The sequence below is a fragment of the Virgisporangium aliadipatigenens genome, assembly GCF_016863615.1.
Taxonomy (GTDB): Bacteria; Actinomycetota; Actinomycetes; order Mycobacteriales; family Micromonosporaceae; genus Virgisporangium; species Virgisporangium aliadipatigenens.
On record NZ_BOPF01000007.1, the window covers coordinates 1 to 57,181 of the forward strand.

At 73.5% G+C, this 57,181-nt stretch carries 51 protein-coding genes and 1 pseudogene (1 of these 52 cut by a window edge); 30 read left to right on the forward strand and 22 right to left on the reverse strand.

Annotated elements, in window-relative coordinates; all coding sequences use genetic code 11:
• Positions 1-19: 19 nt before the first annotated feature.
• Positions 20-946: a LysR family transcriptional regulator gene (locus Val02_RS10635; RefSeq protein ID WP_203898814.1), complete on the reverse strand. Its 927-nt coding sequence runs from the start codon at positions 944-946 to the stop codon at positions 20-22.
• Between the two features lie 83 nt (positions 947-1,029).
• On the opposite strand from Val02_RS10635, the gene Val02_RS10640 reads away from it, so the two are divergent.
• Positions 1,030-1,833 carry an SDR family NAD(P)-dependent oxidoreductase gene (locus Val02_RS10640; RefSeq protein ID WP_203898815.1) on the forward strand — a complete coding sequence of 268 codons (804 nt, stop codon included), beginning with the start codon at positions 1,030-1,032 and terminating at the stop codon, positions 1,831-1,833.
• A 45-nt stretch (positions 1,834-1,878) separates the two neighbouring features.
• Entirely contained in the window at positions 1,879-3,108 is a 1,230-nt protein-coding gene (locus Val02_RS10645) for an RICIN domain-containing protein (RefSeq protein WP_203898816.1), read from the forward strand.
• Between the two features lie 19 nt (positions 3,109-3,127).
• Here Val02_RS10645 and Val02_RS10650 read toward each other — a convergent pair whose 3' ends face one another.
• Both Val02_RS10650 and Val02_RS10655 read right to left on the reverse strand, forming a co-directional pair.
• Entirely contained in the window at positions 3,128-4,207 is a 1,080-nt protein-coding gene (locus Val02_RS10650) for a cellulose binding domain-containing protein (RefSeq protein ID WP_203898817.1), read from the reverse strand.
• 213 nt (positions 4,208-4,420) lie between these two features.
• Positions 4,421-5,092, reverse strand: a complete 672-nt coding sequence (locus Val02_RS10655) for a response regulator transcription factor (protein WP_239152691.1) — start codon at positions 5,090-5,092, stop codon at positions 4,421-4,423.
• A gap of 132 nt (positions 5,093-5,224) precedes the next feature.
• Here Val02_RS10655 and Val02_RS10660 point away from each other — a divergent pair, with 132 nt between their 5' ends.
• The 4 genes from Val02_RS10660 to Val02_RS10675 all read left to right on the forward strand — a co-directional run bounded on the left by Val02_RS10660 (position 5,225) and on the right by Val02_RS10675 (position 9,861).
• Positions 5,225-6,379, forward strand: a complete 1,155-nt coding sequence (locus Val02_RS10660; RefSeq protein WP_203898818.1) for an RND family efflux transporter — start codon at positions 5,225-5,227, stop codon at positions 6,377-6,379.
• A gap of 68 nt (positions 6,380-6,447) precedes the next feature.
• Positions 6,448-7,689: an ArsB/NhaD family transporter gene (locus Val02_RS10665; protein WP_203898819.1), complete on the forward strand. Its 1,242-nt coding sequence runs from the start codon at positions 6,448-6,450 to the stop codon at positions 7,687-7,689.
• Complete coding sequence (locus tag Val02_RS10670) at positions 7,686-8,201, forward strand: putative universal stress family protein (RefSeq protein WP_203898820.1); 516 nt, start codon at positions 7,686-7,688, stop codon at positions 8,199-8,201. Before Val02_RS10665 ends, Val02_RS10670 begins: the two co-directional genes overlap by 4 nt.
• Positions 8,202-8,280: 79 nt before the next feature.
• Complete coding sequence (locus Val02_RS10675; protein ID WP_203898821.1) at positions 8,281-9,861, forward strand: methyl-accepting chemotaxis protein; 1,581 nt, start codon at positions 8,281-8,283, stop codon at positions 9,859-9,861.
• Here the strand turns inward: Val02_RS10675 and Val02_RS10680 are convergent.
• From Val02_RS10680 to Val02_RS10690, 3 genes are all read right to left on the reverse strand, one after another.
• A complete protein-coding gene (locus Val02_RS10680; RefSeq protein ID WP_203898822.1) occupies positions 9,851-10,246 on the reverse strand; it encodes a VOC family protein in 396 nt (131 codons plus the stop codon). The two genes, Val02_RS10675 and Val02_RS10680, sit on opposite strands and share 11 nt — an antisense overlap.
• Positions 10,247-10,413: 167 nt before the next feature.
• The gene (locus tag Val02_RS10685) at positions 10,414-10,566 is read right to left on the reverse strand and encodes a hypothetical protein (protein WP_203898823.1); all 153 of its coding nucleotides are present in this window, start codon (positions 10,564-10,566) and stop codon (positions 10,414-10,416) included.
• Between the two features lie 87 nt (positions 10,567-10,653).
• Positions 10,654-11,010 carry a winged helix-turn-helix transcriptional regulator gene (locus Val02_RS10690; RefSeq protein ID WP_203898824.1) on the reverse strand — a complete coding sequence of 119 codons (357 nt, stop codon included), beginning with the start codon at positions 11,008-11,010 and terminating at the stop codon, positions 10,654-10,656.
• 63 nt (positions 11,011-11,073) lie between these two features.
• On the opposite strand from Val02_RS10690, the gene Val02_RS10695 reads away from it, so the two are divergent.
• Positions 11,074-11,895, forward strand: a complete 822-nt coding sequence (locus tag Val02_RS10695; protein WP_203898825.1) for an SDR family oxidoreductase — start codon at positions 11,074-11,076, stop codon at positions 11,893-11,895.
• On the opposite strand, the gene Val02_RS10700 is transcribed toward Val02_RS10695, so the two are convergent.
• On the reverse strand, positions 11,892-12,743 hold the full coding sequence (locus tag Val02_RS10700; protein ID WP_203898826.1) for a LysR family transcriptional regulator: 852 nt from the start codon (positions 12,741-12,743) through the stop codon (positions 11,892-11,894). The two genes, Val02_RS10695 and Val02_RS10700, sit on opposite strands and share 4 nt — an antisense overlap.
• 70 nt (positions 12,744-12,813) lie before the next feature.
• Between Val02_RS10700 and Val02_RS10705 the strand changes: the two genes are divergently transcribed.
• Positions 12,814-13,539: an SDR family NAD(P)-dependent oxidoreductase gene (locus Val02_RS10705; protein WP_203898827.1), complete on the forward strand. Its 726-nt coding sequence runs from the start codon at positions 12,814-12,816 to the stop codon at positions 13,537-13,539.
• Between the two features lie 18 nt (positions 13,540-13,557).
• On the opposite strand, the pseudogene Val02_RS10710 reads toward Val02_RS10705, so the two are convergent.
• A pseudogene (locus Val02_RS10710) lies at positions 13,558-14,223 on the reverse strand (cytochrome c oxidase assembly protein); the annotation flags it as partial.
• 34 nt (positions 14,224-14,257) lie between these two features.
• The gene (locus Val02_RS10715) at positions 14,258-14,761 is read right to left on the reverse strand and encodes a DUF2243 domain-containing protein (RefSeq protein ID WP_203898828.1); all 504 of its coding nucleotides are present in this window, start codon (positions 14,759-14,761) and stop codon (positions 14,258-14,260) included.
• A 99-nt stretch (positions 14,762-14,860) separates the two neighbouring features.
• Between Val02_RS10715 and glgX the strand changes: the two genes are divergently transcribed.
• From glgX to Val02_RS10730, 3 genes are all read left to right on the forward strand, one after another.
• A complete protein-coding gene (gene glgX / locus Val02_RS10720; protein WP_203899148.1) occupies positions 14,861-16,963 on the forward strand; it encodes a glycogen debranching protein GlgX in 2,103 nt (700 codons plus the stop codon).
• A 37-nt stretch (positions 16,964-17,000) separates the two neighbouring features.
• Positions 17,001-17,963, forward strand: coding sequence for a Ppx/GppA phosphatase family protein (locus tag Val02_RS10725; protein ID WP_203898829.1), 963 nt, complete (start codon positions 17,001-17,003; stop codon positions 17,961-17,963).
• A 69-nt stretch (positions 17,964-18,032) separates the two neighbouring features.
• Positions 18,033-19,175 (forward strand): carboxylate-amine ligase, encoded by a 1,143-nt coding sequence (locus tag Val02_RS10730; RefSeq protein WP_203898830.1) that lies wholly within the window; start codon positions 18,033-18,035, stop codon positions 19,173-19,175.
• 6 nt (positions 19,176-19,181) lie between these two features.
• Here Val02_RS10730 and Val02_RS10735 read toward each other — a convergent pair whose 3' ends face one another.
• Together Val02_RS10735 and Val02_RS10740 are read right to left on the reverse strand one after the other, a co-directional pair.
• Positions 19,182-19,457 carry a hypothetical protein gene (locus tag Val02_RS10735; protein ID WP_203898831.1) on the reverse strand — a complete coding sequence of 92 codons (276 nt, stop codon included), beginning with the start codon at positions 19,455-19,457 and terminating at the stop codon, positions 19,182-19,184.
• The gene (locus Val02_RS10740) at positions 19,454-19,609 is read right to left on the reverse strand and encodes a hypothetical protein (protein WP_203898832.1); all 156 of its coding nucleotides are present in this window, start codon (positions 19,607-19,609) and stop codon (positions 19,454-19,456) included. The genes Val02_RS10735 and Val02_RS10740 overlap by 4 nt, the downstream gene beginning before the upstream one ends.
• Before the next feature lie 118 nt (positions 19,610-19,727).
• Between Val02_RS10740 and Val02_RS10745 the strand changes: the two genes are divergently transcribed.
• Both Val02_RS10745 and Val02_RS10750 read left to right on the forward strand, forming a co-directional pair.
• Positions 19,728-20,960, forward strand: a complete 1,233-nt coding sequence (locus Val02_RS10745) for an APC family permease (RefSeq protein ID WP_203898833.1) — start codon at positions 19,728-19,730, stop codon at positions 20,958-20,960.
• A gap of 75 nt (positions 20,961-21,035) precedes the next feature.
• The gene (locus tag Val02_RS10750) at positions 21,036-25,229 is read left to right on the forward strand and encodes a bifunctional nitrate reductase/sulfite reductase flavoprotein subunit alpha (RefSeq protein ID WP_239152693.1); all 4,194 of its coding nucleotides are present in this window, start codon (positions 21,036-21,038) and stop codon (positions 25,227-25,229) included.
• Between the two features lie 110 nt (positions 25,230-25,339).
• Here Val02_RS10750 and map read toward each other — a convergent pair whose 3' ends face one another.
• Positions 25,340-26,158: a type I methionyl aminopeptidase gene (map, locus tag Val02_RS10755; protein ID WP_203898834.1), complete on the reverse strand. Its 819-nt coding sequence runs from the start codon at positions 26,156-26,158 to the stop codon at positions 25,340-25,342.
• Positions 26,159-26,235: 77 nt separating this feature from the next.
• Here map and Val02_RS10760 point away from each other — a divergent pair, with 77 nt between their 5' ends.
• The gene (locus tag Val02_RS10760) at positions 26,236-26,502 is read left to right on the forward strand and encodes a helix-turn-helix domain-containing protein (protein ID WP_203898835.1); all 267 of its coding nucleotides are present in this window, start codon (positions 26,236-26,238) and stop codon (positions 26,500-26,502) included.
• 50 nt (positions 26,503-26,552) lie between these two features.
• On the opposite strand, the gene Val02_RS10765 is transcribed toward Val02_RS10760, so the two are convergent.
• From Val02_RS10765 to Val02_RS48930, 3 genes are all read right to left on the reverse strand, one after another.
• Positions 26,553-26,879, reverse strand: coding sequence for a TraR/DksA family transcriptional regulator (locus tag Val02_RS10765; RefSeq protein WP_203898836.1), 327 nt, complete (start codon positions 26,877-26,879; stop codon positions 26,553-26,555).
• 64 nt (positions 26,880-26,943) lie between these two features.
• Positions 26,944-27,174 carry a hypothetical protein gene (locus tag Val02_RS10770; protein ID WP_203898837.1) on the reverse strand — a complete coding sequence of 77 codons (231 nt, stop codon included), beginning with the start codon at positions 27,172-27,174 and terminating at the stop codon, positions 26,944-26,946.
• On the reverse strand, positions 27,132-27,713 hold the full coding sequence (locus Val02_RS48930) for a hypothetical protein (RefSeq protein WP_506022217.1): 582 nt from the start codon (positions 27,711-27,713) through the stop codon (positions 27,132-27,134). The genes Val02_RS10770 and Val02_RS48930 overlap by 43 nt, the downstream gene beginning before the upstream one ends.
• On the opposite strand from Val02_RS48930, the gene Val02_RS10775 reads away from it, so the two are divergent.
• Positions 27,604-27,852 (forward strand): hypothetical protein, encoded by a 249-nt coding sequence (locus Val02_RS10775; RefSeq protein WP_203898838.1) that lies wholly within the window; start codon positions 27,604-27,606, stop codon positions 27,850-27,852. The two genes, Val02_RS48930 and Val02_RS10775, sit on opposite strands and share 110 nt — an antisense overlap.
• A gap of 94 nt (positions 27,853-27,946) precedes the next feature.
• Here the strand turns inward: Val02_RS10775 and Val02_RS10780 are convergent, their stop codons facing one another.
• Positions 27,947-28,582 carry a TetR family transcriptional regulator gene (locus Val02_RS10780; RefSeq protein WP_203898839.1) on the reverse strand — a complete coding sequence of 212 codons (636 nt, stop codon included), beginning with the start codon at positions 28,580-28,582 and terminating at the stop codon, positions 27,947-27,949.
• An 87-nt stretch (positions 28,583-28,669) separates the two neighbouring features.
• Here Val02_RS10780 and Val02_RS10785 point away from each other — a divergent pair, with 87 nt between their 5' ends.
• Positions 28,670-30,058, forward strand: coding sequence for a serine hydrolase domain-containing protein (locus tag Val02_RS10785; RefSeq protein WP_203898840.1), 1,389 nt, complete (start codon positions 28,670-28,672; stop codon positions 30,056-30,058).
• A gap of 102 nt (positions 30,059-30,160) precedes the next feature.
• The gene (locus Val02_RS10790) at positions 30,161-31,639 is read left to right on the forward strand and encodes an RICIN domain-containing protein (protein ID WP_203898841.1); all 1,479 of its coding nucleotides are present in this window, start codon (positions 30,161-30,163) and stop codon (positions 31,637-31,639) included.
• On the opposite strand, the gene Val02_RS10795 is transcribed toward Val02_RS10790, so the two are convergent.
• Positions 31,640-32,962 (reverse strand): condensation domain-containing protein, encoded by a 1,323-nt coding sequence (locus Val02_RS10795; RefSeq protein WP_203898842.1) that lies wholly within the window; start codon positions 32,960-32,962, stop codon positions 31,640-31,642.
• 626 nt (positions 32,963-33,588) lie between these two features.
• Between Val02_RS10795 and Val02_RS10800 the strand changes: the two genes are divergently transcribed.
• From Val02_RS10800 to Val02_RS10825, 6 genes are read left to right on the forward strand one after another with little or no spacing between them, the layout of a single operon-like run.
• A complete protein-coding gene (locus Val02_RS10800; protein WP_203898843.1) occupies positions 33,589-34,953 on the forward strand; it encodes an FAD-dependent oxidoreductase in 1,365 nt (454 codons plus the stop codon).
• 38 nt (positions 34,954-34,991) lie between these two features.
• The gene (locus Val02_RS10805; protein ID WP_203898844.1) at positions 34,992-39,299 is read left to right on the forward strand and encodes a non-ribosomal peptide synthetase; all 4,308 of its coding nucleotides are present in this window, start codon (positions 34,992-34,994) and stop codon (positions 39,297-39,299) included.
• A complete protein-coding gene (locus Val02_RS10810) occupies positions 39,296-40,654 on the forward strand; it encodes an MFS transporter (protein ID WP_203898845.1) in 1,359 nt (452 codons plus the stop codon). The genes Val02_RS10805 and Val02_RS10810 overlap by 4 nt, the downstream gene beginning before the upstream one ends.
• A 47-nt stretch (positions 40,655-40,701) precedes the next feature.
• Complete coding sequence (locus Val02_RS10815; protein WP_203898846.1) at positions 40,702-41,802, forward strand: methyltransferase; 1,101 nt, start codon at positions 40,702-40,704, stop codon at positions 41,800-41,802.
• Positions 41,799-42,329 (forward strand): flavin reductase family protein, encoded by a 531-nt coding sequence (locus tag Val02_RS10820; RefSeq protein ID WP_203898847.1) that lies wholly within the window; start codon positions 41,799-41,801, stop codon positions 42,327-42,329. Before Val02_RS10815 ends, Val02_RS10820 begins: the two co-directional genes overlap by 4 nt.
• On the forward strand, positions 42,326-43,807 hold the full coding sequence (locus Val02_RS10825; RefSeq protein WP_203898848.1) for a cation:proton antiporter: 1,482 nt from the start codon (positions 42,326-42,328) through the stop codon (positions 43,805-43,807). The genes Val02_RS10820 and Val02_RS10825 overlap by 4 nt, the downstream gene beginning before the upstream one ends.
• On the opposite strand, the gene Val02_RS10830 is transcribed toward Val02_RS10825, so the two are convergent.
• Complete coding sequence (locus tag Val02_RS10830; protein WP_203898849.1) at positions 43,737-44,363, reverse strand: DUF6875 domain-containing protein; 627 nt, start codon at positions 44,361-44,363, stop codon at positions 43,737-43,739. The two genes, Val02_RS10825 and Val02_RS10830, sit on opposite strands and share 71 nt — an antisense overlap.
• 177 nt (positions 44,364-44,540) lie before the next feature.
• Between Val02_RS10830 and Val02_RS10835 the strand changes: the two genes are divergently transcribed.
• Genes Val02_RS10835 through Val02_RS10855 form a run of 5 tightly spaced genes read left to right on the forward strand, consistent with a single transcriptional unit; the run spans position 44,541 to position 52,213 of the window.
• Positions 44,541-46,112: a tryptophan halogenase family protein gene (locus Val02_RS10835; protein WP_275415562.1), complete on the forward strand. Its 1,572-nt coding sequence runs from the start codon at positions 44,541-44,543 to the stop codon at positions 46,110-46,112.
• On the forward strand, positions 46,112-47,626 hold the full coding sequence (locus Val02_RS10840; protein ID WP_203898851.1) for a class I adenylate-forming enzyme family protein: 1,515 nt from the start codon (positions 46,112-46,114) through the stop codon (positions 47,624-47,626). The genes Val02_RS10835 and Val02_RS10840 overlap by 1 nt, the downstream gene beginning before the upstream one ends.
• Positions 47,623-50,631 (forward strand): non-ribosomal peptide synthetase, encoded by a 3,009-nt coding sequence (locus Val02_RS10845; RefSeq protein ID WP_203898852.1) that lies wholly within the window; start codon positions 47,623-47,625, stop codon positions 50,629-50,631. The genes Val02_RS10840 and Val02_RS10845 overlap by 4 nt, the downstream gene beginning before the upstream one ends.
• Complete coding sequence (locus tag Val02_RS10850; protein WP_203898853.1) at positions 50,628-50,885, forward strand: acyl carrier protein; 258 nt, start codon at positions 50,628-50,630, stop codon at positions 50,883-50,885. The genes Val02_RS10845 and Val02_RS10850 overlap by 4 nt, the downstream gene beginning before the upstream one ends.
• A complete protein-coding gene (locus tag Val02_RS10855; protein ID WP_203898854.1) occupies positions 50,882-52,213 on the forward strand; it encodes a condensation domain-containing protein in 1,332 nt (443 codons plus the stop codon). The genes Val02_RS10850 and Val02_RS10855 overlap by 4 nt, the downstream gene beginning before the upstream one ends.
• On the opposite strand, the gene Val02_RS10860 is transcribed toward Val02_RS10855, so the two are convergent.
• The 3 genes from Val02_RS10860 to Val02_RS10870 are packed head-to-tail and all read right to left on the reverse strand — an operon-like array spanning position 52,203 to position 55,489.
• Positions 52,203-53,498 (reverse strand): NAD(P)/FAD-dependent oxidoreductase, encoded by a 1,296-nt coding sequence (locus Val02_RS10860; RefSeq protein WP_203898855.1) that lies wholly within the window; start codon positions 53,496-53,498, stop codon positions 52,203-52,205. The two genes, Val02_RS10855 and Val02_RS10860, sit on opposite strands and share 11 nt — an antisense overlap.
• On the reverse strand, positions 53,495-54,622 hold the full coding sequence (locus Val02_RS10865; protein WP_203898856.1) for an aminotransferase class I/II-fold pyridoxal phosphate-dependent enzyme: 1,128 nt from the start codon (positions 54,620-54,622) through the stop codon (positions 53,495-53,497). Before Val02_RS10865 ends, Val02_RS10860 begins: the two co-directional genes overlap by 4 nt.
• 12 nt (positions 54,623-54,634) lie before the next feature.
• A complete protein-coding gene (locus tag Val02_RS10870; protein WP_239152695.1) occupies positions 54,635-55,489 on the reverse strand; it encodes an SMI1/KNR4 family protein in 855 nt (284 codons plus the stop codon).
• A 41-nt stretch (positions 55,490-55,530) separates the two neighbouring features.
• Between Val02_RS10870 and Val02_RS10875 the strand changes: the two genes are divergently transcribed.
• Positions 55,531-55,857, forward strand: coding sequence for a hypothetical protein (locus tag Val02_RS10875; protein WP_203898857.1), 327 nt, complete (start codon positions 55,531-55,533; stop codon positions 55,855-55,857).
• A 1-nt stretch (position 55,858) separates the two neighbouring features.
• Positions 55,859-57,136 (forward strand): DUF6973 domain-containing protein, encoded by a 1,278-nt coding sequence (locus tag Val02_RS10880; RefSeq protein ID WP_203898858.1) that lies wholly within the window; start codon positions 55,859-55,861, stop codon positions 57,134-57,136.
• Positions 57,137-57,139: 3 nt separating this feature from the next.
• Here Val02_RS10880 and Val02_RS10885 read toward each other — a convergent pair whose 3' ends face one another.
• Positions 57,140-57,181, reverse strand: partial view of a methyl-accepting chemotaxis protein gene (locus Val02_RS10885; RefSeq protein ID WP_203898859.1) — the 3' portion only. The gene runs 1,581 nt beyond the window's last position; only the last 42 of its 1,623 coding nucleotides appear in the window; its start codon lies beyond the right edge, outside the window; it ends in the stop codon at positions 57,140-57,142.

Sequence of the window (57,181 nt, forward strand, 5' to 3'; positions counted from 1 at the left end):
GCGCTCCATTCGCTGCGCGTCATTCCGGCTCCGCTGCCGGGTCCGCGTCCCCCAGGGCGGCTGCCGCGCGCCGCAGTGCCCGCACCGCCGCGCGCGCGGCCACCGACGGGGCCTGCGCGGTGAGCACCGTCGCGGTGCGGCCGTGCCATGCCGGGTCGTGCACCCGGACCGCGGTCACGCCGCGCGGCACCGAGTCGGCGGCGATCCCGGGCAGCAGCGCCACGCCGAGGCCCGCGGCGACCATGCCGAGCCGGGTGGTCCAGCTTCTCGTGGTGTGCCCGATTCTCGGGTCCGCCAGGGTCGGCCAGGCGCCGAACTGGGGCTCGCCGCGCGCGCCCCGGCCGACGATCCAGGTCTCCGCGCTCAGGTCGGCCGGCGTGACGCGGGCCTTGCGGGAGAGGCGGTGCGTCGACGGGACCGCGACGCGCAGGTCGTCTGTGACGAGCGGGTGCTGACGCAGTTCCCCCAGATCGTAGTCGGGAAGGCCCTGGCCGGTGCCGATCACGATCACGTCGAGCCGCGCGGACCTCAGGCGGGACAGCAACGCGGGCGTCGCGCCCTCCTCGATGGTGACGGCCAGGCCCGGATGTGCGGCCCGCAGCCGGGCCAGCGCGCGCGGCACCAGCACGGCCCCCGCCGCCGGGAACGCCCCCAGCCGCAACCGCCCCGCCAACCGGTCCCGCAGCCCGGCGAGGTCCCGCTCGGCCGTGTCCACGGCGCCCAGCACGGTGGCCGCGTGCGCCGCGAGCACGGCCCCGGCGGCGGTCGGGCGCACCCCGCGGGCGAACCGCTCGAACAGCGCCGTGCCGGCCGCGGCCTCCATGGCGGCCACCTGGCGCGAGATCGCCGACTGCGTGTAGCCCAACGCCTCCGCCGCCGCCGTGAACGACCCCGTGTCGGCCACCTCGCGCACCACCCGCAACCCGACCAGCGTCACCTCCGCCATGCCCACAGGGTATGCGAGAACCGCATGGCTGCTATGCACACTCCTCGTTGGTACGCATGCCTCGGCGGACGCACGATGGGGCCATGGCTAACAAGATCTGGTTCATCACCGGTGCGGCGAACGGCTTCGGCCGCCACTGGACCGAGGCGGCGCTGGAGCGCGGCGACCGGGTGGCGGCCACGGCCCGCGACCGCGACCGCCTCGCCGACCTGGCCGCGCGGCACGGCGACGCGATCCTCCCGCTCACCCTCGACGTCACCGACCGGACGGCCGCGTTCGCGGCGGTGCGGCGCGCGGCGCAGACGTTCGGCGGGCTCGACGTGGTGGTCAACAACGCCGGCTACGGGCACTTCGGCATGGTGGAGGAGCTGACCGAGGAGGAGATCCGGGCCCAGCTGGAGACGAACTTCTTCGGTGCGCTCTGGGTCACCCAGGCCGCCCTGCCGGTGCTGCGGGCCCGGGGCGGCGGGCACATCGTGCAGGTGACGAGCGAGGGCGGGGTCGTGGCGTTCCCCGGGATCGGCGCCTACCACGCGTCGAAGTGGGCTCTGGAGGGGCTGAGCGAGTCGCTGCGGCAGGAGGTCGCCGGCCTCGGCATCCACGTGACCGCCCTGGAGCCCGGCCCCTACGCGACCGGCTTCGCGGACACGTCGCGGCACAGCGCCCCGCTCGCCGCCTACGACGCCGTCCGGGAGAACGACATGCCGGTCTGGGACGTCGGCGACCCGGTGGCCACCCGTGCGGCGATCCTCGAACTCGTCGACGCAGCTCAGCCGCCGTCCAGGGTCCTCTTCGGACGGTCCCTGCCGGCCGTGACCGCCGATTACGAGCGCCGCCTGCGCACCTGGACCGACTGGAACGCCCTGTCGCTCAAGGCTTTTCGGTAGGACAGGGGTAGCGCTCCGGTGATCTAGCGTGCACGATGTCTCGACGTGACCGCCTCCGTACAGCTCGCCTCCGCCGTGCACGCCGCCGAGGCCCGGGCGACCGGTGGTGATCCGTCGGGCGCCGCGGCCGCGTTGACCGAAGCCGTCGACGCCGCCAAGGCCGGGCTCGGTGCGGACCACCTCGACGTGCTCGCCGCCTCGTACCTGCTGGCCGGCCTGCACCGCCGCAGTGGCGCGCTGCTCGCGGCCCGCCGCGTGCTCGAACCGGCGCTGGAGGCCGGCCGCCGCATGCACGGCGACTCGCACCAGCTGCTGCTGTCGATGACCTACGAACTGGCCGTGGTCTCCCACGAGCTGGGCCACACCACCGAGGCCGAACGCCACTTCGAGGTGCTGCGCCGGCTCGGCCCGGAGGCGCTCGGCGCCGAGCACGCCTACGTCGAGGCGGCCCGCGGCTACCGGGGCGCCGACAACGACCGGACCGTGGTGCTGTCCACAGTGGACGTCCTTCGGGTCGATCCCGCGCTGGAGCGCAGGCGCCGCATCGTCGCGGCCGCCGCGGTCTCCGGCGTGGCGGCGCTGGCGCTGATCGCCGTGACGTCCGCGGTCGTGCTGGTGCGCGGCGGGCCGGAGCGCGCGTCGCACGCGGGCGCGCCGGTCTTCAGCCCCACCGGTTCGGTGCGGCCGACCGCGAGCGTCCCCTCCGACCCGCCGTTGAGCCTCGCGGCCTCGGAGGGCGCGGTCGTCGCCGCCGAGCCGCCGGCCCCGTCGGCGGCGCGCACCCCGTCGGCCGCGGCGTCGCCGTCGGGCGGGCCGGCCGCGATCGGCGGCGTGTACCGGATCCGGACTGCGCACAGCGGCCTCTGCGTCGGCGAGGGGCCGGAGTCGGGGCGCCACAACGCCCGCACGGTTCTCGGGCAGCACCCGTGTGCCTCGGCGTCGCCGCCGCTGCGGGTGGAGCCCGTGGCGCAGGGCGGATACCGCATCCTGCTGGAACGTGGGGGCAACCGGACCGCGTGCGTGACCGTCGACTACGGCGGCGTCGCGCCCGGGCTGGCGTTCGCGGCGCGGGAGTGCGGGGACGGCCGGCCGGATCAGCGGTTCACGTTCGAGGCGGTGAACGCGCCGGCGGCCGGGTACCGGCTGCGTTCGGTGTCCGGGGCGCGGTACTGCGTCGGCGTGCGGGACGGCAGCGGCCAGAGCGGCGTGCCGCTGGTACAGGCGGACTGCAACCCGCGCGCCACCCACCAGGTGTTCGCCCTCGAGAAGCGGTAGGCGGCGCGGGCGCCCCGCGTCAGGGGCTGGTGCATCCCGTGACGGCCGGCGCGGTGGAACCGTCCCCGTTGGCGACGAAGCCGAAGGTGGTGCTGCCGTTCGGGGCGATGGTGCCGTTGTAGCCGGCGTTGCGGACGTTGACGGCGCCGGTGCTCGCGCTCGGGGTGCCGCCCCACAGGTTCGTGATGCTCTGCCCGTTCGCGAGGGTCAACCGCGCCGTCCAGGCGGTGATGGTGGCGCCGCCGGTGTTGCGCACGGTCGCCTCGGCCTGGAACCCGCCGCCCCAGCTGTTGACCACGCGCACGCTCGCCGTGCACGCGCCGCCGGTGCCGGGGCTCGACGACGGCGGCGGCGAGGACGCGGGGGCCGACGACGGCGGTCGGGAGGACGCCGGGGCGGAGGAGGGCGGTGCGGAGGCGCCCGGCGTCAGGCTGTCCGGGACGGCGCGCAGGGCGTTGTACCAGGCGGTCGCCATCTTCGCGTAGCCGCCCGCGTTGGGGTGGACGCCGTCGGCGAGGTCGTTCGCGCCCAGCGCACCGAACATGTCGACCAGGTACACGTGCTTGCCGGCGTTCGCCCGCGCCTGCACCATGCCCGGGATCGTCGCGTTGTAGGCGCTGACCGCCGAGGCCGACGAGGGCAGCGGCACGATCGTCGCCACGAACACCCGCGCCTCCGGCGCCGTGGCGGTGATCCGGTCGACCAGGTTCGCGAGGCGGGTCGAGGCGCCGCCGGCGTTCTGGATGATGTCGTTCGTGCCGATGTGCAGCAGCACGGTGCGGGGCGTGTACGTGCGGAGCCAGGAGACGATGTTGGCGTCGATCTGGTCGATGCGCCAGCCGGAGTGGCCCTCGTGCTCGCGGTCGGTCAGCGCGGCGGGCCCGTTCGACTGCGAGCCGACGAAGTCGACCTGGTACCCGGCGGCGGTCAGCTTCGGCAGCAGGTCGATCCGGTAGCCGCCCGGCACGTTGAACCCGTCGGTGATGGAGTCGCCGAGCGGCATGATCCGCACCCCGGCGGCAGCGGTCGCGGGGTTGGCCAGTGCCAGGCCGGTGAGGAGCAGCAGCCCGGTCGCCGCCGCGGCGAGCAGTCGCCTCATGCCGCCCGACGATAGTCAGATCTCGATGAAACGGAAGCTCACGCGGGCCCGCGCCCGGTCGGGGGCGGCGCGGGCGTGAAACTTTCCGGTCGTACCCCGCCTCCGACGTGGCGATCGCCGTCACCGCCCCGGGTGCCGCACCGGCCCGGGGCCCCGATAGTTCGGGTCACGAATTACGGCAAAAAATCCGGCCGACGGGGCACCGATATCGGTTCACGCACCGCCGTCCACCAGCTTGTATCCCATCCCGTAGACGGTGAGCAGCCGGGTGGGGCGGCGCGGATTCGGTTCGATCTTGCGGCGTAAGTGGAGAATATGCGTGTCGACCACGCGATCGGCCGCGTCGTGGTCGCGTCCGGGGTTACGCCGCAGTAACTGCGCCCGCGAGAAGATCTGCTCGGGCCGGCGGGCCATCGCCTCCAGGATGGCGAATTCCGCGGGCGTGCAGTCGACCGGCCGGCCGTCCACGGTCACCGTGCGGCGGGTCGTGTCGACGGTGATGTCGCCGACGCGCAGGCGCGCGGGATCGGCCCCCCGGCCGGCGCGCCGCAGCAGAGTGCGGACGCGTAACAGCAGCTCAGCGGGGGTGAAGGGGGTGGTGAGATAGTCGTCGGCGGATGCCAGGTCGAGTCCCGGATCGTCCGGCGCCGCGAGGTCGGTAAGGATCATCACCGGGACCGACGACTCGCGCAGCAGGGTACGAAACGCGTCGCGGCCGTTTACTGAGGAAAACGTCATGTCCAGCAGGACTAGGTCCGGGTCGATGCGTCGTACCTGGTCCGGAAGATCCCGGCCGTGCGGCGCGACGGTCGTGCGGTACCCGGCGGACTCGAGGTACTCGCGCACGATTTCGGCGTGCTCCTGATCGTCGTCGGCGACGAACACGTGTTCCCCCACGGCGCGAATATTAGGGTCAGTTCCGCGGGGTCGAAGAGTTGTTGCACTGAATGCCTCGGTATTCACTAAAGAAATTCGCGCCTCGACATTTCCTTGACATTCCTCGGCCAGGATCGCGGGATGCCCGTCGACCGTTTCTTCGCGCGGCGCGGACACGCCCGGCTGCCGGTGTACGCGTTCTCCGCCGTCGTCGTGGTCGTGGCGGCCGGCGCCGCCATGTACCCGCACCGGGACCCCGGCGGCCGCGCGAACGGTGGGCCGGCGTCGACGGTACCGACCGCCGTGGTCACCCGCGGGGACCTGTCGACCGGCCGCTCGATGAGTGGTACGTGGGGTGTCGGCGTTCCCCGGACAGTGGTGAACGGCCGCGCCGGCGTGGTGACGTGGCTGCCCCCGGCGGGCGCGACGATCGACCGCGGTCAGGTCCTGTACCGCCTCGACGGCGCGGCCGTGCCGCTCTTCTTCGGCAGCCCCACGCTGACGCGCACCCTGTCGGACCCCGGCACCGTCGGGCGGGACGTCGCGCTGGTGGTCGACAACCTGCGCGCGCTCGGCTATCCCGTCGGCCCGCAGCCGGGGCCCGGTGCGGTGGTGGACGGCGCCGACGCGCTGACCCAGGTCTCCACCGACGGCGAGACCCGCCGGGTGCGGGTGGCTGTGCGCGAGGGCGACGGCGTGCTCACCGCCGCGGTGATCGACGCCCTCCGGCAGTGGCAGCGCGACAACGGCCTCGACGCGGACGGGCGCCTCGAGGTCGGCGACATCGCCGTGGCACCCGGCGCGGTGCGGGTCGACGTGCCCCTGGCCCGGGCCGGCGACGCCGCGTCCGGTGCCCTGATGACCGTGGTCTCCGCCGCGCGGGTGGTGACCGTCCGGGCGCCGGCGATCGACGTCGACGCGGTGCGCGACGGCGGCGGCGCGATCGTTCGCCTGCCGGGCGGCACCGAACTGCCCGGCCGCGTCGCCGCCGTCGAACCCCTCGGGCAGCACGGCGACGGCCGGCGCACGGCCACCGTGACCGTCGTGGCGGACCGGCCCGACGCCGCGCAGCTGCCGGACGGCGTCGAGGTCACGGTCGACATCGCCGGCCGCAGCCGCCTCGGCGTGCTGACCGTCCCGGTGAACGCGGTGATCGACCTGCCCGACGGCAGCCACGCCGTGCAGCCGCCCGACGCCGCGCCGGTAGCCGTGACCGTCGGCCTCGTCAGCCGGGGCGTGGTCGAGATCTCCGGCGCCGGGGTGCGCGAGGGGATGCGGGTGGTGGCCGCACCCTGACGGTTCGGCCGACGGTCGGGTGGTAGGTCGCCGCGCGCGACCCGCGGACTCGCCCTACGCTGCCGTTCGTGCAGATCGTGATCGCCGTCGGGTTGCTGGTCGCGGTGCTCGGGTTCGCCGTGGCCCGCCCGGCCGGGCTGCCCGAGGCGGTCGCCGCCGTGCCGGCCGCCGCGCTCGCCGTCCTCGCGGGCCTCGTGCCGCTGGGCGCGGCGTGGCGGGACGTGGTGGAACTAGCGCCGACCGTGGGCTTCCTCGCGGCGGTGCTGCTGCTCGCGCACCTCGCCGACGCGCACGGCGTGTTCCGGTACGCGGCGGCGGTGGCGGCCCGCGCGGGTGCCGGCCGGCCGGTGCGGCTGCTCGGCGCGGTGTTCGCCGTCGCGGCCTCCGTCACGGCCGTGCTGAGCCTCGACGCGACGGTGGTGCTGCTGACGCCGGTGGTGTTCGCGACGGCGGCCCGCCTCGAGGTGCGGGCGCGGCCGCACGTCTACGCCTGCACGCATCTGGCCAACTCCGCCTCGCTGCTGCTGCCCGTCTCCAACCTCACCAACCTGCTGGCGTTCGCGGCGAGCGGGTTGGGGTTCGCGGCGTTCGCGGGGCTGATGGCGCTGCCGTGGCTGGCCGTGCTCGCCGTCGAGTGGGTGGTGTTCCGGCTCTTCTTCGCCGCGGACCTGACCGTGCCGGCCGGACCCGCGCCGCCGCTGTCCGCGCGGCCGCCGCGCTACGCGTTGGCCGTGCTGGGGTTGACGGTGCTCGGCTTCCCGTTCGCCGAGCCGCTCGGGGTGCATCCGGCGCTCGTCGCCGCCGCGGGGGCGCTGCTGCTCGCGGTGCCGCGCGTGCGGCGTGTGCCGAAGGAGGCGGTGTCGCTGCTGCGGGAGCTGGATCCGGCGTTCTGCGCGTTCGTGTTCGCGCTGTCCGTCGTGGTGCTGGCCGTGCGGCGGCACGGGCTCGACGCCCTCGCCGCGGCGTGGACACCGGCGCGCGCCACGTTCGCCGGCCTCCTGCTGACCGCGTTCCTCGCCGCGCTGCTGTCGAACGTCATCAACAACGTGCCCGCCACCCTCGTCCTGGTGCCCGCCGCGGCGCACAGCCCGGGGCTGCTGCTGGCCGTGCTCATCGGCGTCAACGTGGGGCCGAACCTCACCTACGTCGGCTCGCTCGCCACCCTGCTGTGGCGGCAGATCCTGCACCGGCACGACGCGGCGCCCTCCACGCGGGAGTTCCTGGCGCTCGGGGCGCTGTCGGTGCCGGCGTGTCTCCTCGCCGGGGTGGCGGCGCTGTGGGCCGTTCTGGAAATGTCGGGGGTCTCATGAAGGTCATGGTCTGGCTCGCCGAGGGCACCTGGCACGCGGCCGTCGACGCCGCCCGTTCGCACGCCCCGGCCGGCGCCGAGGTGGTGCTGCTGCACGTCGTCGACCCCGCGCTGGCGGCCGGGATCGGTGCGGCGCACGCCGGGCTGCTCGGTCGCGGGCGGCACCGGCCGGATCCCGTCGCGGCCGCCGGTGCCGCCGCCGAGACGGCCGAGCGGGAGCTGCTGGACGCGGCGGCCGCCCGCCTCGGCCGGCCCGCGGCGCGCCTGCTCCTGCGCGGCCGAGCCGAACGCGAGGTCACCGCGGCCTGCGCGGACGCCGATCTGCTCGTGGTCGTGCGGGACGGGGACCGCGCCCGGCTGGGGCCGAAGAGCCTCGCGCCGCCGACCCGGTTCGTGGTGGATCACGCCGCCTGCCCGGTCCTGCTGGTCTGGCCCGGGCAGGCGCCGGGGGTCGGCACCATCGCGCCCCCGCCGCCGCATCACCGGCCGGGGCCGCCTCCGCCGAAGGGGTGATTCGGAGGATCCGCGCTCAAGTCGGCGCCGGGCGGGTCGATCCGCGGTGCATTCCCCGGACAGACGATGGAGGCCCCGCGTGGCCGGTTTGAGCATCAGGACCAGGTTCCTCCTGGTGGTCGTGGCCACCTGGGCGGTCGCCGCCGTCGTGGCGGGCGTCGCACTCGCGTCACCGGGCGCGACCGGCGCGCTGGTGGCCGTTCTCGTCGTGGGGCTCGGCGCGGCGCTCGCTCTCGGCGCCTACCTGGCCCGCCCGGTCTCGGACGGGTTGCGGGGCATCTCCGACGTGCTGACCGCCGTGGCCGACGGCGACCTGAGCCGGGCCACCGGGGTGCGCGGCGCGGGGGAGTTCGGCCGGGTCGCGGCACAACTCGACGACGTCGTCGCGATGCTGCGCGAGCGCCTCGGCCGGCTCAAGGCCAAGACGCACGTCGTGGCCAGTTCCTCCGCGTTGTTGTCGGCGACCAGCGACCGCATCGCGGAGATCGCCGGCCACTCCTCCTCCCGGGCCGGCGCCGTCTCGGCGGCGGCCGGCGACGTCACCGAGAACGTCCAGACCGTCTCGGCCGCGTCCGAGGAGATGGGCGTGTCGATCAACGAGATCGCCGGCTCGGCCGCCGAGGCGGCCCGGGTCGCCGGGGAGGCCACCACGCTGGTGCGCAGCGCCGACGAGGCGGTCGCCCAGCTGGGCGCCTCCAGCAGCGAGATCGGCACCGTCATCGGCCTGATCACCTCGATCGCCGGGCAGACCAACCTGCTCGCGCTCAACGCGACCATCGAGGCCGCCCGGGCGGGCGACGCCGGCAAGGGCTTCGCCGTCGTGGCCAACGAGGTCAAGGACCTCTCCCAGGCCACCGCGAACGCCACCTCCGACATCTCGGCCCGTATCGACGGCATCCGGCGCGCGGCCGACTCGGCGGCCACCGCGATGCGCGAGATGGCCGACGTGATCAACGAGATCAACGGCCACTCGACCGCCATCGCCTCGGCCGTCGACGAGCAGACCGCCACCACCGGCGAGATCAACCGGAACGTCAACCTGGCGGCCCGCGGCGTCACCGACATCGCCGGCACCATCACCGCCGTGGCGGCCGACGCGCAGGCCACCACCGAGGGGGTCGCCCGGGCGCGGGCCGCCGCGACCGAGCTGGCCGAGGCGTCGGCCGAACTGTCGGCCATCGTGTCGGCGTTCACCACCGAGGACCACCGGGCCGAACGCTGGACCGAGACGCCCACCGGCGACCCGGACGTGATCAGCCTCTTCGACGTCCCCGGGATCGGCACCGCCGTCGCGAACCTGCGCGACAGCTACCTCCTGTCCACCTACCACGGCGACATGGGCGACCCGCGCCGGCGCAGGGCGGTGCAGGCCGGCGTCGAGGCGGTCGTCAGGTACCGGCTGCGCTACGCCGTCACCGACATCAGCGGCGCGGCCGGCGCGATGCGGGCGGAGGACCACGCGTGGCTCGCCGCGCAGTTCCCGCGCACGATGGCGGCGGGCTGCATGACGCAGGTGTTCGTGCCGCCGCCGAGCGCGATCGGGAGGATGGCGACCGACCGCATCGCGGCGACCGACGACGAGCACGGCGTGCGCACCGTCACGGTGCCGAACGTCGAGGCCGCCCTGCGCTTCGTGCGCGAGCAGCGGGTCACTGCCTAGCGGCGGCCAGTTCGCCCTCGCTGCGCAGGATGCAGAACTCGTTGCCCGCCGGGTCGGCGAGCGTCACCCAGCCCGTGCCGTCCGGCTTGCGCGTGTCGTACAGCTCCTTCGCGCCGTGTGCGAGCAGCCGCGCCAGCTCCTCGTCGCGCGTGCCGTCGGCCGGGCGCAGGTCGAAGTGGATCCTGTTCTTGACCTGCTTGGTGTCGGGCACCTCGATGAACAGGATCCGGTGCGACCGGTCCGCGGAGTAGATCATGCACTCCTCGTGGCCCGGCAGGTTGGGGTCGTCGGGATCCTCGCTGTAGCCGAGCACGACCTCCCACCACTTCGAGAGGGTGTAGGCGTCGGCACAGTCCACTGTGGTGTGTGAGATGTAAGCGGTCATCGCCCGCATCCTCGCAAACGACGCCGGTTCACGCTCGGAATAAACGCCGAGCCGGCAAATAGTGGGGCCCTACGCAGGTGAAACGGCTCGAAAACCTGCGTAGGGCCCCACTGCTTGTGAATCCGGAGGGCACACGTCACGTGCGCGGCCCTTGCCGCGTAACGGCGTCAGCGGCGGTCGTCGTCGTCCCGCGACGGCGTCTGGGACAGGGCGCTACCGGCCGCCTTCTTGTCCTCCTTCGTCGCCTGCGGGTCGTTGAGCACCTTGCCCGCTGCCGTCGCGGCGTCGGGGCTGGTCTGACGTTCGTTGCGCTCCGCCATCGGTCACACGCTCCTTGTCCATCACAGCGGTTGTTCTCCGTCGATGGCGTACCCAGGGTGCGTGCGGGTCTAACCCGCGTTCGCCCGTTACCGTGACGCGGCGTCGTAGGTGGTGCGGGCCGCGTCGACGTGCGGGAGGTTGGTGACCGCCCACTGCGTCAGATGGTGGAACAGGGGAGCCAGGCTCAGACCCAGTTCGCTGATCTCGTACTCGACCCGGGGCGGCACCTCGGGATGGTAGGTGCGGATGACGAGTCCGTCGCGTTCGAGCTGGCGCAGCCGTTGGGTCAGCACCTTCGGGGTGATGCCGGCGATGCGGCGTTCGAGCTCGACGAAGCGCTGGCGGCCGAACTCGTGGAGGCTCCACAGGATCGGCGTCGTCCACCGGCTGAACACGATGTCCACGACGGGTGCGATCGGGCAGGCCTGCTCGGGATCTGTCACGTCCCAGAGGATAGCCACTTTCCTCTAGGTACCTACTATCCCGGCGCTGTTAGCGTTCCGCGCATGACGATCGTGGTGACGGGGGCGACCGGAAACGTCGGTGCCCCACTGGTGCGCGCACTGCTGGACGCGGGCGCGAAGGTCAGGACCGTGTCGCGGGGCGACGGCCCGCAGGGCGTGCCGCACGTGCGCGCCGACCTCTCCTCGCCGGACGGCCTGCGGGCGGCGTTCGACGGGGCGGAGGCCTTGTTCCTGTTGGTGAGCGGCGCGGGCGCGCACGTCGACGCGGGCGCGCTGCTCGCCGCCGGCGGGTTCGCACGCGTGGTGCTGCTCTCCTCGCAGGCGGCCGGTACGCGGCCGGAATCGGCGTCGCACGCGCCGCTGCGGGCCATCGAGGCGGCCGTGCGGCAGCACGCTCCACAGTGGACGATCCTGCGGCCGGGCGGGTTCCACACCAACGCGTTCGCGTGGGCGGAGTCGGTGCGGACGACCCGAACGGTGGCGGCGCCGTTCGGGGACGTGGGACTGCCGAGCGTGGACCCGGCCGACATCGCCGGGGTGGCCGCCGCGGCGCTGCTCGACGACGGGCACGCCGGCCGGGTGTACGAACTGACCGGGCCGGCGGCGGTGACGCCACGGGAGCGGGCGGGCGCCATCGCCGAGGCGCTGGGGGAGCCGGTGCGCTTCGTCGAGCAGAGCGTGGACGAGGCGCGGGCGCAGCTGTCGCGCTTCATGCCGGAGGCGGTGGTCGAGGGGACGCTCGCCATCCTCGGCACACCCACCGCGGCCGAACGAAGGATCAGCCCCGACGTCGCCACGGTGCTCGGCCGCCCGGCCGGCAGCTTCGCCGACTGGGCGCGGCGGGCGGTGGAGGCGTTCCGCTAACTGCTGGCGGCGGCGGCACAGCGCACGGCCGACGCGACGAACGCGGCCACCTGCCGCGACCGGCTTCCCGACGACCACGCCACCACCGTGGTCGTCGGCGGCGCGTCCGGCACCGGCCGGTACACCACCCCCTGGAACGGCCGCCGCGCCGCCGACTCCGTCACCAGCGCCACGGCGCGACCGACCGCCACCAGCTGCAGCAGTTGGCCGACGTCCTGCACGAGGGGGCCGTTCGCGGCGGTGCCGGGTGCGGCCTCCGGCCAGTGCGGCTGCGGCTCGCCGGCGAGATCGGCCAGGTACAGCACGTCCTTCGCGGCGAGCGGGTGGTCCTCGGCGAGCGCCACGACGCGTTCCTCGGTGTGCAGCTGCTCGGCATCGAGGCCGCTCAGGTCGTTCTGGGGGTGGTGCAGCAGGCCCACGTCGGCGCGGCCGTCGCGGATCATCGCGGCGCGCTCGCCGATGCTGAACAGCAGCTCGACCTCCAGGGCGTCCGGGTCCGCGCCGTAGTCGGCGAGGATGCGCGGCAGCAGGCCGGCGTCGCCGCCGGGTTTGAGCACGAGCACGAGCCGCCCCCGCGCCGCGCCGGCCCGCCGGGTGCGCCGGGTGGCGGCCCCGACGGCGTCGAGCACGATGCGGGCCTCGCCGAGCAGCACCTCCCCGGCGACGGTGAGCCGCGCGCTGCGGCTCGTGCGTTCCAGCAGGGAAACGCCGAGGCGGCGCTCCAACCGCAGGACGGTCCGCGACAGCGCGGGCTGGGCGATGCCGAGACGGTCGGCGGCCCGGCCGAAATGCAGCTCCTCGGCGACGGCGACGAAGTAACGCAGCTCCCGGGTCTCGACGTCATCCATGCCCCCAACGTATCGGTCCGTGCCGGATCGTTCTTGGTGCGCCGGCGGGCGTGGTGATCGGATCGACAGCGTGTCCGAACAGAGAATCGCCCTGGTCACCGGGGCCAACAAGGGAATCGGGTTCGCGGCGGCCGAGGGGCTCGCCAGGCACGGGACGACGGTGGTGGTCGCGGCCCGCGCCCACGACAAGGGCAAGATCGCGGCGGAACGGATCGGCGGCCGGCCGGTCGTCCTGGACGTCACCGACGCCGCTTCGGTGCGGGCCGCCGCGCGGACCGTCGAGGAGTGGTACGGGCGGCTGGACGTGCTCGTCAACAACGCCGGCATCTCCGGCGGGCGGGCCGGCCAGGGCGTCGGCGACGCCGCCGAGGACGTGCTGCGGCAGGTCTTCGAGACGAACCTCTTCGGCGTCGTGCGGGTCACCGAGGCGTTCCTGCCGCTGCTGCGCCGTTCGGCGGACGCGCGCATCGTCAACGTCTCCAGCGGCACCGGCTCACTCGGCTGGATGACCGACCCGGCGCACTACTTCGCGCGGATGCCCGGCGTGCTCGGCTACCCGGTGTCGAAGACCGCGCTGAACATGCTGACCGTCCAGTACGCCAAGTCGTTGGGCCCCGACGGCATCACCGTGAACGCCATCGCCCCCGGCCCCTGCGGCACCGACTTCGCGACGGCGCTGGGGATGGAGCTGCCCCGCACCGCGGCGGAGGGCGCGGCGATCATCGTCAAGCTCGCCACGCAGGCCGAACGCCCGACGGCCGGGTTCCACGACGACAACGGCCCGGTCCCGTGGTGAGCGCGGCCGCCGCCAGCCGCTGAGCATCGCCACGGCGAGCAGGATCTCGACGAGATCGCCGCCGTAGTACATGAGTTCGCCGGCCGCCCGGCGCTCGGCCGCCGGCACGTCCGGGTACGGCAGCACGCCGGCGTAGAGCAGCTGCGCGACGGCCGAGTGCACGGCCACGGCCACGCCGAGAACGACCAGCCGGGCCGGCACCCCGGGCCGGTGCGGCGCGGGATCCGGCCCGGCGATCGCCCAGGCGAAGAGGTAGCCCGACGCCAGCAGGTGAACGTGCACCAGCGGCGCGGGCACCGTGCCGTACAGCGGGGTCAGGTACAGGACGGCGAGCCCGCCGGAGGTCAGCAGCAGCGCCGTCACCGGGTGCGTGAGCAGCCGCGCGGGTCGGGTGCGCAGCAGCCGGTTGAACCGGCGGGCACGCCGCGGCGGCAGGGCCCGCAGCAGCAGCGTCACCGGCGCGCCGAGAACAAGGCCGAGCGGCGCGAGCATGCCGAGCAGCAGGTGTTCGACCATGTGCCCGTCGAGGCCGGGCCCGAACGGGGACGCCAGGGCGAGCGTCGTCACGGCGAGGCCGGCGAGGAAGGCGGCCGTCCGCCACCGCGGCCAGGGTTGCCGCACCAGGACGAGATAGGCGACCCCGACGGCGGCCGGGAGGAAGAAGACCGGCCCGGCGTGGCTCACCCGCGCGGCCCGCGCCGGACCGGCCGGGCGGCGGTCACGCCGGATCCCCGTCCGCGCCGCGCGCGATCAGCCACCCGGCGGCGACCAGCAGCGCGCCCAGAGCCAGGAAACCGAGGTCCCACCAGAGCCGGTCCGGCCCCTCGCGCACGTGGTGGATGCCGAGCACCTGGTGATCGACCAGCCCTTCGACCAGGTTGAACAGTCCCCAGCCGGCCACCACCCGCCCCCACAGCGCCCGGGAGGAGAACACCCGCCCGCGGTCCCTGCCCACCCGGGCGTAGAGCAGCCCGAGCCCGGCCAGCACGAGCAGCCACGTCAGCGTGTGGAACAGCCCGTCCCACAGGGTGTTCATCCGCAGGCCGTGCACCGTGTCGGGCGGGTAGTGGGCGATGCCGACGCGGTCGTCGGCGGTGCCGGTGAGCAGGTGGTGCCACTGCAGGATCTGGTGCAACAGGATCCCGTCCACGAACCCGCCGAGCCCGGCGCCGAGCAGCAGCCCGGGAAGGGTGAGAATCGACCGTTTCGCCCGCACGTCCACGCGTCGCGTGCTACCCCGTTCAGCGGAACTATTCGTGTTTGGCGCGGGCGGAACGGGGAAACTCTGGGGTCCGCGATTTCGATCATGACTGGGGTTCGGATGTCGATGTGGCCGGGTTCGCCCTATCCGCTGGGTGCGACCTACGACGGGGGCGGCACCAACTTCGCGCTCTTCTCCGAGGTGGCCGAACGGGTCGAGCTGTGCCTGTTCGACGACGCCGGTAACGAGACCCGGATGGACCTGCCCGAACGCGAGGCGCTGACCTGGCACGGCTACCTGCCGCGGGTCGGTCCCGGGCAGCGCTACGGGTTCCGGGTGCACGGGCCGTTCGACCCCGGTGCCGGGCTGCGCTGCAATCCGCACAAGCTGCTGCTGGATCCCTACGCGAAGGCCGTCGACGGCGGGATCGAGTGGAACGAGGCGCTCTTCTCGTACCGGTTCGACGACCCGGACTCGTTCAACGACCTCGACTCCGCGCCGTACGCGATGAAATCGGTCGTGGTGAACCCGTTCTTCGACTGGGCGAACGACACGCCGCTGCGCATCCCGTTCCACCAGACGGTGATCTACGAGGCGCACGTGAAGGGGACGACGAACGCGCACCCGAAGATCCCCGAGGACGTGCGCGGCACCTACTCGGGACTGGCCCACCCGGTGATGCTCGAACACTTCAAGCGGCTGGGCGTCACCGCCGTGGAGCTGATGCCGGTGCACCAGTTCGTGCACGACGGGGGACTGGTGGAGAAGGGGCTGTCTAACTACTGGGGCTACAACACGATCGGCTTCTTCGCCCCGCACAACGGGTACGCGTCGTTCCGGCACCAGGGCGGTCAGGTGCAGGAGTTCAAGACGATGGTGAAGGCGTTGCACCGGGCCGGTATCGAGGTGATTCTCGACGTGGTCTACAACCACACGGCCGAGGGCAACCATCTCGGGCCCACGCTGTCGTTCCGGGGCATCGACAACGCCGCCTACTACCGCCTCGTCGACGACGACAAGCGCTACTACTACGACACCACCGGCACCGGTAACTCGTTCAATGTGCGGCATCACGAGTCGCTGCGCCTCATCATGGACTCGTTGCGGTACTGGGTCACCGAGATGCACGTGGACGGGTTCCGCTTCGACCTGGCCGCGACGCTGGCGCGGGAGTTCCACGAGGTGGACCGGCTGGCGGCGTTCTTCGACCTGGTCAATCAGGATCCGATCGTGAGCCAGGTGAAGCTGATCGCCGAACCGTGGGACGTCGGCGACGGCGGCTACCAGGTGGGCGGCTTCCCTCCACTGTGGACGGAGTGGAACGGCCGCTACCGCGACACCGTGCGCGACGTGTGGCGCGGCGAGCCGGGTGTGCTCGGCGAACTGGCGACGCGCTTCACCGGTTCGCCCGACCTGTACGAGATCGACGGGCGGCGGCCGATCGCCAGCATCAACTTCGTCACCGCGCACGACGGCTTCACGCTGCAGGACCTGGTGTCGTTCAATCACAAACACAACGAGGCGAACGGCGAGGACGGCAACGACGGCGAGAGCCACAACCGCTCCTGGAACACCGGCGCGGAGGGGGCGAGCGACGACCCGGAGATCGTGGCGATGCGCGCCCGGCGGGTGCGCGGCATGCTCACCACCCTGCTGCTCTCGCAGGGCGTGCCGATGCTCTCCCACGGCGACGAACTCGGCCGCACCCAGCGCGGCAACAACAACGTGTACGCCCAGGACAACGAGCTGAGCTGGATCGACTGGACGGGTGGCCGGGAACACGAGTCGCTGACCAACTTCGTCGCCCAGCTCACCCGCCTGCGCGCCGAACATCCGGTGTTCCGCCGGCGGCGCTTCTTCGACGGCCACGAGGTCGGCGGGGTCACCGACATCGCGTGGCTGCGCGCCTCCGACGGCGGCCCGATGAACGACGACGACTGGAAGGGCGACACCGTCGCCGTGTACCTCAACGGGCGCGGCATCCCGGAGCCGGACGCGCTCGGCGAGGAGATCGTCGACGACTCGTTCCTGCTGCTGTTCAACCCGGGCGCGTCGGACGTCGCGTTCACGCTGCCGGGCGAGGAGTACGGCAGTTCGTGGGAGTTCGTGGTGGACACGGCGGATCCGCTGCTGGCCTCGCCCGAGCGCGGCAGCAACGCCAAGGCCGGCGAGCGGGTCGACGTGCCGGAACGCACCGTCGTGGTGCTGCGCTGCCTGTACTGAGCGCGTAGATCGACGCCACCCGGGTAGTGGGTGCTCCGTGCGATGGGGTGTGCTGGACCTCGGTTCCCAGTCGGTGAACCTGTGGGTGGTCGACGCGGGCCCGGGGGCGCCACCGCTTCCGGTGTACCGGGAGAAGGCGCCGACCGGCCTCGCGAAGGCGACCGGACCCGACGGGGTGGTGAGCGCCGCGGGGATCAGGCACGCCGTCGCGGCGGTGTGCGCGATGCTGGACGTCGCGCGCGAGCGCGGGGTGGCCGAACTGGTGCCGTTCGCCACGGCCGCCGTGCGCGACGCGGCGAACCGGAAGGAGATCGTCGACGCGCTGCGCGCCGGGGCCGGCATCGAGGTCGGCTTCCTCAGCGGCGAGGACGAGGGCCGGCTGACCTACCTCGCGGCGCACCGGTGGTACGGATGGTCGACGGACGGGCTGCTGGTGCTGGACATCGGCGGCGGTTCGATGGAGATCGTGCGCGGCAGCGACGAGAACCCGGCGGTGTCGGTCTCGCTGCCGGTCGGCGCCGGCCGGTTGACCCGCAGCCACCTGCGCGAACATCCGGCCGGCCGGCGGCAGGTCGAGCGGCTGCGCCGCCTCGTGCGGGAGATCGTCCAACCGGCGGCGCGGCACCTCGCCCGGGGCCGCCGGCCGTCCCGGGCGGTGGCGACGTCGAAGACGTTCACCCAGCTGGCCCGCTTCGCCGGGGAGCCCGGGCGTGGCGGGTTCGCCGGGGCGCGGGTGCTGCGCCGGCGCGAACTGCGCCGGTGGATCCCGAAGCTGGCCGCGATGAGCCCGGCCGAACGCGCCCGCCTGCCCGGGGTCAGCCGTAAACGGGCCCGGCAACTGCTCGCCGGGGCCGTCGTCGCCGAGACCGCGATGGACGCGTTGGGTGTCGAGACGGTGGAGATCTGCCCGTGGGCGTTGCGTGAGGGCGTGCTGCTGCACCGGATCGGCCGCACGAGCGGCCCGGAACTGCTGCGCCCGGTGCGCCTGTCGGACGTTTGAGGCGCGTCGCGGCGGGCAGAGCATCGGCCCGAACCGCACTAATCAACAAAAATACGAATGGTTGGCGCAATGACCAGTCTTCTGCGCACGGTCGGGGACGACGCCGACACCGGTGATCCGGACCGGCTGACGATCGGGGTCGAGGAGGAGTTCCTGCTCCTGGATCCGGAGACCGGGATCAACCTGCCGGTGGCCGAGGAGGTGACGGACGCGCTCCCGGTGGCCGTGCGGGACCGCAGCCGCCTGGAGGTCCGGCGCAGCATGATCGAGATGTTCACCGGCCTCGGCACCGACCTGACGGAGCTGCGCCACGAACTGCTCGGTTTGCGCCGCGCGGCCGCCGCCGCGGCGGCCGCCACCGGTGCCAGCCTGGTGGCCGTCGGGGCGACGCCGATCGGCGAGCCCGACCTGACGACGCCGTCCGAGCCGCGCTACCGCGCCATGACCGAACGGTACGGGCCGGTCGCCCGCGACCCCGCCGTGTGCGGGCTGCAGGTCCACATCGGGGTCGCCGACCGCGACCTCGCCGTGCGGGTCTGCAACCACCTGCAGGTGTGGCTGCCGGTCGTCCGGGCGATGACGGCCAACTCGCCGTTCTGGGAGGGCGCGGACACCGGGCACGCCAGCTGGCGCTCCGTGCAGCTGCAGCGGTGGCCGGCGCTGGGGCCCACGCCGTACTTCGAGTCGGCCGGCGAGTACGACGAGACCGTCACCGGACTGATCACCGCCGGCGTGCTGCTGGACGCGTCGATGGTCTACTGGTACGCCCGGCTGTCCCCGACCTACCCGGCCGTCGAGGTGCGCATCGGCGACGTGTGTCCGACCGTCGACGACACGGTGCTCACCGTCGCGCTCGTCCGGGCGGCCGTCGCGAGCGCCGTCACCGAGATCCGGGCCGGGCTCCCGGCGTCGATGCCACGCGAGTGCGTCACCACGGCGGCACACTGGCACGCGGCCCGCCACGGGCTGTCCCGCAATCTCATCGACCTGCGGCTGGGGAAGGCGCGCCCGGCGTGGGACATGGTCAACGAGTTCTTCGCGACGATCAGCCCCGCCCTGCTGCACAACGGCGACCTCGAACTCGTCGTCGACCGGCTGGCCCACCTGCGCGCCGAGGGCACCGGCGCGGACCGGCAGCGGCAGGCCTACGAGCGTTCCGGTGACCTCCGGCAGGTGCTCGTGGAGTTGGCCGAGCTGACCGTGCGCGACTGACAGGCCTCACGGCCGGCGGAACGTCCGGTCGCGCCGTGGCCGCGCACGCGTCGCCGCGACGCACCGCGGGCAGATCCGCCCGATCGGGTCGCCGGCGCCTACCACGTCCGACGCCCGGTACCCGAACGCCTCGTGCGGGAAGCGCCGCAACGCGGAACGGCTCAACGCCAGGCCGCACAGCGTCTGGTTGGTGCCCGGGTGCCAGGCGTGCACGTCGCCGCCGGGCCGGCGCACGCCGCTGCCGTCGACCCACTCGCTCGACGCGGCGACGGCGGCCGTCACCGCGCGCCGGGCGGCGGGGTGGTGACCGGCCGTCCCGTCTCGTCCACCAGGCCGGGGGCCATGCTGCCGCCGTGCGCCTCCTGGGCCTCCCGCGTGCGGTCCCGTTCCTCGCGCTCGGCCTCGTCGGGGCGCTCGTCCGTGCGTTCGTCCATGGCGTTCCCCTACCCGCGGGCGGGCGGAGTAGTCAGCGGACGGCGCGCTCGGCGAGGGCGACCCCGACCGCGTGGACCGTTCACGTCGCCGCCGTCCGGCGGCCACCCGCCGGCGACTATGGTCACCTGCGTGAGACTGGAGCGGCGGCTGGGCCTGACCGATGCGGCCTTCGTCGGCCTGAGCGCGATGGTCGGCGCCGGCATCTTCACCGCCCTCGCGCCCGCCGCCGGGGCGGCCGGCCCCGGACTGCTGCCGGCGCTGCTGCTCGCCGCCGTGGTCGCGTACTGCAACGCCTCCTCCTCCGGCCGGCTCGCCGCGCTGTATCCCGAGTCCGGCGGCACCTACGTGTACGGGCGGGAGCGGCTGGGGCCGTTCTGGGGGTACCTCGCGGGCTGGGGCTTCGTGGTCGGGAAGACGGCCTCCTGCGCGGCGATGGCGTTGACGGTCGGGCTGTACGTGTGGCCGGCGCAGGCGCATCTGATCGCGGTCGTCGCGGTGGCGGCGCTGACCGGGGTGAACTACGTGGGGGTGCAGCGTTCGGCCGCGGTGGCGCGCGTGCTCGTGCTGGCGGTGCTGGCCGTCCTGCTGCTCGTGGTGGCCGTGTGCGTCTTCGCCGGGACCGCCGACGCCGGGCGGCTCTCCGTCGCCGGCGCGGACGCGGGTGTGCTGCAGGCCGCCGGGCTGCTCTTCTTCGCGTTCGCCGGGTACGCGCGCGTGGCCACGCTCGGCGAGGAGGTGCGCGAGCCGGAGCGGACCATCCCGCGCGCGATCCTGCTCTCCCTGGCCGTCGCACTCGCCGTCTACGCCGCCGTCGCGGTGGCGGTGCTGGTCGTGCTCGGTCCCGCTCTCGCGCAGGCGCGGGCGCCGCTGGCCGAGGCCGTCCGGGTGGCCGGCGCCGACTGGCTGGTGCCCGTCGTGCGGGTCGGGGCGGCGGTCGCGGCGCTCGGTTCGCTGCTGGCGCTGATCCTCGGGGTGTCGCGCACCGTGCTCGCGATGTCACGCGACCGGTTTCTGCCGCGCGGGCTCGCGGCCGTGCATCCCCGGTTCGCCGTGCCGCACCGCGCGGAACTGGCCGTCGGGGCCGTCGTCGCGGTCATCGCGGCCACCGCCGACGTCCGGGCCGCGATCGGGTTCAGCTCGTTCGGGGTGCTGGTCTATTACGCCGTCGCGAACGCCTCGGCGTGGACGCTCGGCCGCCGGATCGTGCCCGCCCTCGGGCTGGTCGGCTGCCTGGTGCTGGCCCTGGCGCTGCCGTGGCGTTCGGTGGCGGCGGGTGCGCTGGTCCTGGCGGTCGGCGCGGTCGCCTACCTGTTTCACGATCGTGTCGGACGCGTTGTGGGTCGGCCGTAACGCCGCCGTCGCGCCGGGAGTCACGCCCGCGTAACCGCCCGTTCCTAGTTTCCGGGGGAACGGAGAGGAGCACGGGTGGAGCGCGTCCGTACGGTGTGTTCGTACTGCGGCGTCGGCTGCGGAATCGTCCTCGACGTCAACCGGCGCACCGTCACCGGCGACCGGGACCATCCGGCCAACGCCGGACGCCTGTGCACGAAGGGCGCCACCAGCGGCGAACTGCTCACCGCCCCCGGCCGCCTCGACCGCGCCCTCGTCGACCGCGAACCCACCGACCTCGACGTCGCGGTCTCGCTCACCGCGCGGCGGCTGCGCGAGACGCTCGACGCGCACGGCCCCGACTCCGTCGCCCTGTACGTCTCCGGGCAGATGGGTCTGGAGGCGCAGTACCTGGCGAACAAGCTGGCCAAGGGCTTCATCCGCACCACCCGGATCGAGTCGAACTCGCGGCTGTGCATGGCCAGCGCCGGCACCGGCTACAAGCTCTCGCTCGGTGCCGACGGGCCGCCCGGCTCCTACGACGACCTCGACCGCGCCGACCTGTTCCTGGTCATCGGCTCGAACATGGCCGACTGTCACCCGATCCTGTTCCTGCGCATGATGGACCGGGTCAAGGCCGGTGCGCGGCTCATCGTGGTGGACCCGCGCCGCACGGCCACCGCCGCCAAGGCCGACCTGTACCTGCCGGTGCGCCCCGGCACCGACCTCGCCCTGCTCAACGGCCTGTTGCACCTGCTCGTGGCGAACGGCCGCACGGACCGGGAGTTCATCGCCGCGCACACCGAGGGCTGGGAGGCGATGACCGGCTTCCTCGACGACTACACGCCGGAGGCGGTGGCCGCGCTCACGGGCGTTCCCGAGAACGACCTGAGGACCGCGGCCGAGTGGATCGGGACGGCCGGGGAATGGACGAGCCTCTGGACCATGGGTCTCAACCAGAGCACCCACGGCACCTGGAACACCAACGCCCTGATCAACCTGCACCTGGCGACCGGCGCGATCTGCCGGCCGGGCAGCGGCCCCTTCTCGCTGACCGGCCAGCCCAACGCGATGGGCGGCCGCGAGATGGGCTACATGGGGCCGGGCCTGCCCGGGCAGCGCTCGGTGCTCGACGCCGGCGAACGCGCGTTCACCGAGGAGGTCTGGGGGCTGCCGGCCGGGACGCTGCGCAGCGAGGTCGGGCGCGGCACGGTCGACATGTTCCGCCGGATGGCCGACGGGGAGATCAAGGCCTGCTGGATCATCTGCACCAACCCGGTCGCGTCGGTCGGCAACCGGCGCACCGTCGTCGAGGGCCTGGAACGCTGCGACTTCGTGGTGACCCAGGACGCCTTCGCCGACACCGAGACGAACGCCCACGCCGACGTGGTGCTGCCGGCGGCGATGTGGTCCGAGGCCGACGGCGTGATGATCAACTCGGAACGGAACCTGACCCTGGTGCCCGGCGCCGTCACGCCGCCCGGACAGGCCCTGCCCGACTGGCAGCTGATCGCCCGGATCGCCTGCGAGATGGGCTACGCGGACGCCTTCACGTACGGCTCGGCCGCCGAGGTCTACGCCGAGATCCAGCGCTTCGCCAACGAGAAGACCGGCTACGACCTGCGCGGCGCCTCCTACGAACGGCTCCGCACCGGCCCCGTCCAGTGGCCCGCCCCGCCCGGCTGCGGCCCGCGCAACCCGATCCGCTACCTGACCCCGGACGGGCCGCGCTTCCCCACGCCCAGCGGGCGCGCGATCTTCCACGCCCGCCCGCACGTGCCGCCGGCCGAGCTGCCCGACGACGACCACCCGTTCGTGCTGAACACCGGCCGGGTGCAGCACCAGTGGCACACGCTCACCAAGACCGGCAAGATCACCGCGCTGAACAAGCTCAACCCCGGGCCGTTCCTCGAGATCCACCCCGACGACGCCTTCGTGCTCGGTATCGGGGCGGGCGACGAGGTCGAGGTCGCCTCGCGGCGCGGACGGGCCGTGCTCCCGGCCGTCCTGACGGACCGGGTCCGTCCCGGGTCGCTCTTCGCGCCGTTCCACTGGAACGACCTCTTCGGCGCGAACCGCAGCGTCAACGCGGTCACCAACGACGCGGTGGACCCGCTGTCGTTCCAACCGGAGCTGAAGGTCTGCGCGGTCGCGCTGACCCGGGTGGCGGCCGCCCCCGTCCCGGCCGGCACGCCCGGCGCGGCGCACGGCATCTCGGCGTCCGGCCTCGCCGGTATCGGCATCTCGGCCGACGGCCTTTCGCCGGCGGGCGTTTCCGCGGGCGCCGGCCGGCCGGGCGGAGTCTCGGCGGTGGCCTCGGGGCTGCTCGGGATCGACCCCGCGCCGCCAGTCCTGACCGACCCGCAGCGGCGGTACCTGGCCGGGTTCCTCGCCGGGGCCGCGACCGCCGACGCGCCGCCGGTGCTGCCGGCCGGGGCGCCGTTCGACGCCCTGACGGCGGCGTGGATCGACGGGTTCGTCGCCGGCGGGTGGCGCGCCCCCACCGCCGCCGCGGATGCACTGTCCACTGCGGACAGTCAGGCGGTGCGGGTGCTGTGGGCGTCGCAGACCGGCACGGCGGAGGAGTTCGCGGCGACCGTCCACAGGAGACTGTCGGACAGCGGGCTGGCGGCACACCTGCGCAGCATGTCCGATCCGGCCGCCGAACTGCTGGACGGCTCCGGGGACCTGCTGGTCATCACGAGCACGTTCGGGGACGGGGACGCGCCGGACAACGGGGCCACGTTCTGGGAGTCGCTGCGCGACGCGCCACGGCTGGACGGGCGGCGGTACGCGGTGCTGGCGTTCGGGGACTCGTCGTATCACGACTTCTGCGGGCACGGGCGGCGGATCGACGACCGGCTGGCCGAGCTGGGGGCGGTGCGGATCGCGCCCCGCGTCGACTGCGAACCGGACTACGAGGACGCCGCGCAGGGCTGGCTCGACGCGGTGGTGCAGGCGCTGACCGCACCCGAACCGGCCGCCGCACTCGCCGCGCCCGCCGGTGACGTGGCCCGGGGCGTCAACGGGTCGGCGACGCGGGTGGCGCGGGTGGCGCCGCGGCCGGGTTCGCCGGACGGGGCAACGGTTGTCGGTGCGCCCGTGCCGGTGCTGAGGCCGGCGGGTGGTGCGGGGGCGGTGCTCGCTCCGGTCGGTGGTGCGAAGGCGGTGCGGAAGGTCGTTCCGGGGTCGAAGGGTGCGCCGGTCGGGTCCGCGCTCATCGGCAACGAACTGCTCTCCGGCGCGGGTTCGGCGAAGGAGGTGCGGCGGTTCACGTTCGACACCGGCGACGCCGACCTCGGCTACGCCGCCGGTGACGCGCTCGGCGTCCTGCCCACCAACTGCGCGGAACTCGTCGCGGAGTGGCTCGACGTCACTGGGCTCGACGCCGACGCGGAGGTGGCGCTCGGCGGCGAGCCGATCGGGTTCGCCGAGGCGCTGCGGACCCGCCTGGACATCACCGGACTCGCACCGGCGCTGCTGCGCTTCGTGGCCGACCGCACCCAGTCCGCGCCGCTGAAGACGCTGCTGCGGCCCGACAACAAGGGCGAACTGGCGAAGTGGACCTGGGGCCGCCAGGCGATCGACGTGGTCGCCGAGCACGGGGTGCGCGCCTCGGCCGCGGAGTGGGCCGGAGTGCTCAGGCCGTTGCAGCCGCGCCTGTACTCGATCTCGTCCACGCCGGTCGACGACCCGCGCCGGGTGAGCCTGACCGTGTCGGTGGTGCGCTTCGCCAACCCGGGTGGGCGTTCGCGCAAGGGGGTGTGCTCGACGTATCTGGCCGACGCCGCCCCGGAGCAGCCGGTGCCGGTGTACCTGAGGCGCAACCCGTCGTTCCGCCTCCCGGCCGACGACGCACCGGTGATCATGATCGGGCCGGGGACGGGCGTGGCGCCGTTCGTGGCGTTCCTGCGCGAACGCCGTGCGCGTGGCGCGCGCGGGCCGTCCTGGCTCTTCTTCGGGGAGCAGCGGCGTTCCACCGACTTCTACTACGCCGACGAACTCGACGCGATGCGCAACGAGGGCACGCTCACCCGGCTCGATGTGGCGTTCTCCCGGGATCAGCGCAACAAGGTCTACGTCCAGGACCGGATGCGCGAACACGGCGCCCACCTGTGGCGGTGGCTCTGCGACGGCGGGCACCTCTACGTCTGCGGGGACGCCAGCCGGATGGCCAAGGACGTGGACCGGGCGCTGCGCGAGATCGTCGCCACGCACGGCGGCGTCGACCCGGAACCGTGGATCAAGGCGCTGGTCGCCGAGCGCCGCTATCTTCGCGACGTGTACTGATCTCCACGCTGCGGGCCGCCGACCACCGGCCACTCATGCACGCGACACCCGACGACACCGACGCGACGGCCGTCGTCGCCGAGCGCACCAGCACCGACCCGGAACGCCGGTCAGGAGGCCGTGGCGGGCTTCCCGGCCGGAGCGGCCGACGCGTCGCCCGGCGTGGGGCGCAGCGTCAGCACCCGGGCGCCCGCCGGCGTGATGGCGACCGTGTGCTCGGAGTGTGCGGTGCGGGAGCCGTCGGCCGAACGGATCGTCCAGCCGTCCGCGTCGTACTTGATCTTGTCGGTCGTGCGGCACAGCCAGGGCTCGACGGCGATCGTGAGGCCGGGATCGAGCTTCATGCCGCGGCCGGCGCGGCCGTTGTTGGCCACGTGCGGCGCCTCGTGCATGGTGCGCCCGATGCCGTGGCCGCCGAACTCGTTGTTGACGCTGTACCCGTAGGAGTGGGCGACCGCGCCGATCGCGGCGGAGATGTCACCGAGACGGCCACCGGGCTTGGCGGCGGCGATGGCGGCCTCCAGGGCGACCTCGGTCGCCTCGATCAGCTTCACGTCGGCGGGGTCCGGGGTGCCGACGATGAACGAGAGCGCGGAGTCGGCGGACCAGCCGTCGATGGTGACCGCCATGTCGATGCTGACCAGGTCGCCGTCGCGCAGCACGTAGTCGTGCGGCAGCCCGTGCAGGACGGCGTCGTTGACCGACAGGCACAGCACGTTACGGAACGGGCCGCGGCCGAACGAGGGGGAGTAGTCCCAGTAGCAGGAGACGGCGCCGCGTTCCTTGATCCGGCGGCGGGCGTGGTGCTCGATGTCCATCAGGTTGACGCCGACCGCGGCGACACCGCTCAGCTCGGCGAGCAGTTCGCCGACGAACCGGCCGGTCACCGCCATCCGGTCGATCTCCTCGGCGGACTTGAGCTCGATCACGACAGCCTCCCTCTCCGTATGCGGTATTTTTATACCACGCCGGTTCTGGGTGGCGGGGTAGGGCTTATCCTGCTCTCATGGTTCGCCACCCACTCACCGCCGAACAGATCGCCGCTGGTCAGCGCCTCGGGGTGGCCCTGCGGGCCGCGCGCGCCGGCCGCAGCCTCGTCGAGGTGGCCGTGGCGGCCGGGATCTCCCCGGAGACGCTGCGCAAGATCGAGGCGGGCCGGCTGCCCGCGCCGGCGTTCGGCACGGTGGTCTGCCTCAGCCAGGCGCTCGACGTGCCGCTGGGGGAGCTGGCCGACGTGTGGCTGGCCGACATGCCCGTCCGCCAGGCCTCCTGACGCCGGCACCGCACCCGCGCCGATGCCTCGGTGGTGACCGCGCTGCTGCGCTACGCGCAGGTGATGCAGCGGCGGGCGAACGGCCGCGCGGCGAGCCGCTCCGGCGCGATCGGCCGGCCGCACCGTTCGCAGACGCCGTAGGTGCCGGCGTCGACCCGTCCCAGCGCCTCGTCGATCTCGACGATCCGCTCCCGCGCGGCGGCGAGCAGCGCGGTCAACTGGGCGCGTTCGAAGCCGACGGTGGCGCCCTCCGGGTCGTGCTCGTCGTCGGCGTTGGAGTCGCGCGACGCGGCGAACAGCGCCCGCAGGTCCCGGCTCAGCGTCGCGGCCTCCGACTCCGCGCTCGCGCGCAGCCGCAGCAACTCGTCCCGGACCATCTGCGCAGCTTAGCGATCCCGGCGGCCGGTCACCGGTGGAAGCGACCGGCCGCCGGGCCGTGCCTCAGCGCGGGACGTCGACGCGGTCGGCGGTGACGACCGTGCCGGTGGACGCGGCGTTGCGGGTGCCGGTGACGCGCACCCGTACGGTGTGGCTGCCGGCGGGGAGTTCCGCCGAGGTGTACAGCGCCTGCTGCTCGGCCCTGGTGGCGCGGTACAGGTCCACAGTGGACTCCGGCCCGCCGTCGACGCTCACGGCGGCGATGCCGTGGTGCGCGGCGACGGTGAAGTACACCTTCGCGCGGGTGCCGGTGAACGTGAGGCTGTAGGTCGCGCCCGCCGCGTCGGAGTAGTGGTCGTCGTCGCGGTACTTGCCGGCGCCGTCGGCGGTGAGCCACGTTCCCGCGTAGGTGAACGCCGTGTCGTTGACCGCCTCCGGAGACGACGTCGGCGTGGGCGTGGCCGAACGGCTCGGCGAAGGCGAAGGCGACGGCGCGATCGACGGCGACGGTGACGGCGGGACCGACGGGGTGATGCCGTCGGTGGGCTCGTGTACATGGGCTTGTCGATGCTGTTCATCGCGCGGATCGTCGGGCCGAAGTGGCCGGAGACGATCTGCCCGTTGCTGGTGTGGTAGTCGTACTCGTGCAGGGAGCCGACGTCGATGTCCGGTCCACTGTGGACATACGCGTAGTCCTGGGTGCCGGGGATGTACTCGCCGAGCGTGCCGGTGGAGACCAGGGTGTCGGGCGCCAGGGACTTCAGCAGCGCCGCGGTCTCGTCGAAGAACGTCTTCATCACGGTGTCGTTCGCCGCGCCGCGCGGCTCGTTCATGATCTCCCACATGGCGATCGCCGGCGAGGAGCGGTACGGCGTCACCACCTCACGCACCCAGTTGAGGTATTCGCCGCGGAACCGCCGACGAACCGGTACGGCTGCCCGTCGAGCATCAGTCGGCTACCGCTGCGCGTGAGGAACCCGTGCGTCGTGCCGGTCGCCGCGGCCCGCACGGGTGCGGTGGGCTCGGCGGGATCCGCATCATCGATGTCGAGGTGCACCTTAGTGCGTCAGGACGGTTCGTGATCGCCGCGGTTCGCCGAGCGGGTTCCGAGCTGTGCGCGCAGCCCTGCGATGAGGGTCTCCAGGGCGAACGCCCAGACGTCCTCCGGCGTGGCGGTGGCGGCGATCGAGCGCACCAGGGGGAACGCGTCGACGGGCAGTTCGTCCAGGCGGGTCTCCAGCACCTCGCCCCGGGCGGCCTTGCTGCGTTCGAGGCCGACCTCGACGGCGAGCAGCGCGACCGTCTTCACCGCCGAGTAGGCGTCGACTGCGGAGAAGCCGGCCTGCACGAAGGCGGCGAGCGCGATCTCGAACGACGCCGTCGCCCGGCTGCCCTGCGCGGGCCGCTGTTGCAGGGCGTGGAAGGCGCCGGGATGGGTGGTGGCGATCGTGCCCATCGCGGCGAAGAAGTGGCGGGTCCACTCCTCCCACGGCACCGGGGTGACGGGCAGCTTCGCCTCGGTGAGCAGGACCTCGACGATGCCGTCGGTGATCGCGTCCCGGGTGGGCACGTGGTTGTACAGGGAGGTCACGTGCACGCCCAGCTCCGTGCTGATGCGGCGCAGGGTGACGGCTTCGGGGCCCTCGTGGTCGGCGATGCGGATCGCGGTCCGCAGGATCTGATCACGCGTCAACGGGGCCATGCCGGCCATTATCTACGGCCCTTGCCTCGGGCCTACAGTGTAGGTAAGAATCACCAACACTGTAGGTTTGAACGACCGGAGGCGGACATGGGGTTCCAGCGGAGCGACCTCGAGAAGAAGCTGACCGAACTGATCGACCGGCACGGTGTGCCCGGTGCGCAACTCGCGGTCCTCGACGGCGACACCGTCACCGAGGTCGCCGCCGGCGTGCTGAGCCTGCGCACCGGCACCCGGGTCACCACCGACGCGCTGTTCCTGCCCGGGTCGATCGGCAAGCTGTACACGGCCACCCTGGTGCTGATGCTGGTCGACGAGGGTCTGGTCGAGCTGGACGCGCCGGTCCGCCGCTACCTGACCGACTTCGAGGTCGCCGACACCCGGGCGCGGGACAGCGTGACCGTGCGCGACCTGCTCCGCCACAGCAGCGGCTTCGACGGGGACGTCTTCCTCGACACCGGCCGCGGCGACGACGCGCTCAGCCGCTACGTGGAGCGGATCGCCGACCTGCCGCAGATCTGCCCGCCCGGCCGGATCTGGAGCTACAGCAACAGCGGTTACGCCCTCCTCGGCCGGCTGATCGAGGTGGTCGTCGGGAGTACCTACGAGGAGGCGCTGCGGACCCGGCTGTTCGAGCCGCTCGGGCTGCGGCACACCGTGTCGTTCCCCGAGGACGTGATCCCGCACCCGCACGCCGTCGGGCACGTCGCGGACCCGGAGCACCCGGAAACGCTCGTGGTCAGCCCGAGCTGGGGGCTGTGGCGGTCGTGCGGCCCGATGGGGGCGTCGGTCGTCGCGAGCGCCGGCGACGTCCTCAACTTCGTCGTCCCGCACGTCAACGGCGGTCTCGCGGCCGACGGCACCCGCCTGCTGTCCGAGGCGGCGGTCGCGGCGATGCAGGACCGGCAGATCGACCTCGTCGACGACAGCATCCTGGGTGACGGCTGGGGCCTCGGCTGGATCCTGGACCACTGGGGCGAGCTGGCGGTCATCGGCCACGACGGCAACTCCATCGGGCAGAACGCGTTCATGCGGGTCGCGCCCGGGCACCGGTTCGGCTTCTGCCTGCAGACCAATGTCGAGAGCGCCCTGGCGGTGTACCGCGAACTGGCCGACTGGCTGTTCGGCGAGCGGTTCGGGGTCGGCCCGCGGCCCGATCCCGAGGAGCTGGACTCCCCGGTCGCCGACCCGTCCCGCTACGTCGGCACCTACGCGCGTGCGGGCGTGCGCATGGAGGTGACGGCGAACGGCCCGGGCGGCCTGGCCGCCACGATGACCGTGTCGCGGGAGGGTCCCGACGTGGAGAACATGCCACCGATGGTCGACCTGCCGTTGCGGCCGACCGCGCGCGAGGACGGGTTCCTGCTCAAGCTGCCGATCTCGGACAGCGATCTCCTCGCGGTGTTCTTCAACCCCGACGAGCCGGACGGCCGGCCCACCTATCTGCACTTCGGCGGACGGGCCCACCGGCGCGCCTGAAAGTTTCACCAGACATCGACATCCGTTGACGTCCGGGGCGCCGGCTGGTTAGGTCGCCATGCCAGGAAAACGTTTGCCTGGGCGGATCGGAGGCGGAGTCCCGTGATCGGATACCTCACGGCCCGGAGCGGGGTGTGGCGGCCGGCGCTGATCGCCCTGGCCACCGCGCTGGCGGCGGCGGGCGGCGTCGTGGTCCTCTCCGCGCCGGCCGCCGCCGCGACGCGCCCGTTCCGCGGCATGAACTGGGCGGTGCTGGGTGACAACTTCAGCACCGGCCCGCTCGTGGTGCAGGGGCTCAGCACGTCCGACAGCAATGCCACCGTGCGGGCCAAGGCGAACGCCCTGTACGACGACATGGCCGCCACCATGGGCGTCAACACCGTCCGGCTGCCGATCAACACGCACACCGTCGGCACCACCTGGTGGAACGCCTACCGGGGCGCGATCGACGCGGCCACCGCGCGCGGGTTCAAGGTGATCCTGGCCTACTGGGAGGACGGCGCCGCCTCCGGCGGACGGATCACCGACCTCGCCGCCTGGAACGCGATGTGGTCCACGGTGACGAACACGTACGGCGCGAACGCCAACGTCTACTTCGAGCCGATGAACGAGCCGCACGGCTACAGTTCGGCGCAGTGGCGCGACGTGGCGGCCAACTGGCTCGCCTACCACTACTCCGCGGTGCCGGCCCGCGTGCTCATCGGCGGCACCGGCTACAGCCAGGATCTGCGGGACGTGTGCAACGACAGCCGGTTCAGCGGCACGCTGCTCTCGTTCCACCACTACGCGTTCTTCTACGAGCCGATGACGTACGACGCGTTCCGCACCCACATCCAGACCCGGCTCGGCAACTGCGCCTCCCGCGCGGTGGCGACCGAGTTCGGCGCGACGATGGACAACGGGCTCAACTACGCCGACCCGAACAGCACCGACAACTTCGTGCGCCACATCCGCGCCATGGCCCAGGTCATGCGGGACAACCAGATGGGCGGCACCTACTGGCCCGGCGTCGGCGGCAAGGTGGGCGGCAACGGCTACGACGCGTACTCGATGTTCGCGCTCAGCGGCAGCGGCACCGACCTGAACCTGAGCATCCGCAACGCTTCCGGCGCCGACCGGATCCGGTATGCCTGGGGCGACAACGTCGGCAGCGATCCGGTGACGCCGTTCTACCGGATCGACGTGCGGCACAGCGGCAAGGCGATGGACGTCCAGCAGCCGAACACCGCCAACGGCGCACGCGTCGGCCAGTACACCTACGGCGGCAGCGCCTGGCAGCAGTGGCAGTTCCAGGACGCCGGCTCCGGCTACTGGCGCATCGTTAGCCGGCACAGCGGCAAGTGCCTCGACGTGGTGAGCGCCTCCACCGCCGACGGCGCCGAACTCGTGCAGTACACCTGCGGCTCCGGCACCAACCAGCAGTTCCAGATGGTGGCCGGCGGGAGCTGGTTCCAGCTCAGGGCGCGGCACAGCGGCAAGTGCGTGGACGTGCCGGCCGCCTCGACGGCCGACGGCGTGGTGCTGAAGCAGTACCCGTGCAACAGCGGCACCAACCAGCAGTGGTCCCGCACGGCGGCCTGATCAGCGCGGCCGGGTCGTCGCGGCGCACAGCACCGACTCCGCCAGTTCCCGCAGAAAAGCCCGCATCGACGGCGGCGGCAGGTACCGGGTGTCCGCGGTGAGCAGAACGCCGAGTCCGTCCGGGGTGTCGTGCAGCTCGACGCAGAACCGGCAGTGCATCACGGCGGGATGCTCCTGGGCCCGGATCCGCGGCGCCGGCGGGCCGGCGGGCAGCGGGGCGTCGTCGGCGGAGAGCCGGACGTCGTTGAAGCAGCAGTGCGGGTCGACGACGGCGCCGCGCAGGCGGGACAGCTCGGCGGTGGCCGCGTCGCGCTCGCGCGGGTCGTAGTAGGCGCAGCGGTAGGCGCGCAGCGCGGCGTGCCGGGTGCGCGGCACCAGCTCCTCGAGATCGGCCTCCCCGGCCGTGTCCAGGACGAGCAGTCCCTGCATCACCAGCGTGCCGACGACGTCGGCGTACCCGGGCCGGAACCGGTTGTGGACCAGCGTGTGCATGGCGACCCGGCGATGCCCGGTCCACCGGCCGACGAGCGCCGCCGTGGCGGCCATCAGCACGGTGGCGGTGCCGGTCCGGTGCCGGCGGGCCAGGCTCAGCGCGGCCTCGGCGAGCGGGCGGCAGGTCAACAGGTGGCGCTGGTAGGGCGGATCGGCCGGCGCGCCGACGGCGGCGAACATCGTGACCGGGGCGGCGCGCAGCTGATCGGTCCAGTACCGGACGGCGCGGGCGCTGGTGGCCGTTCCGGCCGCCTCGGCGGGTGCGAGGTCGACCGGTTGCAGCCCGGTGAAGCGGGGCAGCCGGCCGCGCAGCAGGGCGAGGCGCAGGTCGCGCAGCAGCGTGTCGGCGGCGTAGCCGTCGACGGACAGGTGGCTCGCGACGAGTGCGATCCGGCGCACCCGGCCGTCGACGGTCACGAAGCCGACCCGCAGCGGGAGTTCCGCCGCGTGATCGAACGACCGGCGCCACAGCCGGTCGCGCAGCTCGACGCCGGCGCGCTCCAGGGTCCCCGGGACGGCGTCGACGATCTCGATGTCGAGCCGTCCGCTCGGTTGCACGATCTGGCGCAATCGGCCGTCGGGCGTCTCGTAGCGGGTCCGCAGCGCCTCGTACCGTTCGATGACCGTGCCGACGGCGGAGGCGGCCGAGGCCGGGGTCGCACCGGCCCGTTCCGACAGCGATATCAGGCGGCGCATGTTCAGGAAATGGTCGTTCGGTGCGAGCTGCCCGAGCGCCTTCCAAATGGAGCGCTGTCCCCAGGTCGGTGCGGTTTCCATTGCCCGGCCCCCGATGAATTCCGCGACCGCGTGCGCGGACTCCTGCGCAATCATGTCGGCACCGTAGCGCCTCGGAGGCCGGAAAGTTTCGGCGGCTGTCAATTGGACCGGTGTGTGCCGTCGCGCCGTGAAAGTTTTCACGGGCGGCTCGAATTCACCTGGGCGGAAAGCGCTTGCCCCGGGGCCATTGGGGATAAATCGAACCGTTCGGGACGCACGGTGAAAGGCCATTCATGACCGAACTGTCGCGGTCCAAGGAGCGGCGGTATCGCCGCTGATGGGCGCGTTGAGGCCGGTGACCAACCCCGACGACCCGGGCCGTACCGGTGGCGATCGGCATAAGGCGTCGAAGCCCGTCATATAGCCGACAATGTGGCGCCACGACAATGGATCCCGAAAACGATTCACAGTCTTGACACCTATCGTTGTCGGTGGCCAGAATTTGCATCCATCCGAAACGGTTCATCATCCGAATGGTGGGCCGCCCGGGCATTTCCCGTTGCGGATCTTTCTCTTCCGCGTGCGGGCACACCAATTGCCGAACGGTGATTTCGCCTGCCCGTATTCCGAAAGTTTCCTGACGCTCCCCGACGGCGCGGAGCGGCGCATTCTCACCATGCCGGAGGCTCACGCGTGTCCAGGTATCCAAGCCACTGCCCGAGACGGCGACGGGCGCACCGGTGAGCCGCCCGGGCTTACGCGCCCTGATCGCGGGCGCGGGTCTCTCCGGTTCCCTGCTGGCCGTCTACCTGGCCCGACGGGGCTACGACGTCGAGGTGTTCGAAGGCCGCGCGGACCCGCGCGCCGTCGCCGGCGGCGACGACCGCTCCATCAACCTCGGCATGTCGGCGCGGGGAATCCGTGCCCTGCGACGGGTCGAACTGTGGGACGCGCTCGCCCCGCGGCTCGTGCCGATGCGCGGCCGCATGATCCACCGGCCGGACGGCACGCTCGTGTTCCAGGCGTACGGCTCGCGTCCGGACGAGATCCTGCATTCGATCCGGCGCAACGAGCTCAACGCCTTCCTCGTCGACCGGGCCGAGAAGCACGCCGGGGTGCGGTTCCACTTCGGCCGGCGCTGCGTGTCGCTCGACCGGGACACCGCCGCGCTGACCGTCGCCGACGTCCTGACCGGTGAACGGCGCACGCACCGGGGGGATTTCGTCGTCGGCGCCGACGGGGCCTTCTCCACGGTCCGCCGGCGGATGCACCACGGGCTGCCGGTCGACTTCCAGCAGACGTTCATCGACTGGGGCTACAAGGAACTGACCATCCCGCCGCACGCCGACGGGTCGGCCCGCACGCCGATCGAGGCGCTGCACCTGTGGCCCAGTGACAACGGGCTCGTGGTCGGCCACCCGAACATCGACAACTCGATCACGTGCACCCTGCTGCTGCCGCTGGCCGCCGAACGGGGCACACCCAGCTTCGCCACCCTGCCGGACTCCGCCGCCGCGACGGCGTACGCGCGCGCCACGTTCCCGGACCTGCCGGGCCTGATCCCGGACTTCGCGGCGCAGTACGACGCGCATCCGGTCGCGCACCTGGTGACCGTTCGCACCGGCGCGTGGCACCACCGCGACCGGGTCGTCCTCGTCGGCGACGCCTGCCACGCCGTCACGCCGTTCTACGGCCAGGGGATGAATTCCGCCTTCGAGGACTGCCTGGTGCTGGACGAGTGCCTGAGCCGCCACCCCGACGACCGGGCCGCCGCGTTCGCGCTGTTCCAGGCGCTGCGCCGGCCGCACACCGACGTGCTGGCCGACCTGTCCATGCGCAACTTCGTCGAGCTGCGCGACCGGGTCCGTTCGCCGCTGCATCTCGCCCGCGCCCGGGCCGACCTGCTGCTCAACCGGATGTTCCCGCGGCTGTGGCGGCCGCTGTACGCGATGGTGTCGCACAGCACCGTGCCCTACGGCGACGCGTTGCGCCGGGCCCGACGCCAGGACGCCGTGCTCGCGGTGACCGCGACCGCCGCGCTCACCGGCGCCGCGTGGGCGACCGCCGGGTTCGCGCGCCGCCGGAGTTTCCGGGGGAACCGATGAATGGGCGCGGGATTCCGGCGCGCGCACCGGGTGCGGCGGTGCCGCTCACCCCGGCCCAGGAACGGCTGTGGTTCCTCGAGCGGGCCGGCTTCGACGGCGCGACGTACCACAACTGGTTCGCCCACCGGCTGCGTGGCCCGCTCGACGCCGCCGCGCTCTCCGACGCGATGGCCCTCGTGCTGCACCGCCACGACGCGATGCGCACCGCGATCGTCGACGTCGGCGGGCGGGCCCGGCAGGTGGTGCACGATCGGGTCCCCGGTGCGTTGGAGCTGGTGGAGCTGCCGGCCGCCGGGGGCGAGTCGCGGCTGCGGGAGTTCGCCGCGGCGTTCGTGCGCCGGCCGTTCGACCTCGCGCGGCCGCCGCTGCTGCGCGCCGCGCTGGTGCGCCGCGCCGACGACGACCACGTTCTCGTGGTGTGCGTGCACCACATCGTGGCCGACGGCACCGGCATCGGGATCCTGATGGCGGAACTGTTCACCGCCTACGGGGCGGCGGTCGAGGGGAACGCGCCGCGGCTGCCGGCGCCGGGCGTGCCGTTCGCCGACTACGCCGCCTGGCTGGCCGGCTCCGGAGCGGACCGGCGCGCGGAGGATCGGGAGTACTGGCGAACGCACCTGGCCGGCGCCCTGCCGCTGAGCACCCTGCCCGCCGACCGGCCGCGCCCGGCGAGCCCGAGCCTGCGTTCCGGCCGGCACAGCGTGACGCTCGACGCCGACCTGGTCGCGAACGTGCGGACCCTCGCGCGCGCGGAACGCTGCACGCCGTTCGCGCTGTACCTCGCCGCGCTGTCGGCGGTGCTCGCCCGGCACACCGGCGAGGAGGACCTCGTCATCGGCACCCCGGCGGACAACCGGCACACGCCGGAGCTGGAACGCACCGTCGGCATGTTCGCCAACACCCTGGCGCTGCGGACCCGGCTCGAGGACAACCCGACGCTGCGCGACGTGCTGCGCACGGCTCGCCGCACCGCGTTCGGCGGGGTCGGCCACCGGATGCTGCCCTTCGACGTGGTCGTCGACCTGGCCCGGGTGCACCGCGGGCTCAGCCACAACCCGCTGTTCCAGGTCATGCTCGTCGTCGAGCCCGACGGCTACGGCGACCTGCCGCTGCCGCCGGGGCTCCACGCGCGGGAGTGGGAACTCGGCGCGCCGCCGGCCCGCTTCGACCTGACGCTGATCGTCGTCAACGGCCCGCGGGTGACGTTCGTGGTGGACTACGCCGCCGAGCTGTACGAACCGGAGACGATCGCGCGCTTCACCGACCACCTGATCCGGCTGCTGGCCGCGTTCGCGAGCGAGCCGGGGCAACGGCTCTGGGACGTCGACCTCGCCGGCGATGCGCACGCGGCGGCGCCGCCCCTCGCGCCGCCGGCGCCGTTCGTCACCGACCTGATCGCGGAGAGCGTCTCGGCCCATCCGGACAGCGTCGCGGTGCGCGGCGACGACGCCTCCCTCACCTACGCGGAACTGGGCCGGCGCAGCACCGCGCTCGCCGCCCGGCTGCGTGAGCTCGGCACCGGCCCGGAAGACGTCGTGGCGGTCGTCGCACCGTCCACAGTGGACAGCATCGTGGCGCTGCTCGCCGTGCTGCGCACCGGCGGCGCCTACCTGCCGGTCGACCCGACGCACCCGCCGGGCCGGGTGGCGCGGCTGCTGGCCGACGCCGGGGTGCGCGTCGCGATCGCCGCGCCGCAACGGGCGGCGGTCCTCGCCGGGTTCACCGGTACCACGCTGTCTGCGGCGGAGTGCACCGCACCGGCCGACCTGCCCGCCGGATCCGTCGCCGGAGCGGAACAGCTGGCGTACCTGATCTACACGTCGGGTTCGACCGGCCGGCCGAAGGGCGTGCAGATCACGCACGGCACGCTGGCCCGGCTGACCCGGTCCTTTGTGGACATTCACCGGCTGCGGGCGGGCGACGTGCTGTTCATGGTGCCGCCGTTGACGTTCGACGCCTCGGTGGGGGACGTCTTTCCGGCCCTGGCCGTCGGTGCCACGCTCGTCCTGCACCCGGAGCCGGCCCGGCTCGACGGGCCCGCGCTGCTGGAGTTCACCGCGCGACACGCGATCACCGCGATCGACGTGCCGGTGTCGTTGTGGCGCCGCTGGATCGGCGACTTCGCCACCGGCGCACCACCGCCGCCGGACTGGAGCGTGTCGACGGTGATGGTCGGCGGCGAACGGGTGCCGAACGCCGCGGTGCGCGCCTGGATCGAGGTCACCGGTGGGCGGGTCGCGCTGTTCAACCACTACGGGCCGACCGAGGCGACGGTCTGCGCCACCACCCATCACGTGCCGGCCGGCGCGGCGCCGGAACCGGGCACCCATCTGCCGATCGGCCGGCCGCTGCCGCACGTGCGCGCCTACGTCCTCGGCCGGTACGGCAGCCACGCGCCGATTGGGGCGCCCGGGGAACTGCACCTCGGCGGCGACTGCCTGGCGCGCGGCTACCTGCACCAGCCGGAGCTGACCGCCGAGCGGTTCCCGCCGGATCCCTTCGCACCACAGGGAAACGGGCGGATGTACCGCACCGGCGACCTGGTCCGCCGGCGTGCGGACGGCGTCCTGGAGTTCCTCGGCCGGGTCGACCGCCAGGTGAAGATCAACGGCCATCGGATCGAACCGGCGGAGGTCGAGGCGTCCGTCGCGGCCCATCCGGAGGTCACCGACGCGGCCGTGATCGCCGGGACCGACCCGGCCGGCCGGGACCGGCTGCTCGCCTACGTGGTGACCGGCGACGGGCGGGTGCCGCACGGGCTGCGCCGGTTCCTGCGCGCGCACCTGCCGGATCCGCTGATCCCGTCGGTCTTCACGGCGGTGCCCGCCATCCGCCGCACCGCGCACGGCAAGCTCGACGAGGCGGCACTCCCGCCCGTGGTCGACCCGGCCGCCGCGCCGGTCGTCGACCGTCCACAGGGGACGGTGGAGACCGCGGTGGCCGATGCGTGGGAACGGGTTCTCGGCGTCAGCCCCGGCCGGCACGACAACTTCTTCGCCCTCGGCGGGCATTCGCTCCTCGTCGCCGGTGTGCTCGCCGAGGTGCACCGCGTGCTCGGCGTGGAGCTGCCGCTGCGGGTGATGTTCGAGACGGCCGACCTCGCCGAGTTCGCCCGGACGATCGCCGGCGGACCCGCCACCGACGACGAACCGGACCTGCGCGCGGAGGCGGTCCTGCCGGAGGACATCGTCCCGGCCCCGGCGCGGATCCCGGCCGCGACGGGCGCCCCGACGATCCTCCTGACCGGCGCCACCGGCTTCCTCGGCGCGTACCTCGTGGCCGAACTGATCGCCCGCACCGACGCGACCCTCGTCTGCCTGACCCGCGCCGACGAACCCGCGCACGCCGTCGAGCGGGTACAGCGCAACCTGCGCCGCTACGGCCTCGAACCGGTCGATCCGGGGCGGCTCGTCGGACTGCCCGGCGACCTCGGCGCACCCGGACTCGGGCTGGCCGCCGCCGACCTCGCCGACCTGGCCGCCCGGGTGGACGTCGTCTGTCACAACGGCGGCCTGGTCCACTTCGGCGAGCCCTACCACCGGCTCCGGCCGGTCAACGTCGACAGCACCGTCGAACTGCTGCGCCTGGCCGCCCGCGCCGGCGGCGTGCCGGTGCACCTGGTCTCCACGCTCGGCGTCTACCTCGGCAAGGCCTACCTCGACGAACGGGTCCGGGAACAGGACCCGCCCGAGGACCCGACCGGCGTCACCGGCGGCTACAACCGGAGCAAGTGGGTCGCCGACGCGCTGGCCCGGCAGGCCCGGCAACGCTGGCTGCCGGTGTCGGTGCACCGCCCGGCCCGGGTCAGCGGGCACAGCCGCACCGGCGCGGCCAACCCGGACGACCACTTCAGCCGCACGCTCGCCACCTGCGTCCGACTCGGGATGGTGCCCGACCTTCCCTACGAGGAGGACCTCGCACCCGTCGACTACGTGGCCGCCGGCATCGCCCGGGCCGTCGAGACGTCGTTCGTCGAACCGGACGCCGCCGACCACCACTACTTCAACCCGGCCACCATCAGCTACGCCGAGATCGCCGCCGCCCTGCGCGAGCACGGCCACCCGGTCGCACTCGTGCCGTGGAAACGTTGGCGCGCAACGCTTCTCGACGCCCGCGCGCGCGGCGAGGCGGTGCCGCTGGACCCGTTCGTCGCGGTGCTGCCCGAGGAGACGCCGCAGCACCGGCGGCCGCGCTTCGACTGTTCGGGGACCGAACGCGCGCTCGCGGCCGCCGGCATCACCTGCCCGCCGGCCGACCGGGCACTGCTGCGCCGCCAACTCGACGCGCTGACCGCCGCCGGACTCGTCCCGCCCGCAGCCGCGGCGGCCTCAGGAGGAACGCCATGACGATCGCGACCGAACGCGGTGACGTGCTCCGCTTCGTCGGCATCTGGCTCACCTCCGTCGTCTCCGGGGTCGGCTCGGCGCTCACCGGGTTCGTCTTCGGCGTGTGGGTGTACCGGACGACCGGCTCGGTGACCGGCTTCGCGCTGATGATGCTCGCCTCGGTGCTGCCGAGCGTCCTCGTGGGCCCGTTCGCCGGCGTGGCCGTGGACCGCTTCGACCGGCGCCGGGTCCTCGTGCTCACCGACACCGTCGCCGCCGTGTCGACCGCCGCGGTCGGCCTCCTGTACCTCTCCGGCGACCTGCGGGTGTGGCACCTGTACGCGGCCGGTGCGGTCGGCGCGACGTGCGGGACGTTCCACCTCACCGCGTACCAGGCGATGACGCCGCTGCTGATCCCCAAGCGGCACCTCGGCCGGGCGAACGGCTTCATGCAGGCCTCCTGGGCGGCCCAGATCGCCGCGCCGCTGGTCGCCGGCACGCTGCTCGCCACGATCGGCATGGGCGGGGTGATCGTCGTCGACCTGGTCACCTTCGCCGTCGCGGTCGCCGCCCTGCTCGTGGTGCGGCTGCCGGCCGGCGTGCTGCGGCCCGAACGGCCGGCCGAGGCGCCGACGCTGCGCGGCGACCTGTCGTTCGGGCTGCGGTTCCTGCGCCGCCACGGCGCGCTGCTCGGGCTGGTGTCGGTGCTGACCGGGTTCAACTTCGCGTTCGCCGCCGCCGGGATGCTGGTGCAGCCGCTGATTCTCTCCTTCACCGGCGTCGCCACCCTGGGTGTGCTGATGTTCGCCGGGGGCAGTGGGCTCTTCGCCGGGGCGATGACGATGAGCGCCTGGGGCGGGCCGCGCCGCAAGACCTTCGGGGTCGCCGCGTTCACCCTCGTCGGCGGGCTGGCCATGGCGGCGCACTCGCTGCGGCCCTCCGCGCTGCTGATCGGGGTGCTGGCGCCGGCGTTCCTGTTCACGCTGCCGGTCGTCAACGGCTGCGCGAACACGGTGCTGCAGCTCAAGGTGCCGACCGAGGCGCTGGGGCGGGTGCTGGGCACCGCGCACATGCTGAGCCAGGGCGCCACGCCGATCGCCTACCTGCTGGCCGCGCCGGTGGCGCAGTTCGTGGCCGAACCGGCGCTGCGTCCCGGCGGTGCGCTGGCCGGCAGCGTCGGGCGGCTGGTCGGTGTCGGGCCCGGGCGGGGCATCGCGGCGATGTTCCTGGTGACGGGTGCGCTGCTGGTGATCCTGGCGGCCGTGGTCGCGTTCGTGCCCGCGCTGCGGCGGGTCGAGGTCGACCTGCCAGACGCCGGCACCGACGCCGACCCGGTGCGCGTCTCGCCGAGTGCCGAGGCTGCGGGCGTTCCCTGAGAAAGAGATCCGGACCGAGCCGCGACGAACGTACGGAGGCGATCGCAGTGCCGTTGGACCTTTCCCCGGACGAGGCGCACGCGTACCTGCGGGCCGGGGACGCGCCCACGCCGATGCTGGACCTGATCGGCCTGATGGCCGCGCGGGCGGCGGCGGTCGGGACGGAACTGGGCGTCTTCGACGCGCTCGGCGCGGGACCGCGCGGCGCCGCGGAACTCGCCGCCGAACTGGCGGCCGATCCGGTCGGGCTGCCCGCCCTGCTCGACGTGCTGGTCGCGGTCGGCTACCTGAGCCACGACGGGCACTCCTACGCCAACCGGCCGGCCGCCGATCGGTGGCTGCGCGGCGACTTCGCGAACGTGCTGACGCTGTGGGTGTCGATCGTCGGCGACCTGTGGGGCGACCTGGCGACGACGCTGCGCGGCGGCACCCCGCACGTCGACTTCTACACCTGGCTCGCCAAGGAACCCGACCGGCTCGAACGCTTCCAGCGGCTGCAACGCGGCCTCGCCGGACAACTGGCGGCGGAGGTGGTCGAGCGCGCGCCGCTGCCGCCGAACGCCACCCGCCTGCTCGACCTCGGTGGCGGGCACGGCGGCTACAGCGTCGCGTTCTGCCGGCGGCATCCCGGGTTGGCGGCCACGGTGCTGGACCTGCCGGCGGCCCTGCCGGTCGGCGCCTCGAGCGTCGCCGCGCAGGGGCTGGCCGAACGGATAACGTTCCGCGCCGGCGATCTGGCCCACCGCGTGGACGAGCGCGACCACGACGTCGTGCTGCTCTTCAACGTGGTGCACGGATTCGCCGAGGAACGGGCCCGGGCCCTGGTGTGCGCCGCCGTGGCGGCGGTCCGGCCGGGCGGCACGGTCCTGGTGCTCGAGACGGCGCCGCTGCCGAATGCGTCCACTGTGGACGATGCCTTCACCCGCTGCTTCTCGCTCAACCTGTGGCATACCCAGGGCGGGCGGGTGTATCCACCGGCGACGCTGGCCCGCTGGCTGGTCGAGGCGGGCTGCGAACCGCCGGAAACCGTTGCGCTGCAACGCTCTCCGTCACACGTCCTGCTGACGGCCCACCGGGCCGCGGCCGGAATCGGCGGCGGTGCCGCGGTTGAGGGAGGTCGCACGCTGATGGAGGGAAGCGCGTCATGAACGGCGTCACGGGGGCCGAGTACCGGGCGCTGATGAGCGCGTTCCCGACCGGGGTCGCGGTCGTCACCGCGCTCGACGCGGCCGGGCAGCCGCACGGCATGACCTGCACGTCACTGAGCAGCGTGACGGTCGACCCGCCGACCCTGCTCGTCTGCCTCGACGTGCGCAGCGGCACCCTCGCCGCGATCCGCGCCGGCGGCTGGTTCGCCGTCAACCTGCTGCACGAGGACGCCCGCGACGTCGCGGAACTGTTCGCGGCACCGGTGCCCGACCGGTTCCGCCGCACCGCGTCCCGGCCGTCGCCGACCGCCGGCGTCCCCTGGCTGACCGGCGCCGCGATGGCCGTGGCCGAGTGCCGGGTCAGCCGCCGGATCGGCGCCGGCGACCACGACGTCGTCTTCGGCGAGGTCGTGACGACGGCACACACCGGCGATCCGCCGCTGCTCTACGGCCACCGCCGCTTCTGCGCCTGGCCGGGCGGCGGGTCCGCCCCGGCGGCGGCGCTCGCCACGGAGCCGGGCCGATGACGGCGCCGGGCGCCCGATGGCGGCTCTTTCCCGCCCGCGGCGTCGAGGCCGGGCGTGGTGCCGGCGCCCGGAGGCGGGGCGGGCGGCTCCCCAGGGCCGTGGTCGCGCTGGTCGCCGTCGCGGCGCTCGTCGCGCTGACCCCGCGCCTGGTGGCCGGCACCGGGGACGGCACCGGACCCGGCGGCCTCGACCCGCTGGCCCGGTTCCTGCTGGCGGCCGCGGTCGTCGTCTTCGTCTGTCACGCGTGCGGCGCGCTGCTGCGCCGGTTCCATCAGCCGGCCGTGGTCGGCGAGGTGCTCGGCGGCATCGTCCTCGGCCCGTCGGTCCTCGGTGCGCTCTGGCCGAACGGCACGGCGGCGCTGTTCACCGCCGAGGTGCGCTCGGCGCTGGGCCTGGCCGCCCAGCTCGGCCTGGTGACGTTCATGTTCCTGCTCGGCTGCGAACTGCGGCTCACCGGCCTGGCGGCACGGCGGCGCACCGTGGCCGTCGTCGTCACCGGCGCGATGGGCCTGACCCTCGTCGCCGGGGTCGTGGTGGCGCTGCTCGGCCACCGGCTCATCGGCGGTTCGGCGCAGCGGCCGGTGACGGTGCTGTTCTTCGGGCTGGCGCTGTCGATCACCGCGCTGCCGGTGCTGGCGCGGATCCTGGCGGACCTCGGCCTGACCCGCACGCCCCTCGGCGGGCTGGCGATCAGCTGCGCGGCCGCCGGTGACGTGGTGCTGTGGCTCGGGCTGACCGCGTTGCTGGGCGTGGCCGGGGTGGGCGGCTCGGGTGCGTTCGCCGCGACGGCCGGCGCCGTCGCTGCGCTGCTGCTCGTCACCGTGCTCTGGATCCGGCCGGCGCTCGCCGCGCTCGTGCGGTGGGCCCAGCGCCGCCCGGACGCCACCCAGCTCCTGCTGCCGGTGCTCGTCGGCGGGGCCATCGCGTACGCGGCCGCCACCCAGGTCGTCGGGCTGCACCCGGTGCTCGGGGCGTTCGTGTTCGGCCTCGCCGTACCCCGCGACTCGGCCGCCGTCGAACACGTCAACGACCGGCTGCGCGGGTTCACCATGGCGGTGCTGCTGCCGCTGTTCTTCGCCGGCATCGGGCTGGCCACCTCGGTGGCCCTGCTGGGCGGCGAACCCGCGCGCTGGCTCTTCTTCGCCGGCGTGATCCTGGCCGCTTCGGGCGGCAAGTTCCTCGGCGCCGGCGTCGGCGCGCGGCTGGCCGGCCTGCCCCGGCGGGACACCCTGCGGCTGGGTGTGCTGCTCAACTGCCGGGGCGTGACCGAGATCGTGGTCGCGGCGATCGGCTGGCAGTACCACCTCGTCAACGACTTCGGCCTGACCGTACTGGTGCTCGTCGCACTCGTCACGACGGCGATGACCGGGCCGCTGATGAACGTCCTCGGCGACCCGGCCCCGGCGCCTACGGAACGGAAACCGCCCGACGGGCGGACTCCTCGGCCGCGGACAGCCGCTGCGCCCAGTGGGCGTTGAGTCCGGCGCCGAAGACCTGACGGTAGCGGGCCAGGTAGTCCAACCGGACCCCCGGCGGGATGTCGGGCATGCAGAAGAAGGCGAGGTCGGCGACCACCATGTGGCGCACCCCGAACAAGGGCAGCGGGCTGTCGAACGGCCGGAATTGCCTGCTGTGCAAACCGACCGCCTCGTGCGCCGGCCAGAAGTCGCCGGCCATGAAACCCCCGGAGACGAACTCGGCCCGCACCGTGGCGTGCACCCGGCCCACCATCGCCCGCAGCAGCGGATCGGGCAGGCCGTACGGCACCGCGACGCGCACCAGGTACACGCGGTCGGCGCCCACCCGCGCCGCGGTGTCGGCCACGTCGTCGCGCAGCCGCCGCACGAACGCCACCATCGCCCCGTCACCGCTGCGCGCGTCGAACGGGTGGCAGGTCAGGTGTTCGCGGCGAAGCGCCCGGGTGGTGTACGGGCAGACCACCCCGTCGCGCCCCAGATCCGGATGCGGATTGGTCGTGAACTCGGCGATCCACCGCTTCGCCCGTTCGATTCTTTCCGACGCTTCGCTGGACATCGGCAACCCTTTCCGGAAGTCGTGGGAGGTGTGTCGGCTGTCATCGTAATCAATTACTCATGCCGTTTGAACAGCCAAAACGTGCGTCTCGAAAGGGCGTACGACGAATAGACGTGCCTAATTGGAAAAGCGGAAACGCCCGCTCGGCCGTCGAGAAAGAAAGGTGTGTAGGTGCACATGGAGAAGCCCCGCAATATCGTGATCGTGGGCGGCGGAACCTCGGGATGGATGACCGCTTCCTATCTCGCCGCCGCGTTCGGCGACCGGGTGTCGATCACGCTCGTCGAGTCCGGCAAGGTGGGCACCATCGGCGTCGGTGAGGCGACGTTCAGCGACATCCGGCACTTCTTCCACTTCCTCGGCCTGGACGAGCGGGAGTGGATGCCCGAGTGCAACGCGACCTACAAGCTGGCGGTGCGCTTCGAGAACTGGCGCCGCCCCGGGCACCACTTCTACCACCCGTTCGAGCAGATGCGCGCCGTCGACGGCTTCCCGCTCGCCGACTGGTGGTTACGGGAGCCCCTGACCGACCGGTTCGACCGGGACTGTTTCGTGCTGGCGTCCCTCTGCGACGCGGAACGCAACCCGCGCTTCCTGGACGGTTCGCTGTTCGAGCAGGACTACGTGGAGGACAAGGACGACGTCGCCCGGCACACCATCTCCGCCTACCAGGGCGCGCAGTTCCCCTACGCGTACCACTTCGAGGCGCACCTGCTGGCCAAGTTCCTGACCGGCTACGCCACCGAACGCGGCGTGCGGCACGTGATCGACGACGTGGTCGACGTCGCGCTGGACGAGCGCGGCTGGATCGATCACCTGCGCACCGGGGAGCACGGGGAGCTCGGCGGGGACCTCTTCGTCGACTGCACCGGATTCCGCGGCGTGCTGCTCAACCAGCGCCTCGGCGAGCCGTTCATCTCCTACCAGGACACGCTGCCCAACGACAGCGCGGTCGCCCTGCAGGTGCCGCTGGACATGGAACGCCGCGGCATCCGCCCGTGCACCAGCGCGACCGCGCAGGACGCCGGCTGGATCTGGACCATCCCGCTGTTCGGCCGGATCGGCACCGGATACGTCTACGCGCGGGACTACTGCGAGCCGGACGAGGCCGAGCGGGTGCTGCGCGAGTTCGTCGGTCCGGCGGCGGCGGACGCGAGCGCCAACCACATCCGCATGCGGATCGGCCGCAGCCGCAACTCCTGGGTCAACAACTGCGTCGCCGTCGGGCTCTCCAGCGGCTTCGTCGAGCCGCTCGAGTCCACCGGCATCTTCTTCATCCACCACGCGGTCGAGCAACTGGTGAAGTACTTCCCCGGCGAGGACTGGGACCCGACGCTGCGCACCATGTACAACAACGCGATCGCGCACTGCATGGACGGCGTCCGCGAGTTCCTGGTGCTGCACTACAAGGCGGCATTGCGGGCCGACAACGAGTACTGGCGGGACACCAAGACGCGGGCGATCCCGGACGGGCTGGCCGAGCGCCTCGAACTGTGGCGCAGCCGGCTGCCCGACGCCGAGACGGTGTACCCGTACTACCACGGGCTGCCGCCGTACTCGTACATGTGCATCCTGCTCGGCATGGGCGGCATCCCACTGCGGCCGTCGCCGGCGCTCGGCCTGACCGACGACACCGCCGCGCGCAAGGAGTTCCAACTGCTGCGGGACAGGGCCGAACATCTCGTGCGTCGCCTGCCCACGCAGCACGAGTACTTCTCGCGGATGCGGCGTCAGCAGCCGGACCTGTGATGTCCACAGTAGACGGTGCCGGTGCGCGGACCGTGCCGGCACAGCTCGCCACCCGGGCCGCGCAGGAGCCGGACCGGGTGGCGGTCCGCACGCACGGGGTCGACGAGCTGACGTTCGCGCGGTGGCACGGGCGCGCGCTGGCGGTGGCCGCCGGCCTGCGGGCCCGTGGCGTCCGGCGCGGCGACCGGATCGTGCTGCACTTCGGGGCCCGGCACTGGGTCGACTTCGCCGTGGCCTACTGCGGCGTGCAGGCGGCCGGCGCCGTCGCGGTGCCGTGCGCGGACCGGCTCGCCCCGGCCGGGCTGCGGCACGTCGCGGCCGACTGCGCACCGGTCGGCTTGCTGCACGCCGCCGGTGCGGCGCCGCCGGCGTTCCCGGCCGGTTGGGTGTCCACTGTGGACGATGCGGCGGCGCTCGCCGGTGCGCCGGTCGACATCGGCGCCGTGCGGCCGGGCGACCCGGCGCAGATCCTGTACACCTCCGGCACCACCGGCCGGCCGAAGGGCGTCGTCGCCAGCCACGCCAACCTCATGGCCGGCGTCGCCACGGATCCGCGCCGGCGGCCGCTGGCCCACTCGACGCACTTCCTGCACGCGTTCCCGATCGGCACCAACGCCGCGCAGACCATGCTGCGCAACGCGCTCGACGCCCGCCCGACCGCGCTGACCCTGCCGCAGTTCACGCCGGTGCGCTTCGCCCGGCTGATCGAGCACTACCGCGTGGGCACGGTCTTCGTGGTGCCGTCGACGGCCGTCGAACTTCTCGGTTCCGGCGCCCTCGACCGCCATGACACGTCGAGCGTGCTGCTGCTCGGTTCGACCGCGGCCGCCCTGCCGCCGGCGGTCGCGGCCGCGCTGGCAAAGGCGTTCCCGGCGGCGACGATCGTCAACTACTACACCTCGACCGAGGCGGCGCCGGCACAGACCAGCATGGTCTTCGACCCGGCCCGGCCGGACTCGGTGGGGTGGGCGCCGGCCGGCTCGCTGCGCGTCACCGACCCGGCGGGGCGCCCCGTCCCGCCCGGCACCGCCGGCGAGGTCTGGCTGCGTTCGCCGTACCCGCGCGGCTATCACGCCGACGCCGGCGCCACCCGCGAGGTGTTCCGGGACGGCTGGGTGCGGATGGGCGACGTGGGCCGGCTCGACCCGGACGGCTACCTGTACCTGCTGGACCGCCGGCAGGACGTCGTGAAATCGGGCGCGTACAAGGTTTCCACGCTTCAGGTGGAGGCGGCGATCCACGAGCACCCGGCCGTCCGCGACGTCGCCGTGTTCGGTGTGCCGCATCCCGTTCTGGGCCACGAGGTGGCGGCCGCGCTGGTCTGCGCCGGGCCGCTCACCCTCGCCGAGCTGCGGGCATTTCTGGTCGAACGACTCAGCGCCCACGAGGTTCCGACAAAGATTCTGACGCTCGAGCACCTCCCGCGAAACGCCGGCGGCAAGGTGCTCAAGCGGGAGCTGGCCGCCCTGCTCGGGACGGCCGCCGACCACGCGCACCCGGAGGTAGGCCGATGACGCAGGCAACGCCCGCCCAGCACGGGATCTGGCTCACCGAGCGCTCCGGCGACGCCGGCACGGCCTACCACCTGGCGCTGACCGTCCGGCTCGACGGGCCGCTCGACGAGCCCGCGCTGCGCGCCGCGTGTGCCGCCGTGCTGGCCCGGCACGAGCCGTTGCGCAGCGCCGTCGCCGAGACGAACGGCGTGGCGCACCTCGTGCCGGCGCCGGTGCCGCCCACGCTCGCCCGCACCGCCCTGGACGACCCGCTCGTCGCCGAGGCGCTCACCCGGCCGTTCGACCTGGAGCGCGGTCCGTTGGCCCGCTTCGTTCTCGCCGGCGAGGGCGAACGGCACCTGCTGCTGTTCGTGGCGCACCATCTCGTCTTCGACGGCATGTCCAAGGACATCCTGGTGCGCGAACTGGCCCGGTCCTACGCCGGCGCCACGGATCCGGCGCCGCCGCCGCGCCCGCACCCGCCGGCGGTGGACCCGGGGGAGGCCCGCGCCTTCTGGCGCACGCGGTGGCGCGACACCACCGAGGTGCTGCTGCCGCACCTGGGCCGCCCGCCGGCGGGCCCGCGACCCGGCGCCACCGTGCGGTTCACGCTCGACGCGCCGCTTTCCGAGGCGATCGACCGCGGCGCCCGCAAGCTCGGCGTGACCCGGTTCGAACTGCTGCTCACCGCCGTGCACGCCGTGCTGCGCCGCTACGGCAACACCGACGTCCCGGTCGCGGTCGACGTCTCCACCCGCACCCCCGAGGTCGCGGAGCACATCGGGCTGTTCGTCAACGAACTGCCGATCGCCGTGGCCGCGCCGGAGGACGTCACGTTCGCCGACCTCGCGACGGCGGTGCGCGCCGAACTGCGGGCCGCGTACCGGTTCCGGGCGGTGCCGGTGGCGCACGCCGTCGGCGGGATGCGTCCCCGGACGGCGCTCGCGCCCGTGTCGGTCAGCTATCGGCGGCGCGCGCCGCAGCCGCAGTTCGTCGGAGTGCGCGCCGAGGTCGACTGGGCCGTCTTCGCCGGCACCGCGCGCAACGCGCTGCACCTGCAGTTCGTCGACGCGGCGGAGGGGCTGGACGTGAGCCTGCGGTTCGCCCCGGACAGCCTCCCGGTCGAGGCGGCCGAACGGATCGCCGGGCACCTGCGCACGTTCCTGGCGGCGGCGGTGCGCGAACCCGACGTGGCCGTGCGCGACCTGCTGCTGCTGCCGGCCGACGAGGAGGCGCTGCTGCTGCGGGAGTGGAACGACACCCGGCGCGACTACCCCGACACCACGCTGCCGGCGCTGTTCCGCGCGCAGGCCCGCCGGACCCCGCGGGCGGCGGCGGCCGTGTGCGGCGACCGGACGGTGACCTACGCCGAGCTGGACGCCGCCGGCGGTGCGCTCGCCGCCCGCCTCCGGGCCCGTGGCGTCGGCCCCGGCGCCCTGGTCGCGATCTGTGTCGAACGCTCGCTCGACCTGCTCGTCGCGCTGCTCGCCGTGACGCGCGGCGGCGCCGGTTACGTGCCGGTCGACCCGGCCTATCCGGCCGCCCGGCGGGCCCTGATCCTCGACGACGCCCGCCCCGCGGTGGTCCTCACGACGCGTGCGCACGCCGCCGACCTGCCGCCCGGACACGACGTGCTCCTCCTCGACGCGCCCGCCGACGGGCCCACCGCCGCCGGCTCCTGCGCCGGCCCGAACGGCGACGACACCGCCTACGTGCTGTACACCTCCGGTTCGACCGGGCGGCCGAAGGGCGTGGACGTGCCGCACAGCCGGCTGACCAACTTCCTGCTGGCGTTCCGCGACGCGCTGGCGGCCGGCCCGGGTGACACCTGGCTGGCGCTGACCTCGCCGTCGTTCGACATCTGCGCGCTGGAGCTGTACCTGCCGCTGATCACCGGCGGCCGCGTGGTGATCGTCCCGGAACGCGACGCGCGGGATCCGGCCGCCCTCGTGCGACTCGTCCGCGAGCGCGGGGTGACGCACGTGCAGGCGACCCCGTCGGGCTGGCGCGTGCTGCTCGACGGCGGCTTCGGCGCCGCCGGCCGCGAACCGGTGGTGGCCGTGTGCGGCGGCGAGGCGCTGCCGGCACCGCTCGCGCGGACGCTGCGCGCGCGGGTGGGTCGGCTGTTCCACGCCTACGGGCCCACGGAGACCACGGTCTGGTCCACCCTCGACGAGATCCCGGAACCGGTCGGCGAGGTCACCATCGGGCGGCCGGTGGCCAACACCCGGGTGTACCTGCTGGACGGGCGGCAGCGGCCGGTCCCGATCGGGACGGCGGGGGAGGTGTGCGTCGGCGGCGCCGGCGTCGCCCGCGGGTACGTCGGCCGCCCGGAGCTGACCGCCGAGCGGTTCGTCCCCGACCCGTGGGCGCCGGGCGGCCACCTGTACCGCACCGGTGATCTCGCCCGGTACCTGCCCGACGGGCGGCTGGTCTTCCTCGGCCGTTCCGACAGTCAGGTCAAGATCCGCGGACATCGGGTCGAGTGCGGCGAGATAGAGGCGCGGCTGCTGGAACATCCGCGGGTCGCCCAGGCGGCGGTGATCCTGCGCGACGACCCCGACGACGACGGACCCCGGCTGGTCGGCTACGTCGTCCCGCGCGGCGACCCACCCACCCCGGCGGCGCTGCGGGAGCACCTGGCCGACACCCTGCCCGCCGCGGTGATCCCGACCGGATGGCTCTTCCCGCAACGGTTCCCGCTCACGCCCAACGGCAAGCTCGACCGCTCCGCGCTGCCGGCCCCGGCCCGCGAGCCGGCATCGCAGGCCCCGCGAGCGACCGGCGGCGACGACGCGGTGATCGAGACGATCCGGATGGTCTGGCGCGAGGTCCTGCAGCTCGACGAGGTCGGCGACGACGAGGACCTGTTCGACCTCGGCGGGCACTCGCTGTCCATCACCCGCATGATGACCCGCATCCAGCAGCAGCTCGGGGTGGCCCTGCCGCTTGAGGTCTTCTACGACACGCCGACCGTCGCCGAGATCGCGGTCGAGGTGCGGCGGCGCAAGGAGGTGCACCGATGAGCCCGTCGCGCGTGCGGGAACGCCTCGCCGAACTGGTCGCGGTCGCCAGTGACGGCGCGGTCCCGGCCACGGCCGCGTCGGCGCCGGACGCGTCGCTGGGCGCGCTCGGGCTGACGTCACTGGGCTACCTGCGCCTCGCCGACGCCGTCGAGCAGGAGTACGGCGTCGAACTGGACCTGGGGCTCGTCGCCGCGCTGGACACCCTCGACGGGTTGGTGGAGCAGATCGCGGCGCTCGATCCCGGCCGGCCGTGACGGCGCCGTCGACCGCCACCGTCGAGGTGCCGGTGCGCGGGCCGGTGGTCCGGGGCGGGCCGCTCAGCTGGGGCCAGCTCGCCATCTGGAAGGCGATCGTGGCGCTCGCGCCGCACGACCACCTGGTCAACATCCCGCGGGTGCTGGTGGTCCCGGAGAGCCGGCAGTGCGACGTGTCCGCCGTCGTCGCCGCGATCGCCGAACTGGTGACCCGGCACGAATCGCTGCGCACGGTCGTCGTCGCGCACGGGGAGACGGTCCGGCAGGAGGTTCGCGCCGACGGCCGGCTCCCGCTGACGGTGCGCCGCTCGACGCCCGGGAACGTGGCGGACGACGCGGCGGCCCTGGTGCGGGAGCTGGCCGCGACGTCGTTCGACCACGCGAGCGAACTGCCGCTGCGGGGCGGGCTCGTCGTGGTGGACGGTCGGGTGCGCCGCGTCTGCCTGGTGTTCGACCACTGCGCGACGGACGCGCAGGGCGCCGAGGTCGTCCTGCGCGAACTGCGCCACCTGCTGACCCGGGGCGTGCTCGCGACACCCCCCGGCGACCAGCCGCTCGACCTGGTCCGGCAACAGTCCACAGTGGACGCCGGGCGCAGCGCGCGGGCGGTGGCGCACTGGCTGGCCGGCTTCGCACGGGTGCCGCCGGTGCAGCTCGCCGCGGGGGAGCCGGCCGACCCGCCGTTCGCCCGCGTGCACCTCGCGTCCGGTGCGGCCGAACGCGCCCTGGACGTGCTCGCCGGGCGGCTCGGCGTCACCGGTTCCACGATCGCGCTGGCCGCCGCCGCACGCCTGTTCGCCCGGTGCGCCGGCCGTCCCGTCGTCGCCCTGAACGTCTTCGTCGGCAACCGGGTCGGCGACGGGCACCGCACGGCGGTGTGCCCGATGAACCAGCTCGGCCTCTTCGTGGTGGAGCCCGGCGCCGGCCCGTTCGCCGACACGGTGCGCGCGAGTTGGCGCGCCGCGCTCTCGGCCTACCAGCACGCCTACTACGACCAGGCGGCCCTGGACCGGGAACTGGCGGCGTTCGAGCGCGACACCGGCATCGAAACGGCGCCGCTGTACGGCTTCAACGACATGCGCCCGGCCCGACCGGCCCGCCGGGGGAAGGCCCCGCCGCCGGTCGGCGCACCCGACGGCGTGCTGTACCGGTGCCCGCCGCCCGGGTCGGTCAACTGGCGCTTCATCCTCGAACTGCGCGACGTCGAGCGCGGGGTGGAGTTCATGCTGCGGGTCGACACGCGGTACCTGTCGGCGGCCGCGGCGGAGCGGTTCCTCGTCGACCTGGAGGCGCTGCTGGTGCGGGAGGCCGCGCGGGTCAGCCCATGACGGTTCCGGAGGAGGCGGTGTTGACCGGCCGCCTGCGGGAGAACGCGCCCAGGTCGACCTCGTGGCCGGTGTGCGCGCAGGTGTAGCGCACCGGCTCGGCGTCGTGGTCGTGGCCGTTCTCGACGGCGTCGATGATCGCGTCCAGGAGCGAGCCGATGACGGGCGCGTTCTTGAACTGGTTGCCGCTGGTGCCGATCGCCACGTAGAAGCCGGGCCGGGCGGTCCGGTCGTAGATCGGCGTCCAGTCCCGCGCCACGTCGTACACGCCGGCGATTCCCCGGGGGCGGTTCGGCACCGTCAGGTCGGGCAGCCGGCGGGCGGCCCTGGTCAGCTGGGCCTCGAAGAGCGGGACGGTGGCGTTGAGGTCGACGGTGTCGGGGTCGTCTATCCACTGCAGCGGGTCGCACTCGGGTTCGGTGCCGCCGACCAGCAGGTTGCCGCCGGTGTCGGGACGGAAGTAGACGCCCAGGTCCAGGTCGGCGATCACGGGGAACCGGTGCCGCAGGGCCGGCGGCGCCGCGGTGTGGTGCACCTCCTGGCGCATCGGCCGGACGTCGACGGTGAAGTCGTGCGCGGCGCCGGCCAGCTCGTTCACCCTGCTCGACCAGGGGCCGGCGGCGTTGACGAGAACCGGCGCCTCGACGGTGTCGCGGCCGTCGAGCCCCGTTCGCCAGACATCGCCCGTCCGGTCGATCGACGTGACCCGGCGGCGGAACGCGAAGCGCGCCCCACGACGGACGGCCGCCGCGGCGAGATTGGCGGCGGCCAGGCGGGGGTCGTCGACGAAGCCGCCGTCCGGGGTGAAGACGGCGCCGAGACGCCCGCGCGGCTCGTCGAAGAACGCGTCGGAACCGACCGGCTTGGGCGGGTAGTAGGCGCCGGTGTCGATGCCGGGCACCCGGGCGGCGAGGGTGTCGGCGTCCCAGACCTCGTAAGGGATTCCGGCCTGGTCGAACAGCGCCGCCATCCGCTGCCGGGGGATGAGCGGGACGTCGAGCAGCAGCTTGCCGGTGCGGTGGAAGCGGGCGAGGCCGTTCGGGTCGCGATGGCCGAGGTGCTCCTCCCAGCGCTCCCAGCGGAACTTCGACTCCCACGCGATGGCGACCCCGGCCCAGGTCGAGTAGTTGAACCGGATGATGGCGCTGGACGCGCTGGTGGAACCCATGCCGGGCGCGCCGGCCTTGTCGAGCACCAGCACGTCGAGGCCGCGCCGGGACAGCTCCAGCGCGGTGGAACAGCCGACGATCCCGGCGCCGATGACGAGCACGTCGGCGGTGGCGGTCACGACAGCGCGTCCAACTCGGCGACCAGGTGGCCGAGGCCCGCGCGCAGCTGGTGCGGTTCGCCGCCGAACCCGACCCGGAAGTAGCGGCCGGGCAGCTCGAACCCGGACGCGGGAACCACGAAGGTGCCGCGATTCTCGGCGAGGTTGCGGTAGACCTGTTCGGCCTGTTCGTCGGTGGCGTCCACGATCCACGGCAGCGCCACCACACCCGCGCTCGGCGGCACCCAGCCCAGGCGCGGATGCCGCCGCACGACGTCGGCGACGACGGTCCGGTTCCCGGCGACCCGCGCCCGGGCCCGCGCGACGAACGGCCCCGGGTCGCGTTGCACCTGGAGCGCGATGTACTCGCCGAGAACGTTGTTGGTGATCGTGATGTGCTCCCGGCAGGCGACCAGGCGCCGGACGAGTTCGCGGTCCCGGCAGGCGATCCAGCCGATCCGGATGCCCGGCAGCCCGAACGTCTTCGACATCGTGGAGATGCTCACCGCCCGTTCGTCGAGGCACGCGGCCGGCGGCAGCGGCTCGCCCTCGGTCATCAGGCCGTAGGTCTCGTCGCTGACCAGGCGCACCCCGGCATCGCGCGCGATCGCGACGACGGAACGCAGTTCGGCCTCGCTGATCATCGAACCGGTCGGGTTGTTCGGATGCGTGATCGCGAAGAACTCCGCCCCGCCGGCCAGCGACGCGCGCACCTCCTCCAGGTCCGGCCGCCACTGCCGGTCCGGCCGCAGCCGCAGCAGCTCCACGCTCGCCCCCCGCGAACGGGGCACCAGGTAAAGCGTCGGGTAGGTGGGGTGTTCGACCACCGCGCGCGAGCGACCGTTCAGCAGCACCGTGGCGAGAACGACGATCGCCTCGCCGGCGCCGGCCGTCACGACGATGTCCTCGGCGGTGAGGCCGGGATAGTGCGCCGCGATGGCCGCACGTAGTTCGGGCAGGCCCTGGTGGTGCCCGTAGCGCAGCGGCAGCTTCCACAGCTCCTCGGCCGACAGCGGCAGGTCGGCCAGGCTGAGACTGGTCACCGCGCTCTCGCCGATGTTGGACGTCACCGCGTACTGGTAGCGGTCGAACCACTCCTCGAGCGGCATGCGGACGGACATCGAGTCCGGAGCGTCAAAGGCCATGCGGCCAGTAGATCAGTAGTCGTAGGAGTGCGGGCCGCTCAGCCAGCGGCTGAGGTACCGACTCTGTACGTCGCCGGTGAGCAGGCCGGCTACGGTGTCGGCGAAGCCGCCCGCGAAGCGTTCCCAGTAGGGCCCTCGCTCTTTCAGCACCGCCGTCCACTCCTCGGCGGGGACGCCCGGCCGCGCGTGCCAGAACAGGATGTGGCCGTTGACGCTGGAGCCCCACGCGATGAGGTCGTCGCCGGGGGAGAACCACTCCGGGACCTCGTCCCGGTCGGGTGCCCAGTGCGCGGCGTCGCCGAGGCGCCAGGTGGCGTCCTCGCGCCAGGCGTCCGGGCCGGCGAAGTCGAGGCGCACCGCGGACCAGGCGTAGAGGTTCTCCTCCACGAGGTCGAAGCGGCCGCCGATGCCGTTCACCGCCAGATGGTCGTCGATGACGCCCGACCCGTGCGCGTCGACGAACCGCTTGTAGTCGCCGGGCAGGGTGACGCCCAGGGCCGCCTCGGTGTCCGACCAGTCGAGCCGGGTCTTCGACGGGGTCAGTCCCAGGATCTCGGCGGGGTCGTGCCGGCCGGTGCCCGGTGCGGCGGGGCGTTCGCCGAACAGGTAGTCGTCGGGACGCAGCAGGTCGCCGCCGACCCCGGTGACGACGGCGTGCGTCGCCGTGAGTTCGACGACGGTGAGGTCGACCGCCCGCGCGTGCCGGCCGTGCTCGCGGGTCACGACGTCGAACCGGTCGCCGGGCCGGGGCCATTGCCGCACGTGGAAATCCGGCTCGCCGTCCAGGTGCCAGCCGTTGTCGACGGGTGCGACGTCAGCGATCGCGAAACTGAGACGGATGAGCGGCACGTCGACATCATGCCGCACCGACCGGACGATACTTTGACCGCCGCCGATACGATGCGGCGATGCCGAGCATCGATCTGCCGTCGGTGAACAGATCCGCCAACATCCTGTTGGAACTGGCCGGGACCCTGCAGGCCGGGCGGCCGGAGCCGGCGCTCACCGCCCGGGCCGGGAGACCCTACGCGCACGGCGACGTCGAGGCGACGATGCGCGAGTTCGCCGGGTTCGCCGCCGATCAGTACCAGGACGCGGTCGCACTCCTCGCCGCGCTGTCGATGCGCCTGCAGGAGACGGCCGCCGCGTACGCCGCGACGGATGAGGGGGTGCGGCAGACCCTGGACGGCTTCCTCGCCGGCACCGAGTACCACCCGGCGCCCGGGACGGAGTGACGTGGCTGTTCGACGGCAGGTGAAGTACATCGAGGAGATGAGCCCGGATCGGGTGACGATCGCGGAGCGGGAGTGTCAGCGCGTGGTGCGGCTGATCGGTTCCACCCAGGGAACGCTGGACCGGGCGAGGTCGACGGTCGTGTGGGCGGATCGCAGCAGCGAGCTGTTCGACCGGCGGCTGCGGCAGGCGGACCGGACGTTCGAACAACTGATGGAGGGCTATACCAAGGCGGCCAGGGCGCTGAACGAGTACATCGCCGCGCAGCGCGAGGCGCAGCGGCTGGTCGCGGAGGGCGTGCGGGTGGAGGACGAACTGCGCGAGATACTCGCGTACCTGGCGCGGACGCACCCCCCGCTCCACCGGCTGGACCCGATGGAACAGTGGGCCTTCTGGGCCGGTCGCGCCGATCCGGACCTGCAGGAGGAGATCGATCGGGTGCGCGCCGACGCCGATCTGCTGTACCACCGGGCGGCGCAGTGGTACGACCGCGCGCGGCGGACCGAGGCCGACGCCAGAGGTGTGGCGGTGACCGCGCTGCGGGCGGCCCGGCGGCTGCTGCCCGAACTGCGGGGCGACAGCGCCGCCGCGAAGGCGGTCATCGCGGGCACACCCGGGCTGCGGGCCGAGATCGAGGAGTCCGCGCGCCTCGACCCGGACCCCAGACGACCCGGCGAAGCCGTGCTCACCCAGTATCAGGTGCGCGACGACGCGCGCCGGGAGCAGTTCCCCGCCGAGGGCAACCCGCTGGCCCGGCTCGCGCACGAAACCGTGCAGCACAACGAGGCCCGCATGCTGGAGGAGCTGTACTCCCGGTCCCCGGTGGACGGCTGGCTGCCCCGCTTCAACGACATCCGCAACGAGGCGAACGCCGAGGCGCTGCGCCGATACCCCACTCCGGATCAGAACGACGACCACTTCGACGCCTTCCGGCACACCTACTGGAGCGCGCTGCTCACCAGCCAGTACGGCGAGGACTGGGCCCGGCGGTACACGAGCGCGCACGAGGAACTGCTCGGCAACCCCGCGCCCCGCGAGGCGATGGACCTGTACAACAACGAGGTCGGGCGCGCGATCGCGCTGGCGAACCCGGGCGCGTCGGAGCGCGAACTCGCCGACCTGGCCCAAGCGGCGGTGCGGGAGGGCCGGAGCGTGGTCGTCGGGCGCGACGGGCGCACGCTCGAGTTCAGCGATCAGATCGACTCGGCCGACACCGGCACGCCGCGACCGAACCACATCCTGCCGGGACGGCCCCAACCGGGCCCACCGGCGCCGCCGTGAGCCTCAGCGTGCCGCCGCATCGGCTCCGTCGGGGTCGTCCAGACG

Bases quoted from the DNA above. Each gene is read 5' to 3' on its own strand.
- Val02_RS10785 (WP_203898840.1), top strand. From the start codon at position 28,670: ATGGGGTTCCAGCGGAGCGACCTCGAGAAGAAGCTGACCGAACTGATC.
- Val02_RS10875 (WP_203898857.1), top strand. From the start codon at position 55,531: ATGCCGAGCATCGATCTGCCGTCGGTGAACAGATCCGCCAACATCCTG.
- Val02_RS10695 (WP_203898825.1), top strand. From the start codon at position 11,074: ATGACGATCGTGGTGACGGGGGCGACCGGAAACGTCGGTGCCCCACTG.
- Val02_RS10865 (WP_203898856.1), bottom strand. From the start codon at position 54,622: ATGGCCTTTGACGCTCCGGACTCGATGTCCGTCCGCATGCCGCTCGAG.
- Val02_RS10780 (WP_203898839.1), bottom strand. From the start codon at position 28,582: ATGGCCCCGTTGACGCGTGATCAGATCCTGCGGACCGCGATCCGCATC.
- Val02_RS10845 (WP_203898852.1), top strand. From the start codon at position 47,623: ATGACGCAGGCAACGCCCGCCCAGCACGGGATCTGGCTCACCGAGCGC.
- Val02_RS10640 (WP_203898815.1), top strand. From the start codon at position 1,030: ATGGCTAACAAGATCTGGTTCATCACCGGTGCGGCGAACGGCTTCGGC.
- Val02_RS10670 (WP_203898820.1), top strand. From the start codon at position 7,686: ATGAAGGTCATGGTCTGGCTCGCCGAGGGCACCTGGCACGCGGCCGTC.
- Val02_RS10740 (WP_203898832.1), bottom strand. From the start codon at position 19,609: ATGGACGAACGCACGGACGAGCGCCCCGACGAGGCCGAGCGCGAGGAA.
- Val02_RS10820 (WP_203898847.1), top strand. From the start codon at position 41,799: ATGAACGGCGTCACGGGGGCCGAGTACCGGGCGCTGATGAGCGCGTTC.
- Val02_RS10795 (WP_203898842.1), bottom strand. From the start codon at position 32,962: ATGATTGCGCAGGAGTCCGCGCACGCGGTCGCGGAATTCATCGGGGGC.
- Val02_RS48930 (WP_506022217.1), bottom strand. From the start codon at position 27,713: ATGAACGAGCCGCGCGGCGCGGCGAACGACACCGTGATGAAGACGTTC.
- Val02_RS10680 (WP_203898822.1), bottom strand. From the start codon at position 10,246: ATGACCGCTTACATCTCACACACCACAGTGGACTGTGCCGACGCCTAC.
- Val02_RS10650 (WP_203898817.1), bottom strand. From the start codon at position 4,207: ATGAGGCGACTGCTCGCCGCGGCGGCGACCGGGCTGCTGCTCCTCACC.
- Val02_RS10760 (WP_203898835.1), top strand. From the start codon at position 26,236: ATGGTTCGCCACCCACTCACCGCCGAACAGATCGCCGCTGGTCAGCGC.
- Val02_RS10765 (WP_203898836.1), bottom strand. From the start codon at position 26,879: ATGGTCCGGGACGAGTTGCTGCGGCTGCGCGCGAGCGCGGAGTCGGAG.
- Val02_RS10835 (WP_275415562.1), top strand. From the start codon at position 44,541: ATGGAGAAGCCCCGCAATATCGTGATCGTGGGCGGCGGAACCTCGGGA.
- Val02_RS10730 (WP_203898830.1), top strand. From the start codon at position 18,033: ATGACCAGTCTTCTGCGCACGGTCGGGGACGACGCCGACACCGGTGAT.
- Val02_RS10810 (WP_203898845.1), top strand. From the start codon at position 39,296: ATGACGATCGCGACCGAACGCGGTGACGTGCTCCGCTTCGTCGGCATC.
- Val02_RS10850 (WP_203898853.1), top strand. From the start codon at position 50,628: ATGAGCCCGTCGCGCGTGCGGGAACGCCTCGCCGAACTGGTCGCGGTC.
- Val02_RS10660 (WP_203898818.1), top strand. From the start codon at position 5,225: ATGCCCGTCGACCGTTTCTTCGCGCGGCGCGGACACGCCCGGCTGCCG.
- Val02_RS10840 (WP_203898851.1), top strand. From the start codon at position 46,112: ATGTCCACAGTAGACGGTGCCGGTGCGCGGACCGTGCCGGCACAGCTC.
- Val02_RS10830 (WP_203898849.1), bottom strand. From the start codon at position 44,363: ATGTCCAGCGAAGCGTCGGAAAGAATCGAACGGGCGAAGCGGTGGATC.
- Val02_RS10745 (WP_203898833.1), top strand. From the start codon at position 19,728: ATGGTCACCTGCGTGAGACTGGAGCGGCGGCTGGGCCTGACCGATGCG.
- glgX (WP_203899148.1), top strand. From the start codon at position 14,861: ATGTCGATGTGGCCGGGTTCGCCCTATCCGCTGGGTGCGACCTACGAC.
- Val02_RS10825 (WP_203898848.1), top strand. From the start codon at position 42,326: ATGACGGCGCCGGGCGCCCGATGGCGGCTCTTTCCCGCCCGCGGCGTC.
- Val02_RS10635 (WP_203898814.1), bottom strand. From the start codon at position 946: ATGGCGGAGGTGACGCTGGTCGGGTTGCGGGTGGTGCGCGAGGTGGCC.
- Val02_RS10685 (WP_203898823.1), bottom strand. From the start codon at position 10,566: ATGGCGGAGCGCAACGAACGTCAGACCAGCCCCGACGCCGCGACGGCA.
- Val02_RS10700 (WP_203898826.1), bottom strand. From the start codon at position 12,743: ATGGATGACGTCGAGACCCGGGAGCTGCGTTACTTCGTCGCCGTCGCC.